At 48.0% G+C, this 57671-nt stretch carries 49 protein-coding genes and 1 pseudogene (1 of these 50 only partly in view); 16 read left to right on the top strand and 34 right to left on the bottom strand.

Features of this window, described 5'->3' with window-relative positions:
- The 3 genes from BLS15_RS25525 to BLS15_RS25515 all read left to right on the top strand — a co-directional run.
- Positions 1–751, top strand: the 3' portion of a protein-coding gene (locus BLS15_RS25525) for a LytTR family transcriptional regulator DNA-binding domain-containing protein (protein ID WP_021257270.1). It extends 515 nt beyond the left edge of the window; 751 of the gene's 1266 nt are visible here — the last part of the coding sequence; its start codon lies off the left edge, out of view; its stop codon occupies positions 749–751.
- Positions 752–1013: 262 nt separating this feature from the next.
- Positions 1014–1868: an ABC transporter ATP-binding protein gene (locus tag BLS15_RS25520; RefSeq protein ID WP_021257271.1), complete on the top strand. Its 855-nt coding sequence runs from the start codon at positions 1014–1016 to the stop codon at positions 1866–1868.
- Positions 1865–2578: an ABC transporter permease gene (locus BLS15_RS25515; RefSeq protein WP_090514452.1), complete on the top strand. Its 714-nt coding sequence runs from the start codon at positions 1865–1867 to the stop codon at positions 2576–2578. The genes BLS15_RS25520 and BLS15_RS25515 overlap by 4 nt, the downstream gene beginning before the upstream one ends.
- Before the next feature lie 133 nt (positions 2579–2711).
- On the opposite strand, the gene BLS15_RS25510 is transcribed toward BLS15_RS25515, so the two are convergent.
- Both BLS15_RS25510 and BLS15_RS25505 read right to left on the bottom strand, forming a co-directional pair.
- Positions 2712–3575, bottom strand: coding sequence for an MgtC/SapB family protein (locus tag BLS15_RS25510; RefSeq protein ID WP_090514449.1), 864 nt, complete (start codon positions 3573–3575; stop codon positions 2712–2714).
- Between the two features lie 728 nt (positions 3576–4303).
- Entirely contained in the window at positions 4304–4582 is a 279-nt protein-coding gene (locus BLS15_RS25505) for a hypothetical protein (protein ID WP_021257274.1), read from the bottom strand.
- 673 nt (positions 4583–5255) lie between these two features.
- On the opposite strand from BLS15_RS25505, the gene BLS15_RS25500 reads away from it, so the two are divergent.
- Positions 5256–5468 carry a hypothetical protein gene (locus BLS15_RS25500; RefSeq protein ID WP_021257275.1) on the top strand — a complete coding sequence of 71 codons (213 nt, stop codon included), beginning with the start codon at positions 5256–5258 and terminating at the stop codon, positions 5466–5468.
- Between the two features lie 80 nt (positions 5469–5548).
- Here the strand turns inward: BLS15_RS25500 and BLS15_RS25495 are convergent, their stop codons facing one another.
- Complete coding sequence (locus BLS15_RS25495; RefSeq protein ID WP_090514446.1) at positions 5549–5842, bottom strand: YciI family protein; 294 nt, start codon at positions 5840–5842, stop codon at positions 5549–5551.
- Between the two features lie 281 nt (positions 5843–6123).
- On the opposite strand from BLS15_RS25495, the gene BLS15_RS25490 reads away from it, so the two are divergent.
- The 4 genes from BLS15_RS25490 to BLS15_RS25475 all read left to right on the top strand — a co-directional run bounded on the left by BLS15_RS25490 (position 6124) and on the right by BLS15_RS25475 (position 12263).
- On the top strand, positions 6124–7509 hold the full coding sequence (locus BLS15_RS25490; RefSeq protein WP_090514442.1) for a YjiH family protein: 1386 nt from the start codon (positions 6124–6126) through the stop codon (positions 7507–7509).
- 284 nt (positions 7510–7793) lie between these two features.
- The gene (locus BLS15_RS25485; protein ID WP_021257278.1) at positions 7794–9089 is read left to right on the top strand and encodes an MFS transporter; all 1296 of its coding nucleotides are present in this window, start codon (positions 7794–7796) and stop codon (positions 9087–9089) included.
- Positions 9090–9495: 406 nt separating this feature from the next.
- Positions 9496–10452 (top strand): tetratricopeptide repeat protein, encoded by a 957-nt coding sequence (locus tag BLS15_RS25480; protein ID WP_021257279.1) that lies wholly within the window; start codon positions 9496–9498, stop codon positions 10450–10452.
- Positions 10453–10925: 473 nt separating this feature from the next.
- Complete coding sequence (locus tag BLS15_RS25475; protein ID WP_028533357.1) at positions 10926–12263, top strand: TrkH family potassium uptake protein; 1338 nt, start codon at positions 10926–10928, stop codon at positions 12261–12263.
- A gap of 120 nt (positions 12264–12383) precedes the next feature.
- Here BLS15_RS25475 and BLS15_RS25470 read toward each other — a convergent pair whose 3' ends face one another.
- Positions 12384–13745, bottom strand: coding sequence for a nucleobase:cation symporter-2 family protein (locus BLS15_RS25470; protein ID WP_021257281.1), 1362 nt, complete (start codon positions 13743–13745; stop codon positions 12384–12386).
- A gap of 286 nt (positions 13746–14031) precedes the next feature.
- Here BLS15_RS25470 and BLS15_RS25465 point away from each other — a divergent pair, with 286 nt between their 5' ends.
- Positions 14032–15009, top strand: a complete 978-nt coding sequence (locus BLS15_RS25465; protein WP_021257282.1) for an aromatic ring-hydroxylating oxygenase subunit alpha — start codon at positions 14032–14034, stop codon at positions 15007–15009.
- Positions 15010–15343: 334 nt separating this feature from the next.
- Here BLS15_RS25465 and BLS15_RS25460 read toward each other — a convergent pair whose 3' ends face one another.
- From BLS15_RS25460 to BLS15_RS29160, 7 genes are all read right to left on the bottom strand, one after another.
- Positions 15344–16684: a radical SAM/SPASM domain-containing protein gene (locus BLS15_RS25460; protein ID WP_036592731.1), complete on the bottom strand. Its 1341-nt coding sequence runs from the start codon at positions 16682–16684 to the stop codon at positions 15344–15346.
- Positions 16685–17106: 422 nt separating this feature from the next.
- Positions 17107–17595, bottom strand: a complete 489-nt coding sequence (locus BLS15_RS25455) for a CcdC family protein (RefSeq protein WP_021257284.1) — start codon at positions 17593–17595, stop codon at positions 17107–17109.
- A 156-nt stretch (positions 17596–17751) separates the two neighbouring features.
- Entirely contained in the window at positions 17752–20370 is a 2619-nt protein-coding gene (gene hrpB, locus BLS15_RS25450) for an ATP-dependent helicase HrpB (protein ID WP_090514439.1), read from the bottom strand.
- A 100-nt stretch (positions 20371–20470) separates the two neighbouring features.
- On the bottom strand, positions 20471–21733 hold the full coding sequence (locus BLS15_RS25445) for an MFS transporter (protein ID WP_021257286.1): 1263 nt from the start codon (positions 21731–21733) through the stop codon (positions 20471–20473).
- A gap of 165 nt (positions 21734–21898) precedes the next feature.
- Positions 21899–22474, bottom strand: a complete 576-nt coding sequence (locus BLS15_RS25440; protein WP_021257287.1) for a TetR/AcrR family transcriptional regulator — start codon at positions 22472–22474, stop codon at positions 21899–21901.
- A gap of 173 nt (positions 22475–22647) precedes the next feature.
- A complete protein-coding gene (locus tag BLS15_RS25435) occupies positions 22648–23472 on the bottom strand; it encodes a hypothetical protein (RefSeq protein ID WP_028533353.1) in 825 nt (274 codons plus the stop codon).
- Positions 23473–23770: 298 nt separating this feature from the next.
- Positions 23771–23914 (bottom strand): hypothetical protein, encoded by a 144-nt coding sequence (locus BLS15_RS29160; protein ID WP_155987347.1) that lies wholly within the window; start codon positions 23912–23914, stop codon positions 23771–23773.
- A gap of 99 nt (positions 23915–24013) precedes the next feature.
- Here BLS15_RS29160 and BLS15_RS25430 point away from each other — a divergent pair, with 99 nt between their 5' ends.
- Positions 24014–24358: a DUF1360 domain-containing protein gene (locus tag BLS15_RS25430; RefSeq protein WP_021257289.1), complete on the top strand. Its 345-nt coding sequence runs from the start codon at positions 24014–24016 to the stop codon at positions 24356–24358.
- Positions 24359–24442: 84 nt separating this feature from the next.
- Here the strand turns inward: BLS15_RS25430 and BLS15_RS25425 are convergent, their stop codons facing one another.
- Positions 24443–25876, bottom strand: a complete 1434-nt coding sequence (locus BLS15_RS25425; protein ID WP_028533352.1) for an amino acid permease — start codon at positions 25874–25876, stop codon at positions 24443–24445.
- 305 nt (positions 25877–26181) lie between these two features.
- Complete coding sequence (locus tag BLS15_RS25420; RefSeq protein ID WP_021257291.1) at positions 26182–27471, bottom strand: NCS2 family permease; 1290 nt, start codon at positions 27469–27471, stop codon at positions 26182–26184.
- A 703-nt stretch (positions 27472–28174) separates the two neighbouring features.
- On the opposite strand from BLS15_RS25420, the gene BLS15_RS25415 reads away from it, so the two are divergent.
- Both BLS15_RS25415 and BLS15_RS25410 read left to right on the top strand, forming a co-directional pair.
- Complete coding sequence (locus tag BLS15_RS25415; RefSeq protein ID WP_028533351.1) at positions 28175–29608, top strand: erythromycin esterase family protein; 1434 nt, start codon at positions 28175–28177, stop codon at positions 29606–29608.
- A gap of 114 nt (positions 29609–29722) precedes the next feature.
- On the top strand, positions 29723–31156 hold the full coding sequence (locus tag BLS15_RS25410) for an erythromycin esterase family protein (RefSeq protein ID WP_028533350.1): 1434 nt from the start codon (positions 29723–29725) through the stop codon (positions 31154–31156).
- A gap of 156 nt (positions 31157–31312) precedes the next feature.
- Here the strand turns inward: BLS15_RS25410 and BLS15_RS25405 are convergent, their stop codons facing one another.
- The 3 genes from BLS15_RS25405 to BLS15_RS25395 all read right to left on the bottom strand — a co-directional run bounded on the left by BLS15_RS25405 (position 31313) and on the right by BLS15_RS25395 (position 35180).
- A complete protein-coding gene (locus BLS15_RS25405) occupies positions 31313–33100 on the bottom strand; it encodes a sensor domain-containing diguanylate cyclase (RefSeq protein WP_090514436.1) in 1788 nt (595 codons plus the stop codon).
- A gap of 295 nt (positions 33101–33395) precedes the next feature.
- Positions 33396–34895 carry a DEAD/DEAH box helicase gene (locus BLS15_RS25400; protein WP_231515180.1) on the bottom strand — a complete coding sequence of 500 codons (1500 nt, stop codon included), beginning with the start codon at positions 34893–34895 and terminating at the stop codon, positions 33396–33398.
- Positions 34896–34958: 63 nt separating this feature from the next.
- Positions 34959–35180 (bottom strand): YwbE family protein, encoded by a 222-nt coding sequence (locus BLS15_RS25395; RefSeq protein ID WP_021257296.1) that lies wholly within the window; start codon positions 35178–35180, stop codon positions 34959–34961.
- A gap of 175 nt (positions 35181–35355) precedes the next feature.
- On the opposite strand from BLS15_RS25395, the gene BLS15_RS25390 reads away from it, so the two are divergent.
- From BLS15_RS25390 to BLS15_RS25380, 3 genes are all read left to right on the top strand, one after another.
- On the top strand, positions 35356–35844 hold the full coding sequence (locus BLS15_RS25390) for a hypothetical protein (protein WP_090514433.1): 489 nt from the start codon (positions 35356–35358) through the stop codon (positions 35842–35844).
- Positions 35845–35936: 92 nt separating this feature from the next.
- Complete coding sequence (locus BLS15_RS28755; protein ID WP_139170724.1) at positions 35937–36335, top strand: SDR family NAD(P)-dependent oxidoreductase; 399 nt, start codon at positions 35937–35939, stop codon at positions 36333–36335.
- A gap of 124 nt (positions 36336–36459) precedes the next feature.
- Entirely contained in the window at positions 36460–37416 is a 957-nt protein-coding gene (locus BLS15_RS25380; protein WP_090514430.1) for a cation diffusion facilitator family transporter, read from the top strand.
- A gap of 106 nt (positions 37417–37522) precedes the next feature.
- On the opposite strand, the gene BLS15_RS25375 is transcribed toward BLS15_RS25380, so the two are convergent.
- The 3 genes from BLS15_RS25375 to BLS15_RS25365 all read right to left on the bottom strand — a co-directional run bounded on the left by BLS15_RS25375 (position 37523) and on the right by BLS15_RS25365 (position 41112).
- On the bottom strand, positions 37523–39457 hold the full coding sequence (locus BLS15_RS25375) for a M48 family metallopeptidase (RefSeq protein WP_090514427.1): 1935 nt from the start codon (positions 39455–39457) through the stop codon (positions 37523–37525).
- 67 nt (positions 39458–39524) lie between these two features.
- Positions 39525–39815, bottom strand: coding sequence for a hypothetical protein (locus BLS15_RS25370; RefSeq protein WP_021257301.1), 291 nt, complete (start codon positions 39813–39815; stop codon positions 39525–39527).
- A gap of 40 nt (positions 39816–39855) precedes the next feature.
- A complete protein-coding gene (locus BLS15_RS25365) occupies positions 39856–41112 on the bottom strand; it encodes a Tle-like phospholipase domain-containing protein (protein WP_175460838.1) in 1257 nt (418 codons plus the stop codon).
- Between the two features lie 78 nt (positions 41113–41190).
- Here BLS15_RS25365 and BLS15_RS25360 point away from each other — a divergent pair, with 78 nt between their 5' ends.
- Positions 41191–41508, top strand: a complete 318-nt coding sequence (locus BLS15_RS25360; RefSeq protein WP_036667514.1) for a hypothetical protein — start codon at positions 41191–41193, stop codon at positions 41506–41508.
- Between the two features lie 92 nt (positions 41509–41600).
- Here BLS15_RS25360 and BLS15_RS25355 read toward each other — a convergent pair whose 3' ends face one another.
- From BLS15_RS25355 to BLS15_RS29155, 15 genes and pseudogenes are all read right to left on the bottom strand, one after another.
- The gene (locus tag BLS15_RS25355) at positions 41601–42242 is read right to left on the bottom strand and encodes a hypothetical protein (protein ID WP_231515179.1); all 642 of its coding nucleotides are present in this window, start codon (positions 42240–42242) and stop codon (positions 41601–41603) included.
- A 311-nt stretch (positions 42243–42553) separates the two neighbouring features.
- Positions 42554–43630, bottom strand: a complete 1077-nt coding sequence (locus BLS15_RS25350) for a LacI family DNA-binding transcriptional regulator (protein ID WP_021257309.1) — start codon at positions 43628–43630, stop codon at positions 42554–42556.
- Positions 43631–43751: 121 nt separating this feature from the next.
- Positions 43752–46826 carry a beta-galactosidase subunit alpha gene (gene ebgA / locus BLS15_RS25345; protein WP_090514421.1) on the bottom strand — a complete coding sequence of 1025 codons (3075 nt, stop codon included), beginning with the start codon at positions 46824–46826 and terminating at the stop codon, positions 43752–43754.
- A gap of 326 nt (positions 46827–47152) precedes the next feature.
- Positions 47153–47728 (bottom strand): putative ABC transporter permease, encoded by a 576-nt coding sequence (locus tag BLS15_RS25340; RefSeq protein WP_028533342.1) that lies wholly within the window; start codon positions 47726–47728, stop codon positions 47153–47155.
- 93 nt (positions 47729–47821) lie between these two features.
- Complete coding sequence (locus BLS15_RS25335; protein WP_051614175.1) at positions 47822–48475, bottom strand: hypothetical protein; 654 nt, start codon at positions 48473–48475, stop codon at positions 47822–47824.
- 268 nt (positions 48476–48743) lie between these two features.
- Positions 48744–49844 carry an AI-2E family transporter gene (locus tag BLS15_RS25330; protein WP_021257313.1) on the bottom strand — a complete coding sequence of 367 codons (1101 nt, stop codon included), beginning with the start codon at positions 49842–49844 and terminating at the stop codon, positions 48744–48746.
- Positions 49845–49973: 129 nt separating this feature from the next.
- Positions 49974–50372, bottom strand: a complete 399-nt coding sequence (locus BLS15_RS25325; protein ID WP_021257314.1) for a DoxX family protein — start codon at positions 50370–50372, stop codon at positions 49974–49976.
- A 98-nt stretch (positions 50373–50470) separates the two neighbouring features.
- On the bottom strand, positions 50471–51319 hold the full coding sequence (locus BLS15_RS25320; protein WP_021257315.1) for a M56 family metallopeptidase: 849 nt from the start codon (positions 51317–51319) through the stop codon (positions 50471–50473).
- A 3-nt stretch (positions 51320–51322) separates the two neighbouring features.
- On the bottom strand, positions 51323–51736 hold the full coding sequence (locus BLS15_RS25315) for a BlaI/MecI/CopY family transcriptional regulator (RefSeq protein ID WP_021257316.1): 414 nt from the start codon (positions 51734–51736) through the stop codon (positions 51323–51325).
- Between the two features lie 77 nt (positions 51737–51813).
- Entirely contained in the window at positions 51814–53265 is a 1452-nt protein-coding gene (gene cls, locus BLS15_RS25310; protein ID WP_021257317.1) for a cardiolipin synthase, read from the bottom strand.
- Positions 53266–53339: 74 nt separating this feature from the next.
- On the bottom strand, positions 53340–54605 hold the full coding sequence (locus BLS15_RS25305; protein ID WP_021257318.1) for a GerAB/ArcD/ProY family transporter: 1266 nt from the start codon (positions 54603–54605) through the stop codon (positions 53340–53342).
- A gap of 54 nt (positions 54606–54659) precedes the next feature.
- Positions 54660–54878, bottom strand: a complete 219-nt coding sequence (locus tag BLS15_RS25300; RefSeq protein ID WP_021257319.1) for a hypothetical protein — start codon at positions 54876–54878, stop codon at positions 54660–54662.
- A 5-nt stretch (positions 54879–54883) separates the two neighbouring features.
- Positions 54884–56089, bottom strand: coding sequence for a Ger(x)C family spore germination protein (locus tag BLS15_RS25295; RefSeq protein ID WP_021257320.1), 1206 nt, complete (start codon positions 56087–56089; stop codon positions 54884–54886).
- A 36-nt stretch (positions 56090–56125) separates the two neighbouring features.
- Positions 56126–57412 (bottom strand): annotated as a pseudogene (locus BLS15_RS25290) (spore germination protein); the annotation flags it as partial.
- Positions 57400–57671 (bottom strand): hypothetical protein (locus BLS15_RS29155; RefSeq protein WP_217635874.1); only part of this gene is annotated, 272 nt, incomplete at its 5' end. The gene BLS15_RS29155 and the pseudogene BLS15_RS25290, both read right to left, overlap by 13 nt.

Below are 57671 nucleotides of genomic sequence, written 5' to 3'. Positions count from 1 at the left end.
CTACCTGCTTCGGCAATGGATCAACACTATGTGCGAAGAAGGCGCTTCAATTTTCATGACCGTGCCTTCCTTAGAAAGCGCGCTTACGATGACCAATCATGTCGTTCGCTTAACACCATCGGGCTTCAAGTCCGTTATCATTGAGGATGAGGCACCTGAAACAGGGGCACTTCCGGAAGTTGAGATCATTGAAAATGACGAGCACACAACCGATGCTGTTCAGCAAGTGCTAGCAGCGGTAGCCGAAGATGGTGGACAAGAAGGCACCGGAACGACGGAGTCTCTGAATGAAGATGTTAGCAGCCTACCATCAACCAAGGACAAGAAGTCCACAATACAAGCCGCTGAGAACGAAGAGGATGAGCCTGAATCCTCTTCAGCTGGAGCTGGACAACGCTTCGTCCCTCAAATCAGCTTCGATAAGATTCCAGCGCGCATCGAAGACAAAATCGTGCTTATCGATCCACTGGAACTGAATTATATTGAAAGCCAAGACGGGGCTTCCCAGCTTCATATGCATTCGGGTTCCCTCCCCTGTACAATGACGCTGACGGAACTGGAGCGCAAGCTTAAGGCATTCGGATTTTTCCGCTGCCACCGTTCTTACTTGGTCAACCTGCAGCGTGTACGCGAGGTCATTATTTGGTCGCGCAACAGCTACAGCCTCGTCCTCGATGATGAGAATAAGAGCAAGGTACCACTCTCCAAGAATAAATATGAAGAAATGAAGGCCATTATGGGGATCGGATAATTCATCGACTGCGCCATTCATCAGGAAAGCTGTATTATCCACTCTCTCATTGGCTCCATTCCCCCCGCGAAATGCTCCATTCAACCTCTGGAGCACTCTATTCGCGGGGTTTTTGAGGTGATGATCACCCTTTCGCGATACGATAAGGATGTCGACAGGGACGGCAGCGCAGCAATGAGCCGACTCAGCCGCAAGCGAATAATAGCGGCACCGGCTTTCACATCGTACACAATATCATTTATATAAAGCGAGGGTCACTCACATGGAACCAATTATCGAAGTAAGAGCAATGACCAAGACATTCGGCAATAAGCAAGCCATCAAGCCAATTGACTTCACAATTGAACGCGGTGAAATCTTCGGATTTCTGGGACCTAGCGGCTCCGGCAAGACAACAACCGTTAAGATACTGACTGGTCAACTGCTTCCTACGTCAGGCACAGCCCGCGTATTTGGCGTAGACATCGCAAAGATGAAGGATTCGGAACGCCAGCAGCATCTATCTCGCATCGGCATATTGACGGATAACAGTACCTTGTACGATCGGCTCACCATTGAAGACAATCTTGTATTGTTCTGCAAGTTGTATAATGTGCCAACGAGCCGAGTACAGGAAGCGCTGGAACAGGTTAACTTAACGAATGAACGCAAAACGGTTGTTAAACAGTTGTCCAAAGGGATGAAGCAGCGGGTAACACTCGCACGCGCCTTGCTCCATAAGCCCGATGTTTTGTTCTTAGATGAACCGACATCTGCTCTTGATCCAACAAATACAAAACGAATTCATGAGGCGCTGCGCGAACTTAACCGCATGGGCACAACCATTTTCCTGACGACACATGACATGGAAGAAGCAGAATCGCTGTGCGATCGCATTGCATTCCTCCATAATGGATGCATTGCTGCCATGGATACACCTCAGCAGCTGCGGCTAGCCCATATGGATCATGGCATTACGGTTGTTACAACAGATGGAACCCACACCGTTGAGCGCGACGAGAGTGGAGCCAAGCGCATTCATGACTGGATGGCTTCCGGCAAGCTAGTATCGATCCATTCGAACGAACCGACATTAAGCGATATTTTCATTAAAGTGACTGGAGGCGTATTACAATGACATTTTCGATAAATCGTGTATCTGCAATGATTCAGAAGGAATGGAAAGACGCTCTAAAGAATCAAATGCTTTTAATCACTGCCGCTTTGCCGCTTATTTTCGCTTTTATGTTCAGCAAAGGAGAAGCCAGTGATGGCGCCACTCTTCTGATGATGCCAGTTAATATGGCGCTGCTCATGACCTGTTTATTTGTTCAATCTATGATCGTTGCGGAAGAGAAGGAGAAGCATACGCTGCGCGTACTGATGTTGTCCCCTGCCAAGCCGATCGAAGTATTGCTGGGCAAGAGCGCAATCTCCGTATTCTTGACCGTATGTGCGCTTGTCGCAACATTTCTGATTGCAAATACACCAGTTCTTCCGCTTGTCGGTCTTGTTATGCTGATTGTACCAAGTCTTATCATGTATGTAGCATTCGGAACTCTTACCGGTTTACTTTCCCGTACGATGATGGAAACTTCTTTTGTAGGTATGCCGCTGATGATCATCTTCTTGATGGGGCCAATGTTCAAGTCTATCTTTAATAGCACCCTGGTAAATACGATTGTGGATTACTTGCCAACATCTCAATTGTCAGCAGCAGCCGAGAAACTGTGGGATGGACAAGGAACATCATCCATTTTAATCCATACTGGCATCATCTCCATCTGGATGGCTGCAGCGATTATCATTACATTGATTGTATATCGCAGCAAGCGTTACGACGCATAATGAGCTTGTCCGACAGGAACACCATTATTTCCCGAGAAATATACGGCGGCTTTCTACTCAAGCTGCAACACGAACAGCACAGCCCTGGAAGAGTACACGCTCTCGGCTGTGCTGTCTTTGTGTGATGCAGGTATTACTTGGATTGCTCTTCTACAGATTGACCCTCCTGCTTGCGTTCGAACAAGTCGCTAAGACCCCATCTGCTCTTCTCCGCGGTCGATTCATCGATGCCAAAATGCTTCACAGCCCTCACGCACGGCTCAGAAAGCAGCTTCTCCAGCAGCTTATCGATATGCCATGTACGGCATTTCAATGTTACCTGCAGCAGCACACAGCAATAGCTATCTAGTTCACTTGATTCCTCTACTAGTGGATAGACGGTTACTCTAGCCTCCGCTCCTCGATCCACAGGTTCAATGGAAATGTCCGATATGGCAATGTTCTGTTCCTTCAGAATAAATAGAACCTTCCCGATATGGCGCGGTCCGTCCGCAATAACAAGTGCAAGCTGCCTTACAGAGGCTGATTTCGAGAAGAGCGAGAATTTTTTCTCCAGCTTGTTCAACATGAATAAGCTGAAGAATGCTGTAAATGCGGTCAGTAGCGCTCCGTAGTAGAAGCCTGCTCCAACCGCCAAGCCTATCGCGGCAACTACCCATAAAGAGGCGGCAGTCGTTAGTCCTGATACGGTCATGCCCGTCCTAAGTATCGTTCCCGCACCAAGAAATCCGATCCCACTAATCACTTGAGCTGCTAGCCGGGCAGGGTCCATGCGTACATTCGTTTCATAAATAAAGCTTGAAAAGCCGTAACTCGACAACATCATAATGAGCGCAGAACCAAGACAAACGAGAATATGCGTACGGAATCCAGCCGCATGCTCCCCAAATTCGCGCTCCAATCCAATTGCTCCGCCCAACACAACGGCAGTGACGACACGCAGGGTAAGCTCCAGCATGCCGATTTGCCATACTTCTGGATGAACGCCTAATTCCATAATTCGTATCAGCCTCATTCGTAGATGCCCTGTTCCAACCGCAGATCAAATAGTGGAGAATGAGTATGGGCACATTGTTATTATTTTTTGTAAGCGCTTCCTATAAGAGTTTTGTTAACTCCTCTCACCCCCGCACTACATCTGGATGCAGCTTCTCAAGCAATATCCATGTTGAACATCATCGTCTCTTCGAATAAACCTTAGAGTTCCTGCTCCATATAAGTAAGGCTGGAAAATCGAGTATATAATCTGGATTATATGCGCTTGTCACCAAAGTAGAACGAATCGTTTATTATTCTTCATTCGATAACATGACACTTGAAGCTATGAAGCGGTTCATACATTCGCAGTCCTATTGTTGCGTATTTTCTCGTCTATTAAATTCCTTTTTCTCCCATGTTAGAATAATATTGATCATAAATTATCGAAAAATGAGAGAAGGTGTCTTATTGGATGGTACAAATATTGTCCATAGGTGAACTCATCCACACGTACAGACACAAGCAAGGCATGGCGTTGTCCCAATTAACAACATTGACAGGTATACATAAAGCCATCATATCCAAAATCGAAAACGGCGAGGTCAGGCGACCCAAATGGATTTACAGAAGCATTTACGATGACGTCAGAGTGCACAACCACGGGGATTTTTCTTTTTCTTACTGTTGTTCAGATTTGCGCATTTTAGCATAGACGGACTAATATTGGAACAACGAGAGATTATACTCTCACTTACAAAAAATTCTTGTTGTTACCTGTTTAACTGTATTTCGTACCAAAAGTAGAGTGCCATACACGATAAAGACATTTACCGCATATAAATCAAGCCTCCATGAACATTCTACTGCATTTCTCCATAAAAAAACTTCACTTGCATGACCTAACGGCTCCTTTGGACCATAAAAAACAAAGGGAACCGGAAATCCTAATTGTTTGCCATTATTTCCAATTAGTAATAATAGAATAGGCAAGATCAAGCTAACAACAAAAATAAATTTACTTTTCATCAACACAATCTCCTTTTTACCATTGAAATTTACATATACACAAAAAATTAGGAGAGTATTACATGTCTAAAAACTTACTTCATTGTTTTTTCACTAGTACCGATTTTTTTACTGGCAAGTTCTGCGTTTGCTGAAGAAGGAAAAAATGTTTTAACGTTCGAGCAGAAGGAGCAATTGAAGGATATTGAAAAAAAGTATACGGCGATGTTGAAATTTTCTTTCCTGATTCTATTGGATCAGAACAGTTATCCTTGAACTCTACCGATTCTTCGGAAAGAATGAAATTCAATTCCGTAGAAGAACTTGAAGCATTGGAGACATTAGTACTTTGGGGTCATCTCCATTATATACTGGACATGTCAAATGGTATGCAGCTTTATTGGGTGGAACGTTTTCTTGGAAAAACATCGTTTATAAGTATGAAGTTAATTTTGACAGAGACGGTAATGGGTACATGAGCAGAATTTATGATGTTACTTCTTACTTAAGCCTATGCAGCTCAGCGCTTCTGCTCTACTGCTCCCCTGTTCGTTATTTCAAATATGTTTCCATCCCCCCCTCCTATTGCTCCTTTCAACCGACAAAAGACACTTTTCAACCGGAATATAAGGAATGAACATATAGATGCCTATAGAATAAGGGTATCAAATCAATCGAGGGGACGTTGAAACAAATGATGAAGAAGCAAAATGAAAAGAACACTTGGACTTGGAGCGCATTGAAATCGAAGAGAGCATTTTGGTTATATTCCGGAATCGCATTAGGTGCGGTTTTGGGTCATCTTACTAATAATCTGGGTACATTCGTGGCTGTTGGCTTATGTACCGGTGAGGCCATGTGGAAGACGTATCAGAGACAAGTTAGCACACAGCATGCAGAAGGATAAGCTGTACATAAATGAAGCGAGACTGCCGAACACGGCGAACGGTCTCGCTTTTTTAGTGTTATCAGCCCTGCTTAACCGCCTTATTTCTGAAATAAGCGCGCTTGCAGGCTCGCATCTGCCTTCGTAGGACGGAAGGCAATATAATGATATTTCGCCACACCATGTACATAGAAAGGATCCTGCTCGATATAGGAGCGAGCTTCCTCCTCTGTCTGCGCATCAACGACGATAATTCCGCCTGTACGAGGCTCCTTCGGCCCGGATAGCAGAAATACACCGCTCGAATAATGCTCGTCCAAAAAGGCACGATGGGCATCCAAATGTACATCCACATCGCTCATCGGCTTCGTATAGCTTAGCTCTACAACATACATGCTTGTACTCCTCCCTGATCTGCTTCATACATAGAAGCAGCCGATGCATCAAGTATTTCGCACGAACCGAATGAAGTCAAGAACTGCTCTGTTGACTCCTAGGTATACCTCGCAATGAATGACTTAGAAGAGATTATCAAAACATAGAAAATACAGGTGTGCTGCACCTTATTTTATTGTCACTTTTTGCTAACCATTCAACTCTTGGAATTCAACTCTATTTGTATTAAAGTAAACGATGTTGCATAAATATACCGCACTCCAAGGAGACTTATTTATACATGATAGCTAAGAACGACAACAATCAGCAAGATCCCTTGCATTCCCAGCAATTGAATATGGGTGGTCTGCTGCATTTCGCAATTCCATCCTTGCTCGGATTGTTCCTCTTCGTCATTCCGATCCCATGGAATGGTGAAGTGACCGTACCCATTGCATTTCTGGCCAAGCTCATCGGACAATGGCTTGCGCCGTGGCTCCCGCTTGCCGCTACAGTCATCATTGTATTGGCGTGGCTGGGGACGGCTTATACTTACTTGCGGAAACCGGCTAATCTGCTGCAACTGCCATTATGGAAGGCGCTGTTCGCCATCTCTCCCTTCTGGTTCGCTGCACGGACGGTAGGCATGATATTTGCCTTCATCACCTATTTCCAGATTGGGCCTGAATGGATATGGTCGGAGCATACTGGAGGCATGCTGCTTACGAGCTTGATTCCAGGCTTGTTCGTCGTATTTATGCTCGCTGGCCTGCTCCTGCCGCTATTGGTTGATTTCGGACTGCTTGAATTTTTCGGTACGCTTATGACCAAGATTATGCGGCCTATCTTCACCTTGCCGGGCCGTTCTTCCATCAACTGCATGGCATCATGGCTTGGCGACGGTACAATCGGAGTCATGATGACAAGCAAACAGTACGAGGCTGGGTACTATACAAAGCGTGAAGCTGCCGTAATCGGCACAACATTCACAGCCGTATCTATAACTTTCAGCTTCATCGTTTTAAGCAACGTGAACCTGGCGCATATGTTTCTTCCGTTCTATGTGACGGTCACATTAGCTGGCATGATCGCAGCCATCATTATGCCGCGCATACCGCCGTTGTCGCGCAAGCCAGACACGTATGCGCCAGGTTCAACCCCAGCAGAGGATGAATCGATCCCATCTGCATGGAGCCCTTGGCAATGGGGACTTCGTCAAGCGGTAAGCAAGGCACGACAACATGAAGGAGCCGGTTCCTTCATGCGGGAAGGCTGTAAAAATACGATTGACCTATGGATTGGCGTGATTCCCGTTGTTATGGCCATCGGCACCATCGCCGTAGCCATTGCAGAGTATACCCCAATCTTCCAATGGCTCGGCGCACCGTTCATCCCGATTTTGCAGCTGTTGGGACTCCCCGAAGCAGCGGCGGCTTCGCAGACGATATTGGTTGGATTCGCGGACATGTTTCTGCCTACGGTGCTGGGTTCTGGCATCGAAAGTGAGATGACCAGGTTCGTCATTGCCGCTCTATCCGTCACGCAGCTCATCTATATGTCTGAGGTAGGTGGATTGCTGTTAGGCTCCAAGCTGCCTGTTAATATGAAGGATCTATTTATTATTTTCCTGCTCCGTACGTTAATTACATTGCCGATTATCGCAATCGCTGCACATCTACTGTTCTGATTGTGAAAATCTAAGATATGGCTCTGTCTTGCGAGATATTTTCTAATTTTCTCCAAGATAAGGGCCATTTTCTATATTGCAACAATGATCAAAAACGATTATCGTTACATCATTCCATCCTTATGACAATCGTTCACCTTAGAAATAGATTTTCTCTCACCCTTGAAACTTCATCTTATTAGAACTATGAACCACCGGCTGAGCCGACAAGGCAGCTCTTTCGCCTGATTTCCAATGTCGATCACTGCTCTGCTATGGATTCGCCTCAGGAAAGGAGTTCTTCCATGGACAACAAATCATCTTCATCATCTATTGCAGCATCCTCACAGGGACATTCGCCATCACGAACGGAGTCCCCAAGCTTGGAGCCAAAAGCACATCTTCAAGCGGACACCATATTCCGCATTCTGCTTGCGATCAGCTTCGTTCACTTGTTCAATGATTCGATTCAGGCTGTTATTCCAGCAATCTTCCCTATCCTCAAGTCATCGATGAATCTTACATACGCCCAGATCGGTTGGATCTCCTTTGCGATTAACGTGACTGCCTCCCTGCTTCAGCCTGTGGTTGGGTATGCTGCGGATCGCAGACCAACACCTGCACTGCTTCCTATTGGCATGTGCTTCACCTTCGCTGGTGTATTGCTGCTTGCCTATGCACCGAATTATATTCTGGTGCTGCTTGCCGTTGTGCTCGTCGGCTTCGGATCAGCCGCCTTCCATCCAGAAGGGATGAGAGTAGCCCATATGGCTGCCGGCGCCCGCAAAGGGCTGGCCCAATCCATCTTCCAAGTTGGCGGCAATGCAGGGCAATCCCTTGCACCGATGCTGACCAAGTGGATATTCATCCCCTTCGGACAATCAGGCGCGCTCGTATTTACATTCGTTGCAGGGGCAGGTATCGCGGTACAAACCTATATTGCACGCTGGTATCGAGCTATGCTCGATAGCGGTTATGCATTCAAGAAGCGGCACCAGGCACGCACGATGGATCCATCGAAGCGCAGCCGTATTCAATCCGCTACAATTATTTTAGTTGTGCTCGTCTTCGCGCGTTCGTGGTACACTGCCGCCATTGGCAGCTATTATTCGTTTTACTTGATGGAAGCCTATCATTTGACGCTCGATGATGCGCAAATTTATATTTTCTTATTCCTCGGAGCAGGGGCAGTGGGAACATTCTTCGGCGGTCCGCTTGCTGATCGTTTTGGAAGACGCAATCTTATTCTAGCATCGATGCTCGGCACTGCTCCCCTTGCCCTTGTACTGCCTTATCTGCCGCTGTTCTGGGCCGGTGTTGTGCTCGCGATTACAGGATTCATCCTCTTATCCAGCTTCTCGGTTACCGTAATATACGCGCAGCTGCTGCATCCCGGCAACATCGGAACCGTATCGGGGCTAATTACGGGATTTGCCTTCGGAATGGGCGGGATTGGCGCATTGGCACTTGGTTATTTCATTGATACATGGGGGATTGAAGCTGTAATGATCGTGTGTGGATTCCTCCCCTTAATCGGCCTCCTGACTTGGATGCTGCCAAGCGACAACACGCTCCATCAATGGGCAAAAGAAATATCGTAGCATGTCGTTATCAGCTCCAATGAACAACACACCTCTTATGTCCCGATGCTATCCGGCACTTGATCGAACAGGTGCTGGGTAGCATCGGCTATTCGTGCAAATTCACCCTTTGAACCTTCCCTTGCAGCAAATCGAATTTAATATTATTAGAAAATGGAAGCCCGCTTCCCCTTGCCCCAGACGCGATGTAGGTCTACAATATTGTCAACTTCACTTGAGGGGTTATTGCCATTCATTGCAGTCTAAGAGACGATGTCCTCCCATAGATAAGTGAAGGAATGAACCCGAAACCGGACACATAACGATGAGGACTGATTAGGTATGCACGTCAATCCATCATTTCAACAATCATGGATTTGCAATGCAATACAGACAACAATGGAGTACATCATGGAGGTGATGGAGGATGCCACAAGTAGACAATGAGGAACGAGAACAAGCCACGGTGAATGAACAGCCGAGTGAGACCGCTGAAGAGCAAGCCACAGCTGAGGAAGTAGAGGCTAGAGTCCGTCTCCAAGAGGCGATTCATCACGTGAATGAATTATATCAGAAGCAGAGATACCAAGAAGCACTGGAGGAAGCGATGCGTCTGCAGCAGCAGTATCCAGAGCACCCGACCGTCATGGCGCTGACAGCAGTCGTCCATAAGCCTGTCGCACCCGATCAAGCGCTCTATTGGGCCTCTGAAGCGTTGAAACGCGATACAAGACTGCCTGATGCCTGGCGCGTGCGCATGTCCATCTATTACGAGCGTCAAGAATGGCCAGCCTTCGAGACTGCTGCGAGGCAGCTTGCTGCGGTAACTGAGGAAGATCCTACGCCTCATCTGCTGCTTGCACAGTACCAGCTGCGCAAAGGCGCACTGGATCAAGCTCTCCTGTCGCTGGAACGCAGCATTGACATCGAGCCTGCCGGCATTGCTTACGCTACCTATAGCTATGTACTGGCGCAATTAAAGCGTTATCCAGAATCCCGCGAAGCAGAACGCAATGCATTAGCATGGCAGGAAAGACATTCCTACACGCTTATGCAGCTTGCTTGGGCAGCGGATCAGCGCGGTGAGCCCGAACGCGCCATGCAATTCATGCAAGATGCCATACGTCTTAATCCTGAAGATAATCAGGTAAGAGTAGAATATATGGATGCCCTGCAGAAATCTCACCCTTGGTTCCGCTTCGTATGGTGGCCTGCGCAGATGCTGCAGAAGCTGTCTCCATGGATTTTAGTCATATTATGGGCTGCATTTGCAATTATTCAACCCACATTGCTTATCGCATTTATCGTGCTTCATGTATCGACATATTGGATTAGCCGCGGATTCGTAAATTGGAAAGTATACGGAAAATTATGGGTGTCTTGAGCGGCACCCTACTCTCCTTAAACCCTCGACAGCATGCCATCCCATCATTTGAGCACATAAGATAACATCCGAACAACGCTCCACACCTAAGTACATGCTCATAACTCAAGCGGCTCGATTTAAAACGTTAGTCCGAATGCAACCCGTTTCCTCATTTCTCTTTGACCCGATAAGCACTCTCCCAGTGCCTCTCCACAGCGTCACCTTCTCTTCACTTTCCCATTCAGATCTATCACGTCTCGACCCCTTATGAACTCACTTCGCCGACTGCTCAACTGCCCTTGCAATGCTCTTTATAAAATAGGAAAATGTTCGTAAATGAAAATCGACCATTTACATCCACTCTGGGGAACGATATACTAGTGAACGTTTTGGAAAATGATCGACTCGAATGATGATCCAACGTACGCAAGATATTGAAACAGGATTCGATCCTTCCTCACTACTTATTTATGGCTAAAGGAGACGTTCACATGACTTCATGGAGAAAACGGACGATGCATTGGACGCCTGCCCGTGTGCTGGTTCTTGGTTTTTTGTCCATTATCACAATCGGGACATGCATCTTGATGCTGCCGATATCATTGGCAGCTGGACACTCCCTTTCCTTCATTGATGCCTTGTTCACCGCTACTTCAGCGGTATGCGTAACCGGTCTGGTTGTTGTTGATATTGGGACAACCTACTCTGCATTTGGACAAGGCGTAATTATATCACTCGTACAAATTGGCGGCATCGGCTTCATGTCCGTGGCCCTGCTCTTCTATCTCATGCTCGGCAAGCGCATTTCCTTGCGGGAACGCCTTATTTTGCAGGAGTCGATCAACGCAAATAGCATGGAAGGCATTGTACGGACCATTCGCCGCGTGATTATATTTGTTTTTATCATCCAGGGAACGGGAACCATTATACTGACATTGCGCTGGGCATTCGACATGCCGCTGCTGCAATCCTTCTATTACGGACTATTCCATTCGATCTCCCTATTCAACAACGGGGGATTCGATCTGTTCGGTTCCAGCTTCCAATTGCATGTTGATGATTTCGTAACGAATGTAGTTGCCATCTTCCTCGTGCTATCTGGCGGACTTGGCTTCATCGTACTTGCAGAATTGTATGAATTTCCGAAATCGCGACGATTGACGCTGCACTCGAAGGTGGTTTTGTCCATGACCGGTATTCTGGTCGTCGCAGGAGCTATCTTCATCTTTATCTTCGAGTTCCAGAATGCATACACGCTAGGATCGCTCAATTGGGACGGCAAAATATACGCTTCCTTCTTCCAGTCCATCTCCGCTCGTTCCTCGGGAACGACAACGGTAGATGTGTCTCATATGAAGCAGGTCACACAGTTCGGTCTTATTATTCTTATGTTCATCGGCGCCTCTCCAGGCTCTGCAGGCGGCGGAATTAAGACGACGACGTTCGCTATCCTATTGGCCGCCGTATATGCGATGCTGCGTGGACGCGAAGATGCGGTGCTGTTCCGTCATCGGCTTGCTAAGGATCAGATCATCAAAGCGTTGACGATTATCTTCCTTGCCATCTTCATGGTGCTCGGTGTATCCATGCTGCTGGCGATAACGGAAGATCAGCCGTTTATTACCTTGCTTTTCGAGACAGTGTCCGCTGTAGCAACAGTAGGATTGTCTATGGGGCTTACACCTGAAATGTCGGCATTCGGCAAGTTCGTCATCTGTGCCACCATGTTCATCGGCCGGATTGGTCCAATGACACTCGCCTATGCGCTCGGCAACCGCAAGGAACAGTCTCTGTATCGTTATCCAGAGGGCAAGATCATGATCGGATAGAACAACACAGCAAAAGGCAGCAAGCATCGCTTGCTGCCTTCTTTATTTCTCTGTATATATGACTACTATTGAATTACGCAAAACGTACTTCAGATTGAACCATAAGCACACAAGGTTCTACTAGGCCGTCTGTTCCCCGCCAGAACCCACCCCAGTAGATTCCGCCACTCCCTTCTTCTTGCCGCTTGGGATGACCAAATTCAGAATCAATGCCGCCAGCGCCCCGACAGTAATACCGGAGGACAATACGTATACCGCGAAATCAGGCAGACCCGTCAAGGCGCCCTCAGGAAGTACAGTTACAGCCATCGTAAGCAGGATTGGCACACCAATAATCATCATCGCACGCTCATCCAAGTCAACGAATTGAATAACCTTCAATCCATTCACGACAATGGCTACACAGACAACACCGAATATGCCGTTAATAACCGGCTCTGGAATGCACGTAATCGCTGCGGACAGCTTCGGCATCAGACCAAGCGCTATCAAGATACCGCCGCCTGCCATAATTGCCATCCGGCTTCCTACGCCTGTAACCGCGATCAGTCCTGCATTGGAAGAATAGCCTGTCATTGGCGTTCCTCCGAACAATGCCCCAACGAAGCAGCCTAGCCCTTCCCCAGCCGCAGCACGGTTCAAGCGCTCATCTGTGAGTTCCTTGCCTGTAATGGAAGAAATAACGAACCACGTTCCTGTTGTTTCAATCAGAATGATGAAGTAGACGAACATCATCGTCATAATCGCACTGAGATTGAATTCAGGCGCACCGAATGGGAAAAAGCTAGGAATCGAAAATGCGTCAGCCTCTGCTACCCGTGAGAAATCAACCTTGCCAAACATGGATGCAAACAGCGTACCCGCGACAATAGCCACAATGACCGAAATGAGGCGCGATACCGTACCCAGCTTCTTCGATTGCCGTCCAAGAAGCATACAAACAATAAGAATCCCCGCTGATACAGCAGCGATGAGAATATTCGTCCACAAGTCGCCTTCTGCACGATAAATATTGTTCATTCCCGTTGGCATCAAGGAAATACCGACAATCAGTATTACGGTTCCCCCTACCAGCGGTGGAATCATACGGCGTACAGCCTTCGCGAACCATTTCATCGGCATGCCGAGCAGCATCATGAGCAATGCCCCCGGTATTAAGCTCCCTGTCATGGCCCCTAATCCAAGCTTGCTTCCAATCGCCCCCATCGCGCCGATAGGCACATAGGACGGCCCCTGTACGACTGGCAGCCGCAAGCCGAAGCCCGTTTGGATTAAGGTCGCAATTCCTGTTCCGATAAAGCACATTTGAATAAAGAATGATGTGTCAGTTGCATTTAGTGACAGCAAGCCTGCAATAATGATCGGTGCGATGTACAAATCCATAGCCAACACGTGCTGGAGTCCTAATAAAAAGGCCTTCCCGGCGCCAATCTTATCATCCACCCCAACGACAAGCGTGTTCGACTTCGCTGATTGTTCCATGTGTGCTCATTTCCCCCCACGTATGCTGTAACGTTCGTTATGATTTTGATCACACCCTGATTATAGAGGGAACATTTCATTTTGTATAGACAAATTACGAATATTAATTATTAATATTTAATTATTGTTCGTGTTTTATATTGACTCGCTCCAATATATTTCCTAAAATAGTTGTGTAAATAGCAATAATACGAAGATTTCTTGTATTTCATCCAATAGATTAAGAACATTACATTCGGATTCAGCTATGGATACCCGGATCATTAAAAAGGAGACTGTCTACATCATGATCGTAAATGATGCCGTATTGCGTAATGAATGGATTGTTGCTTGCCGTGCACAGGATGTGCAGGAGAAGCCGCTGCAGGTGCTGATAATGGGAGAGCGTGTTGTCATTTTCCGGACAGAAGAAGGCGTGCATGCGTTCAAGGATTTGTGTGTGCATCGCGGGGCTGCGCTGTCGCTAGGCTGTGTGAAGGATGGGAAGCTTGTCTGTCCGTATCATGCATGGGAGTTCGAGGGCTCCGGCGCTTGTTCACGCATTCCACAGCTGCCAACGGATCAAGCCATTCCGAAGAAGGCGCATGCGATTACGTACGGTTGTGAGGAGCGCTATGGCCTTATTTGGGTCAATCTCGGCAACACGGATACACCATGGTTCCCATTTGAAGAGTTCGGTGCCGAGGGCTGGCGCAATGTGATATGGGGACCGCAATCCGTAGAAGCCAAGCCGCCGCGCATTGTAGAAAACTTCCTAGATGTTGGTCATCTCGCTGTCGTCCATGAGGGCTACTTAGGCGTAGAAACGCACACAGAGATTGGAGATTACCGGGTTAATCGTGTACCGGAGGGCATCCGTTCCGAGGAGATTGAAGTATTTCAGCCCGATCCAGACGGTTCCGGTCAAGCGAAGAATGTCTATTATACGTACGAGATTGCCCGTCCGCTTACAGTGAAGTTCACGAAGCGCGATAAGGAGACCGGACATCTCATGTCCATTCTGCTTACGGTGCAGCCGAAGGATGCAACGACCTCTGTAGCTTACGGGGTTCTGTCCTTCAGTTATGATCCGGGCCTATCAGACGAAGAGATCGTAAAGTTCCAAGACATGATATTCGCGCAGGACAAGCCAATCGTAGAAAATCAGAAACCAGAGGATCTGCCGCTTGATTTGCAAGTCGAGCTGTCACTGAAATGCGACCGTGTCAGCATCGCCTACCGCCAATATCTGAAAGAGCTTGGTGTTGTGTGGGGAACGGCGTAATGTAACCGGAATGTTGAGATGTCTATCCTTTCATGCCTTGTTGCGATTAATTCTTGTTGCAGGGAAATAGAGAAAAGCCTGGGAGTGGGGTTCCCAGGCTTTTAGCGTTACATACAATCGCAGCATTTCTGCTGTGACAAACATAAGCTTAGACATATGAATATGGATTAGCTCAAGCTTCCAGGTACAGACTTGGACAAGCGTCCAGTCTTGATGGATGTTGGCTTCGCTGCTGGCGAATCACTTTCACTTTCTTACTCACCTCCTTGCGATCATTGGATGTTCAGCATATGCAAGACCCGCTGTCAGAATGACAAGGCCTAGGTCGCTATTGTTATTGAATAGCTGACATGTGCTCTACAGATTGAAGCCAAATCGTACGCAGCACCTGCTTAATCTGCCGCTTCTCATAGGAGCATGGCCGCTCGCCTGACCGCATCCGATATAAAGGGCAGTGATTGCCCTGACAGGCTGGGCGGAAGAAGCAGGATTGACAGTTCTCATCTGTTTCTTCACCGGAAGTGGTCCAGACGGCCATTTTGTCCATATCAAGCTCTAATGTCCCATCTCCATGAATACACCCTAATTGATTGTTCGCTTGTTCAAGTGCTACCGAGCACTTATACAAATTGCCATCTGATCCGACAATCATCGAGTTCGGCTTCGCCGCATAGCAGACCGCCCCTGTCGGCAGCAAAATGTCCTTAATGAAGGAGCTTACTTGCAAGCCTGCCTGGATAGCTTCTTCATTCAATGCCCATATCTCCTTATCCTTAGTGCGGGCATCACATACCGAGAGCATCAGATCATTCTCTCCCCCCATGCAGCCGACTGGACGAAAGTAGACGGAGAACCGCTTGTCATCGCCGAACAAGTCATGCAGCACAGGGATGAATGCATGAACCGCATCCAGATTGCTATTGTCAAAGTTCACACGAATATTAATCTCGAATGGGCGCTTCACCTGCTTAAGCGAGAGCAAATTCGCAATGATGCGCTCATAGGTATCTCCGCCCCCAAATAATCCTCTTCGCGCATTGTGCACTTCAGCAGGGCCATCAATCGTAACCATGTACCGATCAATATGTAAATCTAACAGTTGTTCGAACAGCTCCCGTGTTAAGTAATATCCATTCGTGGATATTTCCGCTTGATAAGCAACATCGTATTTGTCGCAAACATCGATGAACGCGGTCGACAGCTGCTCGATCACATGCGGAGCAAGCAGCGGCTCACCCCCATGCCAGCTGATGGTCAAGAAGTTGAGCGTCTTGGCCCGCTGCTCCATATAGGCGATTAATCCCTCTACGACTTCGTCCCGCATATTGCCCCGTGGGAAGTATTCGTAACAGTAGTTGCAGCGGAAGTTGCACGCTTCTGTTACAAGCAGCACCAAATGCATCGCATCAAGCTGGTGCATCGCCTGATGAAGGAACTGTGCGCGCCGCATCTCGTCCGTGTAAGCCGGAACAAGGAAGCCATGCTCCAATAAATCGCGATAGACGGCATTGTTCGGTTCCACCTCAGCCTGTCCCGGCCGCAGCCAAGACAGCACTCGTGTCTGTTCTTCCGCAGAGAACGAAGCAATTGCTCCAGAATAGCTGTTATATAGTACGAGCCCTCCATCATCAACCTTAGTCTGCGCATTGAACCGTGAAGGACGCCAAGTCACCATTGGCTGACTAGAAGAAGCCTTGTCAGCTGCATATTGGCTATTACAATGAGTGGTTGAAGTTGAAGCTCCTTGTGAACAGGTAGAGGCGCCCTCATTGTTTTCTGAATTCGGCTCTTGTTTCGCGCAAGCCGCACCCTGATAAGGCTGCTGCATGTTAGATGAGGAAGCTTGCCGAGAAGTATGTTGTGAGTCTTGTTGTGCCATGTCGTAATCCCATCCTTTTTCCTGTTAGCACACGTGCTTCTAGTCCTTCCATGATGACGCTCAGCACACAACAGGACAATGACACCCGTCACGTACTCGTGGATAGATACTCAAATCCAGCTATCATCCGTCCGTTTAACACAATGCAAAAAAGCTGCACCCAACCTTATTCCATGAAGGCGGGTACAGCTTCTTATTTACCTTAACCTCAACAATTGTTACTGCTCCACTCTCTCTGCCATCAGCTTCTTATACTGCATCATCATAGCCAAGCGCCATGGAAGCAGCATGCCGAATGCCAGAATGAAGAACATGGACGCACTCTGTGAGATTGACACATACTGCTCCACAACATCATGCAGAATGAGCCGCAGTACGAGCAATCCAACAATGACGACAATGAACATATTCGATCGCTTCAAATATACTTCCTCGCCAATTCGTTCGAACCGGGAGGTGCGAATAAGCGGATAGGCGAAGATCAATGCCCCTGCGAGGAAAGCTCCGATCGCCCATAGCCACGGTATACGCATCGCAGGTATTATGAACATACCGAATCCAGTTGCCATACCGATAGGCGGCATGATTATCTTCTTCATTGAGGTCGGCTTGTTCGCCGCACGCAGACGCAGTACGATTACCCCCGTCCCCGCACACAAGGACACAATCAGTGACATCAACTGTGATGACACGAGTGCATGTGACATGCACCATCACCTCCACTAAGTACAAGCCTATAGTTATCGTTATTACTACCTACTATTCATTAGACCCGTTGGTCATTTCCTGTATGATCTATTATATCGAATTTTATATTCACATACCAATAGCCAGTGAGGGATCTTAACATTGCATACCCAAGTCTATTTCTTATCCGGAGCCGGTCTGGTGCGCCGGGTCGCAATCGCCTCTAGAGGATTATCCGGCCAATAATGTTTGGGATAGCGCCCCTTCAAATCCTTCTTCACGTCAAAATAAGTCGTCGCCCAAAAGCTGGCCAAATCCTGCGTTACCTGTACAGGCCTCTGTGCTGGCGAGAGCAAGTGCATCGTCAGTGCCACTCGTCCGCCCGCAATGCGCGGCGTATCGTGCAGGCCGAATACTTCCTGCAGCCGTACAGCCAGCAGCGGACGATCAGGATCTTGATAATCGATCGCAATGCGCGAACCGCTGGGCACTGCAATATGTGTCGGCGCCTCCTTATCAAGCTGCTGGCGCTGTTCCCACGTCAGCATCGACTCGAAGACCGTCGTAAGGCTAAGCTTGCCAAGTTCATCACGACTGCGCATACCGTATATATGCGGGCCTAGCCACTCCTCCAAGGTGGCTAAGAGGGCTTCTTCACTGGCATCCGGCCATTCCTCAGGCAGGTGCCGGTGCATGAATTGGAGCCTCGCCTGCCACTGGCGCGCCGGCTTCGTCCATGGCAGGAGGGCAAGCCCCTCTTGGACGATGCCTTCCAGCAAGGCATGCTGCACCGCATCTGCATCAGGTGCGCTATGCGGCATATCCTTAAGCGTGAGCGCCCCTAGACGAACGCGTTCCCGAGCTCGAACCGACTGGGTCGTCCGATCCCAAGCAATCAGGTCTTCCCGTGTAAACTCGCTCGCGAAGTAACGCTCCAGCACCGCCCTGCCAAGTGACGCTGCAAGCACAATTCGACCATCGGTGCCAGCATCGTCAAGCTGCACCGCCACAATATAAGGCGACTGTGCCAGCAGGCTTCCGCTTGCAGCAGCTTGCGTAAAGGCCGCGCCACGTCCATTGCGCAGCAAGTAGCGCCCATCTGAACGACGCTCGGCAATCCGATCCGGATAAGCGAAGGCAGCAAGCAAGCTACATGCATCCTCGTCGGCCAAATCCACATTGCGCTGTACTTGTTGCTTATCATCCTGTCCCATACGGAAGGCCAGTCTGTACTGCTTCGCCTGCTCATGAATCCGTCGCAGCACACTCTCATCGACATCCCCTTGACGAGAATGACGTGATGGTGAATGTGTTCCTAACGTCAACAGTTCCATGCGCAGTCCTAAATCGGGGTTCAACGCTGCAGGTGTCTGTCCCGCTTGCCCGAATCCCCCCCTTGAGTTAGCACTGCTACCACTATGGCGAATGACATCCCGCTCCTCCAGCAGCGCAGCTAGCGTACATGCTGCTTCTCCCAGTCCAAGCTCCATCCCCTTCACGATCATATGTGCGAAGCGAGGATGAAGCCCCAACTTGGCCAGCGTACGACCGTGCGAAGTCAGTGTGCCGGACTCGGACAGCGCTCCGAGCTGAACGAGCAGTTCTTCCGCTTGTTGCAGTGCTGCAGGAGGCGGCGGAGTCAGCCACTTCAGATCAGATGCCTCCGTCCCCCATGCAGCCAGCTCCAATGCTAACGAGGCGAGATCAGCCACAAGTATCTCCGGCACATGATGTGCAGGGAGCTGTCTCTCTTCTTCTCTCGTCCACAATCGGTAACAGACCCCAGGCCCAAGACGACCCGCACGACCGCGGCGCTGATCGGCTGAGGCACGTGACACCGGAACCGTCTCCAGCCGCGTAAGGCCTGTCCGTGGAGAGAAGCGCGGCACACGCATCTGACCGCTGTCGATCACGATCCGGACTCCTTCCACAGTTAGACTCGTCTCTGCTATGGCAGTAGCCAGCACGATCTTGCGCATCCCATTCGTTGAGGGGCTAATCGCAGCATCCTGTGCAGCCGCTGACAGCTGTCCATATAATGTGGCAATATATGCACGTTCATTCCACCCGTTCTTCGTCAACTCCTGCTCCAGAGCAGTCTGCACGCGCCGAATCTCCCCCGCTCCAGGAAGGAATACCATGATGTCTCCTTCATGACGATGAAGCGCCAGCATAATCGTCCTTACGATTCGCAGCTCAAGTGAAGTATCTTCACGCCGTTCAGCATATATCGTCTCGACCGGATAACTGCGGCCCTTGCTAACCACTATTGGCGCTCCTCCTAGCATGGCCGCGACTGGTTCTGCCTCAAGCGTCGCCGACATCACGAGGATACGGAGATCCTCGCGCAAGACAGATTGTGATTCGGCGGTGAGGGCCAAGCCGACATCTGCATGCAAATGCCGCTCATGGAATTCATCGAATATAACGAGTCCTACCCCTTCCAAGGAGGGATCCTCTTGGAGCATGCGAGTCAGAATTCCCTCCGTAATGACCTCAATGCGCGTCTTTTCACTTATGCACGTATCCAAACGTACGCGATATCCTACTGTCTCACCGGCCTGCTCACCCAGTGCACGAGCCATGTAGCGTGCAGCAGAACGCGCTGCAATACGCCGCGGCTCCAGCATGAGAATCCGCAGTCCTTGGAGCCATGACTCATCCAGCAGCGACAGCGGTACACGGGTCGTCTTCCCCGCACCTGGCTCAGCTACCAATACCGCCCCTGTATGGCTGCTCAGCGCCGATTTCAATTCTGGCAATACATCATCTATCGGTAAATGATTCCCGCTCATTTCCATCCTCCATACGATAAAAAAGCTGTCTCATCCATCATAGACGAGACAGCTTCCCTACATCAAGATTATCGAAAATACACTTCATTGATTCCGATCATCAATTATTATATACGCTCTTGCCGTTAGCCTTCATCGTCTGCGCTGGTTCTACTCCGCTCATGCTTATGGAGAAGGTCTGCTTATGGCGGCGCTTCAGCAAGCTCAAGCCGAACACGGCTGATACAATGATCACGCTGATGACAATGAGCGAGGACGACACTGGCAGCGCATCCGTCAGCACTCCTCCAGCGATTGGTCCAAGCATCATCCCCGCCGCATGAATCATATTGAATAGGGCATACGCCACCCCATAATCACCGCCCGATGAATCGCCATCCACGATGGCACCTAATGTTGGCAATGTCGGCGAAAGCGTAAATCCTACTGCTGCCCCTACCAAGCAGCCTGCCATCATCAATAGAGTCACATTGCCTGCAAATGCGATTAATGGTAACGTGAGCGCCAAACCAACAAGCCCTATTAGCATGAGTCGGAAAGGATTATGCTTAGCTGTAAGTGTTCCCGCTATTGGAGCGATCATTCCATAGCTCAGTGTCATGACACCGAACAGCATGCCAAGCGCAAGCGGAGACATCTGGAATTGCTCAGTAACATAGACCGGAAGGAGCGGCTCCAGCATCGTCAATGTCGTCTCAGCAAGCAGGATAATCGAAGCAACGAACAGAATCGTCCGATGCCGCAGCAGGGAGAACGTGCCTCCTCCTTCGGCCTGACGCTCCTCTCTGACAGGTTCGCGCAGTGCAAACACGACAATGATCGAAATAACTGCCGTCAATGCTGCTGCGAACCAGAATGGCGTATGGTGATCGCCAATCTCAAACAACCAGCCTCCAATTGGAGCTCCGAGCAGGGAGCCCGATGATATCCCTGTCATGGCAAAGCCCATTGCCGCTCCGCGTACCGGCCCAGAGAACAGATCAGCCAGCAGCGCCATTGCTGCTGTCCATGACGCAGCCGCAGCTAAGCCTTGCAGGAAGCGAGCCGTAATGAGCATTGCCGTCGTTTGCGAGAATACGAACAGCATGGTAGATATCATCATGAACACAAGACCCGTTAAGATCGTCTTGCGTCTGCCAAATTTATCTGCAACCCGCCCGAAAAAAGGCGTGGTAATGAACAGAGCTGCTGCATAACTGCCGAACAGAATACCAAGTGTGGTCGAAGACATCGCATACTCGGTTGTAAAATACGGCACGACTGGAATGAACAAACTGTACAACAACATGTCAATAAATAAAATACCGATAACGAGCACGAGGCCAATCCACTGTGCGCGACTAATCTGCCTCATGAAAGACATAATCCCACTCCTAAAACTAATTTGTTTTTATAAGTTTTCTTAGGCAAAAGACTGAGCCTAATGGTTCAGTCGATATAACCTGATGATTCCAATATGAACGACCTCATGTCCCCAGTGTGAAGCATGAGCCTTGCATTAGCGATAAGATAAATCCCCTTGCATGGATTATCTTTGTTCCTCAGATTGATCTCTAGCAACAAGCCCATACAGCATAATATCTGCAATCGACTTTAATGCATCCGGCAGCGAAATGTTCTGCTTAGCAAAAAATCGCTGATCCAAGGTTGAATTGAACGCATCCGTAATTACCTTCACGATAAAGGCCGCATTATGCCTTAATATGATGCCTTCCTCCATCCCCTGCTCCAGCAAGATTCGCAGCATCTCCCAATCATCCCGGAGAGCCTTATCAATCTTTGACCACTGCTCAGGGTATACGCGCTTCATTTGCTCCAAGATTCGGTTGTCATACAGCTCAAAGTGATTCGGAAGCACGGTCATTACCGCTTTCAATTTATCCAGAAGCGACAAGGTGTCATTCTTCATGATTTCTTCAGTCTTCGCATCACTTTCGTGCATCGTCTGTTCTATGATCGTATCTAGCAGTTCCGCTTTTGAAGAGAAATGCTCATACAAAGTGCGCTTGCTCATCCCAAGTCGACGCGCCAAATCATCCATCGTGAATTTGATCCCTTTGTCTTGCAACTCCTCTATAAATGCCTTCATAATCCGTTCGCGCATGAAATTCCCTCCATTCACGCCGACATAAAACTATAAAAACAAAAATAGTTTTCTTAGTTAATGTCACTATTATACCCTACCTTTTTGACAACAAGCAAGGCCGCGCGCCCCTCTTTTTCACACAGAAAAGCAAAGAAAACACACTCCGTATGATAAGAAGTGTGTCTGCTATATTATTTGCGTTTACCATTTGTGATTTTCTCAATTTTATATGTCTCTGCGTACACTGTTACTACTTGCTCTTGAGTTGAAGCAAAGGCCCATATGTTATTCTTGGAGTCTTTAAATCGAACTGCACGCCCAACCAATTCAACTTTTTTGCCCATTTCCTTCTCCAGTGCTTGTTTTGCTGCATGTACAGCGTTTTGATCAGCATCCTCTAGTTCATATATCACTTCGACTCTTGGAGACTTGTCCTCATCAGATTCCCAACTCACATTGAATCCTTGCCCCGCTACGTAATAAATTTCCTTTTTGTTATCTAATTCATTCAAATTAGATACTCGAGTGATTCTTGCTTGTTCAATTTCAATATTCGCATCTCCCACTACCGTTCGAAGCGCGCTTACTGCTTTTTCTTTTTTCGACTTCTCCCAATTGTTAAATGGGATGGTAAATCTAAAAATCCCTGATGTGGATGTAATCAATTCCACCGAACAGTTTCCATCCTCCCAAGGTATGACGATTTCTTTACCGTCCAAGTATGGTTTCGAGAAAGTAACCGACTTCCCAGCAATTTTTTCTACAGTCGGCCTTAACGCTTGGATAAACGCTTCATCTACCCACTTTATCTTTTCGTCTTGCTTCTGTGCTGGCGTTTTCCCCATCGGCTTCTCCATAATTGATGTTAACTCTACTGCTGAAGTCGGTTGAAGTGCTTGCGTTGCGGAAGGAGAAGGAGCTTGTTTGGTTTGTTGCCCCCATATTACCACTGCCATCGTTGTCCCGATAATAATCAAAAATATACTTCCCCATACCCAAATTGATTTTTTCCTCACGCAGTTCTGTCCCCTCTTAATTGATATGTAATTGTGTAGTTTGCACTCAACAACACACCAGAATTTTATCTCCCAAAATATTCCTACCCAATTATAGGTTCCCTCTTAGATAGATTGCAACCTCAATCTCCCTAAGCAAATTCTTGATAATTGCATTGCATGTGCCCAACACAAAAAGAGCCTGCCCGTCTTATGACGGAACAGGCCTTAAGGTAGGAGCAGGAGCCTTCCCATGAACTGAAATCACCTTGCTGTGGACCAATGCATATGTTGGAGTACATCTTACCAGCTACATGACTTATCGAATCGGCTTAATTGCAGATACCGCTTCAACTTTCCGTGCTGTCATCTGGATGCCTTGCGGAGATTGCGGCTTCGCATCACTCTGAATGACCTTGATTGGGCTGCTGACCTTATTCATCTGGTTGCAGAAGCACATCATCTGTCACCTCCATTCCCTATATCCGTTTCTAGCATATGCAGTCTCTCACTAGATGGATTGGACATGTCGACATCTGCCAAGCGGAAAGGAGAATGTATGATGATCACCTGGATTGAGCTGTTCATATTAGCGCTGGCTTCCTTTCGCCTGACCCATCTGCTCGTCTATGACGACATTATGGAATGGCTGCGCAAGCCTTTTTTGTCTGTTACGTATGTAACCGATGAGAATGGCAATGTGTCGCGAATTACGGAACCAAGAGGCAAGGGGCTTCGCTATTGGCTGGGCTCACTAATAAGCTGCCATTGGTGTACAGGCATTTGGTGTGCCACCTTGCTGACAGCACTGCAGTTCTACGCCCCCGTCACCTATCCATTTATCGTATTATTAGCTGTCGCTGGCATTGCCGCGCTAATCGAGACCTACTTGCTGCGAAAGATGTAATGTTGCACGCTTGCTAGGCAAGCACACAAAAAAGGAGCCCAAGCTTTTTAGCTTGAGCTCCTGTCCTATTCATAAATACGCATCTTATCGATTGTTCTTGCCCAGCCTTGCGATCATCGGCAAGATCAAGCCTAAACCAAGCAAAATGAATGGCGTGATGACGTTCAGCATTAGCTGGAAGTACCATTCTGACGTAAATGCCTCAACTTTAGGGAACATCCCCATAATACAAGCGAAAGCCGTAAAGACGAAACACCACAAACCGATCACGAAGCCGACCTTGCGATTTTTCACAAATTTATAATCGGATTGGAACTTGTCCCCTAGCTTCATGAGCGCCATGAAGGCTGCGAATACCCATAGGTAACGAAGCGGCATTACGATCGAGTTCAGATCAAGCAGCCAGTTGAAGAGCGAGTTCATGTTGCCAATTCCGATCGCCGGAATAACAATCAGAATCCCTACAAGTACTGCTGTCATAATGTATCCATTGACTGGCGTGTTGCGCTCGTTCGTCTTCATCAGCTTCTGAGGCACGAACTTCTTGTCCGCATCAAGCAGCAATACTTTCAGCGGTGCATCGATAGAGAAGGCCAACGCCGAAATTTGTGCAAGTGTGTTCGCTATCGCATACAGCACGAGGAATGTATTGCCGATTCCATAATATTCACCAAGCATCTTGAACGCATAGTACTGTCCGTTCATCTTCAAATCTGCCGGAATGTTGTTCGAATCGAACATCATGCCCATTGCGAACGAACCGAGCAAGGCACATACAGCAACCATCCCCGCCAGAATCAGCATCCCGCGAGGGAATTCCTTCGAAGGATTGTTTGTATTGTTGACGTATGGTGAGATTTTCTCCGCTCCACCTACGGCAAATACGAGCATGGACAATGTCGTGAAGTATGCGAAGTTAAAGTCCGGAATGAACGAGCTGACCGACATATCTGCCGTCGCAATCGTCGCGCCCGTCAGTGCAGGTGCTGTCACCGCAAGTACAATGTACAGAAGCGACATAATGAAGATGGACATCCCTGCAATCGTACCGATCTTCTTCAAGGAATTGAGCCCGCGGGAAGCAACCCACAGGAATACGAGAAATACGGCCAAGCAGATAAGCTGCAGCGTCAATGTGGAAAACTGATTAATAAAGTTCCCACTGCCTGTTACTGTCCAGCCGAGTGCGATCAGGATCCCTTGCGGCTTCTGAGCCAGGTATGGAATGTGAACAACCCAGTACGTCCAAGCAGCCAAATAAGCGACTGTAGGTCCCATCGTTTCTTTTACCCAGGAACTAACGCCGCCTTGATCGTTTTTGAATGTTGAACCCATTTGTCCAACCATCAGTGCGTAAGGCACGAAATACAGCGCGATAATAAGTATCCAAGATGTTACAACCGTTAACCCTTGGTTTGCATAGTTATTAACAACGTTGCCAAACCCCCACACGGAGACGAAAGCTATCAAGGCAATGTTATACCATCGAAGCTTTTTGTTATCGTCGTTGCGGTTCATGTTGCAAAAGCTCCTCTCACTACTTGTGGAAATATGTTACAATTATGTGTGCAGACACTTTATTAGTATACAATTATCAAGATATGGATTCATAAAGAAACTTCTTCATTTGTTGGATCATATTGGGGCATCCACATTACCTATAAATTGCCCAGTTCGTGTACACTTTATGCCACTACGACCACTCCTAGCCTATCAGACGACTTACAACAAATAGGGGTTTGATCCGAATTCAAAAATATAAAAAAGCCCCGGAGCTGAGTTCCGAGGCTTTTCCTTACGATATTGGATTCCTGCCAACAACCTTAGTGGGCTGGGAAGAAAGCCATTTGAATAGCGAAAATTACGCCAAATACATATAGAATCGGATGGACTTCTTTCCCTTTGCCGCTGAATAGCTTCATAAGCGGATAGGTAATGAAGCCGATCGCAATCCCAGTAGCAATGCTCGAGGTAAGCGGCATGCTGATTAGAATCGCGAATGCCGGGAAGGCTTCGTCGAACTCTTTCCATTTAATACGTGCTAGCCCGTCCATCATGAAACAACCAACAATAATAAGCACTGGAGCTGTAATCGCTGGCAAGGATGAAATCCCTGCGAGAACCGGCGAGAAGAATAGAGACAGGAAGAACAACCCTGCTACAACAACGGAGGTCAACCCTGTACGTCCACCAGCAGCAACACCTGCCGAAGATTCAATGTACGCACTGGATGGTGTCGTTCCCATCAGAGAACCTGCTGTTGTCGCAAGCGCATCCGCCATCAATGCCTGTTTCGCACGCGGAAATTGATTGTTCTTCATTAGACCTGCCTGCTCCGCTACCCCAATCATCGTACCCGTTGTATCGAAGATCGTAACGAGCAAGAAGGCGAATACAACTGTGTATAGGCCATGAGAGAATACACCCGCTATATCCACATCGAACAGCACTGGTGCTGTTGGAAGCGCAATAAAGCCGTCAAACTTCATCAAGCCCATGAAGTAACCGATAATCGCCGTAGCTGCCATGCCGATGAACAAGGCACCCTGTATCTTACGGGCCATCAGGATAAGCGTGATGAACAATCCCGCCAAGGTTAGCACCGTTACCGGTTTATGCAAATCCCCGAAAGCAACCATGGTTGCCTCATTCGGCACGACAATACCGGAGGATTTCAAGCCGATAAAAGCGATAAAGAGGCCAATGCCTGCCGTAATCCCAAACTTCAACGAACTGGGAATTGACTCAATAAGCGTTTCACGCAGCTTCGTAAACGTCAGCAACAAGAAGATAATACCTGCCAGGAACACTGCTCCAAATACAGCCTGATAGCTCACACCCTGTGAAGCTACTACAGAAGCAAAGTATGCATTCATCCCCATTCCTGGTGCTACAGCAATTGGGTGATTCGCGAACAAAGCCATATATAACGTACCGATAATTGCCGAGATTACCGTTGCGGTAAACACTTGCTGGAATGGAACTCCAGCACTCGACAATATCGCTGGATTCACGACAACGATATATACCATCGTTAAGAACGTTGTAATGCCCGCCGTCACTTCTGTGCGCGCGTTCGTTCCGTTTTCTTTCAATTTAAACCATTTTTCCATTGTATCAAGCTGCTCCTTTCATAAGCAACAAAACTAACACTTAGGCATCTTATTAGAAAGGCGATTCTTTGTCAATAAATTTGTACATTTATTCGTTTTTAGGTCACATATATTCCAATATAACACAGAAAATCAGCCAGATAACCCGGCTAAATACGAACATTATGTTTATCAATCAATTTCATCACAAGCCGAGTAAGCCCATCTTTACCAATTGTGACTAAATGAAACAACGATCTATATAAGTGTTCCCTTCCATGCGAGAGAGATTCTTCAATGCTTGTCTGCTCCCCTTATGGATAGTATGTCTACAATTGGAGTCCTCACATTCTTCAAACACCGTTTTTCCGGGGCATTTCGACAATGTCCACATAGAATCATCATTTCTATTCATCCCCCGAACTGCTCCATTCATCCCAGAAGCTGCTCTATTCAAGCAGAATATACGGCAATTGCCTTCCATTTAGGATATGCTTGGATCATCAACGACACGAGAGGAGCCCGGGAGTTTATGAACAAGACTATAACGAAGATGGGTCTGCAATTCTTGCTTGCTTGCGGAGTATCAATACTTGTCGTATACGTCATCAAACATATGGCTTAAACCAATCTATTCCTGCTACAATCATATTCACCGGTATTTCCCGGAAAATAATATCAGTTTACATACTCATCACTATAAATCGTAAGGAGACATCATTTTATGAAATCATTTTCGACGACTTGGAAACGAAAAAGCATTCCTGTATTGTTTGCATCCGTCCTTGCGTTAGGCTCAATGCTTAGTTGGCAGTCAACTGTACATGGTCAAGCCGCAACAGCAGCAACTAGCATGCAAAGCACAACAATTGCCGGAACATCTTCAACAAAATTTACAGAGGATTGGCACAAATGGATTAAAAATAATGCTTATACATTAGATACCATTACCCCAGAGAGCACGAAAGACGGGGCCGTCACAGGCGAGCGTTTCAAAGACTTGGACATGCTGAAACCGCTTTTGTCGGATAAACGCATCGTATACTTGGGCGAAAGCTCTCATGGTGTAGGCGAATTCAATTCCGCCAAGACACGATTAATTCAATTTCTCCATCAGGAGCTTGGGTTCAATGTCGTCGCCTTCGAATCACCGCTCGGTAATGCAGCAACCGCGTTCGGCAATGTAAAGACAAGCGAGGCGGAGCAATTGATGAAGAAATCCGTATTTCCACAATGGTGGGCTACAGAAACGACTCCATTGTTCCAATACATCCAAGATTCACAGTCAACGGAAACGCCGATTAAGCTTGCCGGATTTGACATGCAATCCTTGGGACCATTTCTCAACGGAGAGATCCTGAAGGATGAAAAGCTAGCAACGCAATTTGCTGAAACCGAGAAGAAGCTGTTCCGCTGGACCAATTCCGAAGACCTTGCTGCTTACTCCGCAGTGAAGCCGGAATTGCAAAAGCTGTACAAAGACGTTAAGACAAAGGTTGCAGCCAACGAAGCTCATTTGAAGGCCATGTACCCGGACAATCCGCATCTCGTTGCAATGGTGAACCGAACGCTGGATGACCGCCTTCGCGTCGTAGATGAGTACATCGAGCTGTCGATCAAATCGAATATTGCTGCGCAGACTGGCGACTATGCAGTAGCGACGAAGATGATGGAATGGCGGGATAAGGCGATGGCCGACAATCTGCTCTGGCTGGCAACTGAAATCTATCCAATGGAAAAGATTATCGTCTGGGGACACAATGCCCATATCAGCAAAGCTGAATCTAAAATGGAGCAATCATTCATGCCTGTCGCAGGGCGATTCATGGGTGAACTTATGCAGGACTCGATGTTTGGTCCTTATAGCTACACGATTGGTCTCTATGCAGGAAGCGGAACTACCCATGACAATTTGGGCGAGCCGTTAGAGGTTCAACCGCTCCCGCCTAGCTCCATCGAATCCATTATGAAGGCAGCTAATCAGCCGTATTCCTTCGTCGATATGCGCTATGCAATGAAAGGCTCTGGGACATCATGGATGGACGAGCCGCGTACCGCACTGTACTTCGGAGTGCTGCCAGAGGTATTCGTACCTCGCGAGCAATACGACGGGATTCTCTACATCGACAAGGTACAGCCGCCAACACCGATTAAGTAACAACTGCTTGCACCGATAGATGCATCGAACGATTGAATGAAACCGCAGCCGGTAAGCGAACAATGCAACACAATGAATCGCAGCTTCGATACCTAACACTTGGAGGACAATCCGATGAAATCAAAAAAAGGAACATGGAAACGTCAAAGCCTATCTCTAGCTCTCGCTTCCGTTATCGCACTTGGTACAATGCTCTCCTTCGGAGCCCCTATACATGCTCAGGCTTCATCTGATAAGCAGGGAGATCAGCTGGAGCAAGCACGTACCAGCTCACAAACACGTGAAGATTGGAAGAACTGGCTGAGCGACAACGCAGTCTCGCTGAATTCGATCAATCCTGAACAGACTGGATCAGACGCACGAATCGCACCCGAGAAATTTGCCGATTTAGAGGCCTTAAAGCCATTACTGCAAGGCAAGCGAATCGTCTATTTGGGCGAGAGTTCACATGGGGCAGCTCAATACAACTCCGCCAAAACACGTCTCATTCAATATTTACATCAGGAGCTTGGGTTCAATGTCATCGCCTTCGAGACGAACTTAGGCAATGCAGCTGGCGCTTATGGCAATGTAAGCTCGCAAAAGCCGATTGCGACAATGAAAGATTCCATATTCCGCATCTGGCAAGCACAAGAGACCGTGCCACTGTATCAATACATTCAAGATACGAAACGTACCGATAAGCCGCTCACGCTGGCCGGCTACGATATGCAGCCGCAGGGCGTCATGTTCGCTGCTGATTGGATGGGCGATGCAAAGCTTGCCAAGCAGTTTCAGGAGATTGAACTAGCACTGGACGAATGGGAAATGAGCTCGAATCTGGAGGGGTATCAGAAGGTAAAACCAGGCTACTTGAAGCTGTATGAACAAATAAAAGCGACCATTCCAAAGCGTGAACAGGCGCTGCGCAAGCAGTTCCCGGACAACCCGCATATCGTACAGCTTGTACAACGCGCAATCGACAACCGAATTCAAATTGTTCGTGAATACATGGAACTGACAATTAAGTCTACTCTATATATGGAGGGCAAAAACCTCGATTATATGTCCATGATCCAATCATGGGAGTATCGCGACCAAATGATGGCAGATAACTTGGTATGGCTCGCTGACAACGTCTATAAAAACGAGAAAATCATCGTATGGGCACACAACGGACACATTAGCAAGGCACATTCCAAAGAGTTTGGCCAAGCATTGCCGCTTCGCAATATGGGCGAAATTATGCAGACGACCAAGTTCAAGGATCAAGGATATGTAATGGGCTTATTCCTAGGCAAAGGAAAGAATGCGCATGTCACACGCGAAATCTATGACGTACTTCCGCCTATGCCGCATTCTATAGAGGAACTTATGACAAGCATCGGCAAGCCTTACTCGTTCATCGATATGAGCCATGCTCCAGCCGTTCCAGGCACTACATGGATGTCGCAGCCAATGACGTCATACGTAACAGGCATCTCGCCAATAAGCAGCATTCCGAGCGAGCAATATGATGGCATCTTGTTCATCAACGACGTCACACCTCCAACATATTTGGAGAAATAAAAAATAAATAGTTATCAAGCTCCGAAACTTCATCATTAAGAAGCTTGCAGCTAGGTACGCTGATAAGCAATCGCGGCCCAGCTTATGCAGCATTGTAAATGCATAAAAAAAATTAGGATAGAGGGATTCAACTGCTTCTGAATCCCCTATCCTTCATTAATCCACTGCTACTAATCGATTGCGGCCAGACTGCTTCGCCCGGTACAGCTTCTGATCCGCCATGGCAACCAGCGTATTCGGTTCTGAGTCCTGAATATCCTCAATGCTGCAAGATGCAACACCAAGCGAGCAGGTCACAACTAGACTCACCTCTGAGCCAGCGTGCGGTACTTTAAGCGACTCTACATGAAGACGAATTTGCTCACCGATGGCCTCAGCCTGACGAAGATCCGTCATTGGCAAGATCACGCCGAACTCTTCCCCACCGTATCTGGAAACAACGGCAAGCGGCGGTGTAACCGCATTCTGAACTGCCTGCGCTACTCGTCGCAAGCATTCATCCCCAGCTAGATGGCCATACGTATCGTTATATTTTTTGAAATAATCGACATCAAGCATAATTAGTGATAGTGGACTTTTCTGCAGCTTAACCCGCTCCCACTCCTGATTCATCATCTGATCGAAGTATCTGCGGTTGTAAACCCCGGTTAACCCGTCGGTATAGGAGAAATCAGTTAGGAGCCGATTCGCCATTTGCAGCTTCTTATTTGCTTCCTTCATCTGCTCTTCCGCTACAATCCGTTCAGTTACATCATGGAAGTACACCGACACCCCGTTGCGAGACGGAAATACGCGATGCTCCAGCCATCTGCCATGCAGCTGATCAAACTCCGTAATCTCCGCCGGTTCTCCCCGCTCCATGACTTGGTGGCACACCTCGTACAGCTTGGTCTGCTTCAAGTGGGGATTAATATCCCAAATGGACCGTCCTTTTACAACTTCGAAGGAGAACCCCAAATACTTCTCCGCTTCCTTATTCATATACGTATAGCACCACTGCTTGTCTACTGCAAGAAAGGCATCGGTAATGCTATCAAGAATAATTGCAATTTGTTCCTGTGAATTGTGGAGCGCCCTTTGAGAATGATGGAGCTTCACATTGAGCTGATTCATCTGATAAAAGAAGACAAATAGTACAACTGTTGCCGACAGCAATGAGTTAACGCATGCCACGTACCAGCCAAGCGTGTATCTATCGTTGGCCAGCAAAGTGATCGACACATCCAAAAAGAATGTGAAAACAGACAAAAGAAGCCATAAGTGCAGCAGGCTCCTTCCACGAGTTACCACATACAAATACATACAAGCCACAAGACTAATTACCCATACAATAGGGCCTATCCCTGTTGAAAGGAGAAGACCTTGGCTGCTATCCGAAATAAGCGTAGGCAGCCATTCATGCTGACCTGCCAATATATACGTAATCATCCCGACAACCAGCACTACAACAATAAACATCACAGTTGAAGCAGCCGTCTTATTCTTGTGCTCTGATCGCGAATAGGACTCCTTCTGGATACTGAACGTATACAGCAGTATCCCTGCTGGAAATCCCGCATGCCAACATCCCCAGAACCATACCGAAGCCCGAGACCCTGCGTACAGAACCCCCTTATCACTGAATATGCCTGGGAAAGTCAGAAGATGCGGAATCATAATTAGCCCTGTAAAAAAAAACGTCCCCGATAAAATCAAGATTGGCTTATAACCAGTTGCACGATATTGAATATAAAGCAAATGCGAAGTCATGAAATCACCAAACATGTTCCATGCAATAAAGATCGGGAAAAAGGGAGTTACCCCCCATAGCGGCGTTGATGCATACGGTATAACCACAAGAGTGCTAACCAGCGTGACGAAGCCAATAGTCAAGGCTATCCATTTCTGTTTAGGCACAGTCGGTATACTAAATAAGCTTGCCAGTGGATCTCGTATGCGATGCATTGATGCTCTCAACCTTTCCGCCTATCACTTGTTTCAATCCGAATCCTGTTGTGATTAGTAACATAGTATCATATATCTACAGGAAGACAGGCTCAAATTCTAACAATTACAAGACATGAAGATACCTTAGCCCCAAGTAACTGCCACATTTGTGTCCTTTTTACTATATAACGAAATCAGCCTGCTGTTGAAACAAAAGCAACTGTATCACCATGGGCAAAAGGGCTGCCCAATTTGAGACAGCCCTCCTATTATAACCGCCTTACACGATTATTGTATTTAAATGTAACATGCTCTATCGGGAACGACGTCCGCCGCCACGACCGGATGAGCGACCTCCACCTTGGCTCGAACGGCCGCTGGATTGGCCACCAGACTTGCCGCGGCTCTCTTGGCGACCAGCGCCTTGGCTTGACTGCGACCGGGAACTACGGCCCTGGCCTCGTCCATCGCGCGCACTGCTGCGTCCGCCATGGCCTTCATTTCTCGCTTCACGCCGTCCGCTACGGCCACCCGCATCACTGCCTTGCTTGCCGCGAGCAGCACCGCGTCCACCTCGACCTGCACCTTGACCGCGTGCATCCTTCGCGTCGCTTCGTGTTCCACGACTATTGCCGCGTCCGCCACGTCCGGAACTGCGTTCATTGTCTGACTTCTTGCCACGACCAGTCCGAACATCGCCAGCAACCTCAGTGTGCTCCCCATCTTGATTACGACGCTCCAGCTTCTGTCCGATGCCGCGCTCGATCAGCTCCACAGCCATACGATCTCTAGGAGAAGCGAATGTGATCGCGATCCCTTGCGCACCTGCGCGGCCTGTACGGCCAATGCGGTGGATATAGCTCTCTGCATCCTGAGGGACATCATAGTTGAACACATGTGTAATACCCTCTACATCCAGCCCTCGTGCCGCAACATCCGTCGCGACAAGCAGTTGCATCTTCACCTTGCGGAAGCGTTCCATAACCTGCTCCCGCTTCGACTGCGACAAGTCGCCATGCAGTTCGTCCGAATCATAGCCCATTTCAAGCAATTCTTCATTCAGCTTGCTTGCTCTGCGCTTCGTCCGGCAGAAAATAATGGCTTGATAAGGGCGATGCTCATCAATAAGCTTGCACAGAGTCGCCTGCTTCGCACGATCTGTCGTTTGCACGACAATCTGCTTCACGTTCTTCACGGTAATACGCTCGCTCTGCACATGGATATCAATCGGACTGCGCATAAATCGCTCAGCCAAGCGTCTTACATTCACTGGCATAGTAGCAGAGAACAGCAGCGTCTGGCGATTCGTTGGAATCTGGCGAATAATTTCCTCTACTTCCCCTAGGAAGCCCATATGAAGCATTTGATCCGCCTCATCCAATACCAATGTCTTCACTTTCGACAGCGAGATTGTCCCGCGTCTCAGATGATCAAGCAATCGACCTGGCGTTCCGATGACAAGCTGACGACCGCCCTGGAGCTTGCGCATTTGACGTTCTACATCTTGTCCACCGTATACGGCTAGCACGTTCACACCTTCATAAGCCTCAATAAGCTTCTTCGCTTCTGCCGTAATTTGCAGAGCCAACTCCCGCGTAGGTGCAACAATCAATGCCTGAACATGTGTTGAACTTGCATCAATGCGTTGAATAATTGGCAGCAGGAAGGCAAGCGTCTTGCCTGTCCCCGTCTGCGCCTGTGATACAACATCTTCTCCTGACAGTACGACCGGAATCGTCTCAGCCTGAACCGGTGTTGGCACCGCAATTCCATGTTGATTCAATGTGTGCACCAATTGCTCCGTTACTCCCAATTGTGCGAATCCTCGTTGATTTAAGCCCGTCAGACAGGCCACCCCATTTCTGTATGATTCAATCTAGTCCCTATCTTGTGATGATGTATGGAAAATCGACTTCACTCTGCCTACTTGTCCATCCTGCAGGCGTACCTTGATGCCATGCGGATGAGATGGAGAATTCGTCAGAATATCCTTCACGATACCTCTTGTCGTCTTGCCCGTACGCTGATCCTGTTTTAGCACAATATCCACCTCAAGACCAGCAAATATATGCTTTCGCTGCTGCCCATTCTGTTCCATGAAGACACTGCTCCTTGCTCATTCTATCCTTACCTGCTGACTTGCAGCAGAACCGATTACGCCAACATTTTCATGTATGTGAACGACAACGGTATCCACATATTATACACGGAAACGTCCCTATGGTATAATGGACCATCAAGATCGATTCCATCGTATAAATTCAGGAGGTAACATGCTGACGTTTGAACAGAAACTAGCGGTTATCGAATCGTTCCCAGAGCTTGAGCGTAATAATGTATCACTGGGACGAGTGAACTTCCACTATGAAGACAGCATTGTGGAGAAGAAGACTGTCGTCTATCACCTGCATCCGAACGGCAACGGATTCGTCTATGCCGGCTATGTATCGGGTTATGATACAGATGCCAAAGGCATGGTCAACATCCGTGAATACTCGGAAGAGGAGCTTCGCAAGCTCATTCGCGCCTCCATTGATTCCATGTCGCCTGCTTCACAGGAGGCTGACGTCGAGATGGAGGACACAGCTGAAGAGAGCAGCAGAGAGCGCTATATCAATGACAACTACGAGACACTATGGCTCGAGTATGACTTTGAGTTGTGGAACATCTATGCGGGCGAGAGCCTGGAAATGACATTCGAGACGCGTGAGGAAGCAGAGGAGTACTTGCAAGAGGAAGGCTTCTCACCTGCAAATTCATAGCAGCCAGCGAAGGGGGGGGAAAGAAGTGCCGTACAGACTCAGGCAGCATCTTCCCCCTTACTTTATGATTTCTTGCATATTCAGCTTACTATATGCCTCCTTGCACTTCATGCAAATCCAACCATCACTACCGTACACACTCCACGCTTCATCTCTATATCAAACAGACAGGGGGAACGACGCTAACAAGCAAGCAATCTACTCGTACATATAGAGTAGCCACAATTCGCAATCCCCATCAATCCTCCCGCCTGCTGCATGAGGCAGAGGCACAGGGCGTCAGGGAGCGGATCGACATTCAAGTTCTCGACGTGAACGACCCGAATAGCATTGCCACCGCTGCACAATATATCCTTAGCACTTATGGCAGCGTGCGCCTTCTCGTGAACAATGCTGGATTTGCGATAGACGAAAATAAACAACTAGGAGCAGCCTATTCCCGCAATCGCCCCAACACGCCCGATACGTATGCGAGCAATTACAAGCAATAAGAATGAAAATCAATTCTATTATCCATAAAACGTTCATTTGAGAAATAAGCGAGGTATGGATACAATACATTATACTCATTACTAAATGAGAATCTTTTTACTTTAATAAAAAGGATGGTTCCTTATGACTCACCACGACTACCACCATCTCAACCATGTGAAGGAACAAGTCACTTCGAAGCGTACATTGTGGATTACATTAGCCTTGACCTTATTCTTCACCATTGTTGAAATTGTGGGCGGGCTTCTGTCCAACTCACTTGCTCTCTTATCCGACTCTGCTCATATGATATCGGATGTTATCGCATTAGGTCTCAGTATGACCGCCATTTACATGGCAACTCGGGAACCCAACCAGCGATATACGTTTGGCTATCTCCGATTCGAAATCATTGCATCCTTCCTGAATGGACTGGCTCTGATTGTGATTGCAATTGGAATCGTTGTCGAGGGTGTTAAGCGGATGGTTCATCCGCAAGATGTTGATCTGCGGCTGATGCTGATTATCGCTACGATCGGCTTGATCGTAAACATTGTCCTGACGCTTGTATTGAGTCATAGCATGAAGGAAGAGGACAACCTGAATGTAAAGAGTGCCTTGTGGCACTTTATCGGTGATTTACTCAGCTCTGTAGGTGTTATTGTATCAGCCATTCTCATCTATTTCACAGGACTGTACGTGTTGGATCCATTGATTAGTATGGTGATTGGGGCCATCATTTGCATTGGCGGCGCGAAAATCATTCGCGAATCCATCCTCATATTAATGGAGGCTGTCCCTGACAAATACGATCTGGAGGAAATACGTGCGGAAATGAACCAGGTGGAAGGAGTAGAAGATGTCCATGAGCTTCATCTGTGGGCGGTATCCACCGATCACTATTCATTGACAGCGCATGTCTTCATCCGTGAGGATATTCAGCCCTTCTGCGTCATTCTGGCTATCAATCATATGCTTAAGGCGAAGTACGGCATTGAGCACACCACGATTCAAATTGAGCATCCTGCCATGCATGATCATGGTGAATATGGCAAGCAATTTTTGCAACAAGCTGAGAGCGCAGAAACTAACCCAGTGTAAGAGATAAGCCTCACGAGTATCCTAGTCGCCACAATGGAAAGCAGCCTGCCGAGTTACTGCTCAGCAAGCTGCTTTCTTTGTTAGGATATAAGGGATATAAACAGCATCAACCGACTTCTTGCTCGCCTATATGACTTACATGATAAATATACGACCCAGGAATTGATTTCATCTGTTCGATCACACCATGATAGGTAGCGTAATCGATCATGTACACATAGGCCCCTGGTAAATCCAGTTCTTCCGCACATTTGTCCGTAAATTCGGAGAGCCACTCTGCCTCTTGGCCAGCAGCCTCCTGCGGTACGTCAACAACTACCCCATATAGGTACACTCCATATTGATCAGGGAAATGCTCCAATTTCTTCTGAACCAGATACGCTTCTTGGATGATAGGGATAGAAGCAAGCTTCTCTCTGGTATCCTTCAGCTCTTGCTCACTCAGCCCATGATGGATATAGGTGTTGTCCTGAAAGGTTAGATGCGTACGTTCCTCAATCGCATCCTTGTTCTCTTCCATCCAATCCATCGCGCGTTCCGCATAAGAATCAGCTTCCTCATATCGCCCCATGTGAACCAGATAATTGTAGATCCACCGGCACATCTGATTCGTCCGGAACATATCCAGCTTCATCACTCGTTCAAGCAGATGAATTCCGCCTTCATCTAAATACTGCAAGCGGATGCGCCCTTCTTCTTGCAGTGGCTCAATCTGATCCACATACTCCTCATTAATACGTTCTAGAAGAGGAAGAGCTTCTTCGCCGCCATACAGCAATTCCGTTGTATGCGCATAACGGCGCCCCTGCTCGAAGCTCAGCTTGCCTTGCTGCTGAAGCTCTTGCTTCAGCTCTTCATGCTCCGCCCGTACCGGCGCATATTCGTGGTGTCGCTCTTGCCAGCTTGTTGCAATTTGTGCAATCCAGCGGTTGTCCACTTCTTCCAGCAGCACCTTGTACAAGCTGCCTAGAAAATATTCTGCCGCCGTAGAGCCGCTTAATGGTTCCCAAGAAGGAACATGAGGCGCCTCAGAAGACTGCTGAATCGCCTGCAGCCGATCCGACAAGGACGGGTGCGTGTCCGTCAGTCCCGTTCGTTCAGCTAGTGCCGCCTGCCCCCATTGCCGCACCGTACGTTCTGGAAGGCCCTCTTGCAAGAAACGTTCCAACGAAACGTAAATACGAGGAGGTTCCGATACGCGCTGTGCAGCCCGATACTGCTTCGGCCAAAATACTTCCGACAAATAAGCGCCTAACACATGGACCTTATACAGGGAGGAGACCGTTACTTCAGCGCCAGCCAGCTGCACTGAGGCGCGGTCTGCACTATATTCGTTCGCCCGCCGCAGTACGAATGTATATGCGGAGTAGTAAGGATAGAACTTGTTAAAGAATTTCTTGAACAACCCTGTACCGAACTGATTTTTCTCCTCCAGCTTCCCTACAATCGTTCCCCATGTCTTCACGACCCGGTATACCCAGCCTGAGAACCGGCTGTCACCGCCAGACAAATGGCCAAGCTCATGCGCGATTGTCGAACGGAACTCTTCTGGCGTAGAGGCCATCATGTAAGGCAATCCAACAATCAATATATTTTTGTGCCAACCAAACATACCTAAGCGAGGATGCTGCAGCATCGCAGCATTGAATTGTTCATCTACGATGATGCTGTCCACGCGAGGGGCCTTTAATTCACGCGCCATTCGATCGACCTCTGCATACAGTTCCGGCACTTCCGAACGCAACAATACGCGCCCTTCCGGCTGCTCGAAGCGAACCCATAATGAACGTAGAATAATAAGCGCAAGCGGAATAAGAATAATGAATAGCTTTACTTCACCCGCATTGACTCGTCCAGTGAAGATGGAATACCAGATGAGACCGCCTACTAAACCAAGCAGAATTGCTAAAATGAGATAAATATAGCTGAATCCAAGCACTGTTAATCCAAGTACGCGCAGCTTGTATCCTTGCGGAGAGCGCTTCGCGGACTTCTCTAGACGTTCGATGAGAGCTGCGAACTTCTCGTAATCGACTTCCATTCTGTTATGCACCTGCTTCTTATGTAGTCATACATACGATATCTATCATGCTGCTTCCTTCAACCCTTCACATCCAGCGTACTGAAGCCGCAGACTGATCCGCACGTTCCATATCCTGAATATACCGGAGCAGCTCTTGCTGACGCTCCGTCAGGAGGCGCCTTCGCATGACAAGCTCTGATTGGAATTTGCTTAACCGCTGCTTCATCTCATCAGCAGAGATACCAACCCAATCCTGAAGCCTCGCAAGCTGCTGCTGAACATACTGCTCATTGCGCTCTAGCAGTTCTGCTAACTGACCAATCTGCTTGTGCGCTTGGCGCAAATCATTCAATTCGACCAGGATACGGTCGTTCATCATATTCCCTCCTTTGCTTCTCGACCTTCCATTCATTTCATTAAGCCAAATCAGCTGCCTTGAACTCATTGGCCTTGCGATCAATATAGCCTGCAAGCTCCTGCACTGCAGTCGCATACCATTCCGTCATCTGCGTAAGTTCTTGCGTGGTGTTCTCTGCTATCGATACGATGCGCTTGCTCTGACTCGTATGAATCAACTTCGTAATACTGCCAACTGCCGAGCCCGCCTGATCATGGAATTGTCCAACATGCTGCTCTAGCGTTCGCGCAACACTGCTGAGCTCTTCGGGGCGAAGCGCAATCAGCTTGCCTCCACCTAGTCCCTCCATGGCCGCGCTTAACGCAGCTTGAACGAGCCCCCCGCCTAATGACATCCCCGCAAGAAGAACGGAATCGCCTTCAAGCAGCGCACGCGGCGAAATCGTCAATTTTTCCCCTGTCGCCCGATTGATCAGCTCATTCTTGATATCGCCATCCTTATTGAACTTGTATTGATCCAAGGAATGAAAATTTTTATCGCCGGATATGGTATCAATAAACCGTTTAATCCGTCCCTTAATACCCTTGTATTCGCTATTCGCGGTCTTAAAACCTTCGCCAAGATAATACGTTGAGCCAACATGGCTATCATACTCTTTGAGCGGTCCCGCTCCTATCGAATCGCTCGGGTGCACATAATTGATAATTTTGTCGTCAAACTCTCCATTTTTGGCCTTTTCCGCTAATTTGTCAGGCAGCAGATTCGTTACGCTTGGTGCACTGTACGTTACCGCACCAACACTATTTTTAGCGCCAGCATACTGCGCCAAGCCGCCGCCAAGGGAGTGTCCGGTCAACGTAACCTCATATTCGGGATACTCCTCCTTCACCTGCCTCACGAGCACATCAGCTTGCCGGAACTGATTATGCTTGTAGTCATGTATATCTTGCTCCATATTTTTCCTCGGGTCTAGGTACGAGAGAATTATATTTTCCCTGGAACTGAATCGTTCCTCCAAATCCTTCGCCTTGCCGAGAACAACATCATTTAAATCCGTCTTGAAATCAGGTAGTGAACGATCAAGGCTTGATGACCCTTCTGTACCTCGAAATCCAACAACTACTTGCTTCGTATCCTTATTGCGGAACACGACTGCATCGAATCCAGATTCAGAATCATGCAGCATCGTGCCCTTCGGCTCAACAACCTCCCACGAGCCACTTGCGCCATCATATGCGCCAGGTGGAACCTTATCATAAGCTGAACTGGACATTTTCCAATAATCTTCATCTGATATGCGTGTTTTTTGGGCCATAGGATTCTCCTGTCTTTTCATTTTTTGGTATCTATCATACAATATTATAAAAATACTTCCTGTAGGAGTGAAGACGTTATGCAAAAAAATGTCCGCTATACAGGTTTTTTGATTCTCATTTTTGCAATCTTAATAGGATGTGAAGCCGCTATGAACCCTGAACAAAAGCAAGCAGCTGTTCAACAAGCAATGGCAACAGGAACTGAATATTTTAAGGACAAATACGGTTTGGAGACGGAATGGACAGAGCATCAATTCCAGCCTGAGCATGCCTCCAGTCACATTGCGTTATACGGGCATGTCAAGGATAAGCCTGAGGACAACATTTACATTCTTATCAATTACAAGACGTTCGAAGTGATCAGTTCGGTGCACCCGAAGGAAGAAATTTCATAAAACTAAAAAAGTAGATTCATCTTGAATCTACCTGAACCGATGCACAAAGAACCCTCATCATGAGGGTTCTTCCCTTATCAGTAAGCTCATATTTACAACGCCACAGACATGCCGCCCCATTCCAATTCCTCTTGGTAAACAGGCTGTACCAGATTGCGCAGGTCACCCTTATATACAAGTTCCAGCATCTCGGAGCTGCGGAAATCATCGGGCTCTACAGCTGCCGCAGGCTTACCGACGACGTTCAGGCCGCATTCCTCGAATAGCGAAGCGACGAATTGAGAACAGAAAAATGCCTTCTCCCGCTCAACCTGCAGCTTGAATGGAATGCCTAGCACACCAAGCAAGTTATACGAATATTTAGCTTCATTGAACATCATGGTGATGATGCGGGCACGAATCATATGGTATTGCGCAGCATTCACCATACAACGGTACATGGCGCATATCGTCGGCTTACCGTCAGCACGCAGTAGATCACGCTCTACCTCTTCACGCATGAAGCCTGCTGTTAACGGAATTCGGGAAGGCTTCTGTCCGAAGCTATATACTTCCCGCAATGCCGGATCGAAGGCAACGGATACGTGATTTAGCGGTGCCTTGGTGTACATTCGAATGAGCTTAGAAAACAGTGTTCCTGTATCGGTCAGTACAATATAAATCGGATACCTCTTCGCATCACCCTGTCCTGTGCCCTTACCCGCATTGATTATGCTGTCCATCCATTCAGCCATGCTACATTCGCCCCTATCGCTCTCTGTATTGCTGCTACTTCCATTTTAGATATTGAACATATACCCCGACACGTGCTGGCGACGGGTTCTGAACTGGACTTTCGTCGGGTGATCACATCCAACCTGCTTTTTTCCTCTCAGATTCTTAAGCAGCAGCCACTCATTAATAGCGGCTCCTCCCACACTGTATGGCCAGCCATTTTATTATTCGTGCATATGAATTCCTAGATCCCTCCATGTACACAAAAGGAGCCCAATTCCTAAGAATTGGACTCCTTCACCATTCCGAATGTTCCATTGTGTTCTACATCTTAACGCAGTCTGGCAGCTGGCCCGCAGCTCTCCCGCACGATCAGCTCTGTTGGTATCATAACCTTCTTGCCAATGATCCGCTGCTTCTCCAGCCGCTCCATCATGAGCTCCAGCGCCGTATCCCCGATACAGTCACTATGCAGTCTTACTGTGGTAAGCGCAGGGGTCATGAATTGAGCAACCGCAATATCATTGAAGCCAACCACACTAATATCCTCCGGCACTCGCAAGCCACGCTCCTGTATGGCTCGAATCGCACCGATCGCCATAGAGTCATTCGCCGCAAGGACGGCGGTACAGCCGCGTACAGATGCAATTAGCTCCTTCGTCAAACGGTAGCCATCTTCGGCTGAGAAGGTTCCGACACGCACCAAGGATGAATCAAAGATTCCCGCTTCCTTCATCCACCTCTCGTAGGCGACCTCGCGCCGATCCGCTGTCGAGGCTCCGTCCAGCACGTCTCTTCCGCCTACATACGCAATACGCTCATGTCCTAATGCACGAATATGCACCAGTGCCTGCTCTACAGCATCATGCAGATCGACCGTCACAATATCCGATTTGCGATCCCAAGGGACATCATCCACATATACGATTGGAGAAGAGGAGAGCTGGAGTTCATGCAGCTGACCTGACCCAATCGGTCCAACCACGATGAACCCCGATGCAGCAGAAGCAGGAAGGGAGCGTTCTCCCTTCTTGCCTACCTCTACAAGCTGCACGCCTCTCTCCCGAGCTGCTTCTTCTATCGCAAGCCGCACCGTTAAATAATACGGATCATTCAGCTCCTCACTCTTGTCATAGGTCATGACAACTCCGATCGTGTTCTGACTCGCCCTAATTTGCACAGGAGCAGGCGGTTCCGCTATCGGTACGGGCATCGAAGGCTCCGGCGCAGCCATCTCCATCGTCCGCTTCTTCCGCTTGTACTTGTTATAGCCGAGCTCTTCAGTCGTTTCCATAATGCGGCGCCGCGTCTCGTCTGATACCGACAATGTCTCATCGAAGTTCAGCACGCGAGACACCGTGGATATCGACACACCAGCCCGCTCCGCAATTTGTTTCAGGGTAGCCATTTCGCCCTCCAATCGTGATGCGTCGCCAGCAATCCGTCATTCCGTTATTCCGTCATTCTTTCATTTCCTTACGATTGTACTGTATTCTTGCCCAAAAGCATAGAGGAAAGCCTCGCGATTGCTAGTTGCGGCGCAGCGTTTCCTTCGCCTTCATCACATCTGAGATTTCCTTATTCGAATATACAGACAGCTTCAGATTCAGCTCGAACGGCTCAAATCCACTGCGATATTGACTCAGCTGGCGCTGTCCGCAGGAATTCGAGCCTAGACCATTCTGCTTCGCATCGAGATGCAGCACAATGTAATCCCGCTTCTTCAAATCAACCGTATGCTTGGCAGCATCCAAATCCTTAACTTCATAATAAGAAGCACTGAAGTCCATCTTCGGATACGCAACTGCCATGATCCCTACCCCATAACGATCCGCCAAGCGAACCCAGCGGCAGTCCGTATGATTGCCATTTTCCTGTGGATGCACGTAATTCGTGAACATTTCATCCACCGTCCGCTCATAGACTCCGAACTGATTTGCCTGCTTGGAATCTACATACGACTCCCCAGGGCCTCTGCCATACCATTTTCCATTCTCACAAGCAGCACGTACACGAAGTTCCACACCAACGCGCGGAATCATCTCCGGCGCCTGCTCCTTCACGCCACCCGGCTCGCCGCTCACATCGAGCAGCACATCGCCATTCGGGTAGATGCGATAATCATAACGGGAACGGTAATGCCAAGCGGCGTTCGTCGTTCCATTCAAGACAGACACCGTCACACGGACAACATTGCCTTCCTGTGCATAGGTGACACCTTCTATAATTTCATGCATCAAATGCATAAATGTCTTAGTTCGGTAATCATCCACGACATACATATCATTATCGATCGGTGCGCGCCAGAACTGCAGCTTCGGGCCCTCTTCCACAACCGTAGTGCCATGATGTGTCCATGAGGTCATGCGGCCCTTGACTGTATCGAAGCGAATGCTGAATTCTTCCCCGCGGACGATGAGCTCACAGTGTCCCTCTTCCATCGTAAGCGTGCCGCTCGGCTCGATGTACAGCATCTCAGCGGCAATTGGCAGGAGGAATTGCGCCGTCGCCAATTCATGTCCTGCTTGTGCCCAGGCGCAATCACTCTTCAATGCATAAGAAAGATTCACATAGTAGTCCGTTCCCGGTTCAGGTGAGAAATCGAGCGAGTACCCCAGCTCCACTTCCTTGCATGTACGCGCAGCGATGCCAGTAATGTCCGCTTCGCCTGTCTGCAAAATGCAGTCATCCTTCACAATCGAGTAGCGAAGTGCCAATTGATCTAGCGATGCAAAATCGTACTTGTTGCTGACACGGATCAAGCCGCGCTGCAAATCAACCTCATGCGTATGAACAGGCTCAATGACCTTCTTATATTCCTGCAATCCCGGTGAAGGGGTACGATCAGGCATGACAAGTCCGTCAATACAGAAGGCTCCATTCGTCGGATCGTCACCGAAGTCTCCGCCATAACGGTAATAGACGCGGCCCTGCTCATCGATCGTCTGGATGCCATGATCACACCATTCCCAGACGAATCCGCCTTGCAGCTTATCATGTGCGTAGAATAGATCTTGATACTCCTGCATATTGCCTGGGCCATTGCCCATTGCATGAGCATATTCGCACAAAATGTGCGGCTTTGCAGAGTTCTCAATAATATACTGCATCGTCTTCCGCTCCGGATGATCCAGCCACGTATACATCGTCGAATATACGTCCGCAATATCCGTATCTCTGTCCCCTTCATAATGAACGAGGCGTGTCGGATCCATTTCCTTCGCACGGAGACCCATCGCTCTGAAGTTGCGGCCATAGCCTGATTCGTTGCCAAGCGACCACATGATAATACAAGGATGATTCTTATCCCGCTCAATCATGCGCTCAATACGATCGACGTATGCTTTCTCCCATGCCGGATCATCCGTAATCCAATTAAAGTTGTCTGTCAGCTCGAAGCCGTGGCACTCCAGATCCGTCTCATCGATCACATACATACCATACACATTGCACAGCTCATATAAGCAAGGCGAATTCGGATAATGCGCCGTACGGATCGCATTAATATTGTGCTGCTTCATGAGGCGAATATCCTTCTCGATATCATCGCGCGATACAACACGTCCTGTAATCGGATGCGCATCATGGCGGTTGACACCCTTCAGCTTGATGGCAATCCCATTGACGGTGAATGTGTCCCCCTTCAATTCAACAGCACGGAAACCCACCTGCTGTGGAATGACCTCAATGACCTCATCCCCGTCTGTTAAGGTGAAGAGAAGGGTATATAAGTACGGCGTCTCCGCACTCCATAACTTCGGAGCCGCAATTGGGACAGCAGTCGCGATGCGTTCGCCCGCAGGCATATCGCCGCAGGCTACCCGTTGTCCAACTGCATCAAGCAGCTCGTAAGACAGCGTGTGTCCCTGCTTCGCACCACGAATATCTGCGCTCAGGCGCAGGATCGCATTCGTAAAAGTAGAATCCAGTTCTGTGACCACTGTAAAGTCTTCAATCCCCGCAAGCGGCTGGGCATACAATTCGACATCACGGAATATACCGCTAAGCCACCACATGTCCTGATCTTCAATGTACGTTCCATCCGACCATTGATACACGCGGACACACACTTCATTCTGCCCTGCTTCTACATAGCTTGTAATATCAAATTCACTCAGCAGTCTTGCACCCTTGCTGTAACCGACTTCCTGCCCGTTCACCCATACATGGAATGCGGAATCAACGCCATGGAATCGCAAAATCACCTGCTGATTGTTCAGCCATTGCGGGCTAATCGCAAAGCTGCGCTTATATATTCCTGTCGGGTTGTCTGTCGGCACATAAGGCGGATTAATCGGGAAGTTGTACCATAGATCCGAGTAATGCATATTGCCATAACCCTCAAGCTGCCAGTTGCTCGGCACCGTAATGTCGTCCCAGTTCGAGCAATCAAATGATGGCCGCTCGAATCCCGGCGGCGAATACTCAGGCGCTTCCAAATAAGCGAACTTCCATGTACCATTCAAGCTCTTCCATTGATGCGCATACTTCGGCTCGTCCAGCAAGGCTAGTTGTCGATTCGGATAGGAGCGAAAGTACGCTCTCCCTTTCATACGGTTACAATTTGTAACACCCACATTTTCCCACTGCTTCATCACACGCATAGTACGGCCTCCTGCCACGGGGATTCCTCACACGAACGATATCCATTTCCATCCGTCTCACCATTCGTTCCGTCTGAGATGTTGGATGAATCACATCTTCACTTTCTAATAAAATTTTACCTGAGCTTAGTAAAATTCACAATCGTTTTAGTAAAATAATTTACTGATCATTTATTTTTTTACTAACCATCACACGGTATTAGTAAAACTTTTAGTAAATACATGTTTTCCCTTTAAAATGGGTAATAACAACAAAAAGAAGAGCGGAGACGTTTTGTCTCCGCTCTCGCAACCTTGATTTTACTATTATTTTACCTAAATTTTACTCAACTTCGACTGTCTGCCATCGACTTTCCTTCACGTCTTCGCGACCATACGGTCCACGCCATGTCCACCCAGAAATAAATGACGAACATCGGGCATACCATATTCCAGATTGCTGAAATTTGCACGTAGCCAGCCTCTAGCAAGGGATGCAGTCCGTACACAACCGCTAGCGATAAAAACATCCAGCATAGTGAAAAGGAGAGACAAACATGGCCTTGAAGCTGTATCCGATATGAAGAATAGTCCCACCATTTGCGATAAAATACCTTCTCCAGCATTAAGCCGCTCACATATTCAACAGACGTCGGAATGACGAAGCTCAGCAGCAGAATGAGGATCCAATTGCCACCTTTTTCGACATAAGGTAGCAAGAGAAGGGGAGCAACTCCATACATAGGTTTGAATGGCCCTTGCAGGAAGCCCTCCTTCCAGAAACGGCCCGTTGTTAACTTACTGTATATGTTCTCAAGCAGCCACCCTCCGAACGAGTAGACCATAAAATAAAAAACGGCAGCCAATGCATCATTGGCTGCTGCTCCTGTAACTTGCAGCGGAACTGGCACATGTGCCACCATAACGCATAACCTCCTTATGCCTGCATCAGCGGCATATCTCAAGCTACACGTAGTATGGTTGTATTCCGCACCACATATTCCCTGTTGTCTCGATTATTCAACGATAATAAGGCTAGCGTGCGACTGTCCTGGAAGGGAGAAAGTCATTGCCAGAGAGTGGAAGGCCTTCACTTTCTGCCCTTCCTTCAAATCCGCCAATTTCAAAGCTACACCTTGCTTGTCCATAATGTATGTTTCTTTCGAGATATTCAAAACGACGTCATTATTAATATTGCCATCATTATCAACATCGACATGAACACGACCATTCACATCGCCATCTGTTTTTGTTACTGTCAGCACTTTGCCTTCCTTAACCACTGTTTCACCTTTAACAACGATTTTTTCGGCACCAACCGTACCCGGGAATGTCATTAACATAATTGGTCCATACTGAACCTCTACAACTGCGCCTTCTTTCAAGGCTTCCTTGCTGAGCGTCTGTCCCTTCTCGTTCACGATAACCGTGTTGTCTTGTACATTAATATGCAAATATTGTTGACCACGGAGAACAAATTTACTTCCGTTCCCCGACTCAATAATTCCTTGTGATGTCACATGTTCTTCTGGCAATGTCGAGCCCTCCTCTACAGGGTGAGACGATACGACATGACCTTGAATGGTCTCAGCAGCTACTGCTCCAGCGAATGGTACGCTAAGTACCGCCATAATTGATGCAATTGCCAAGCCTTTGTTCCATTTTTTCATTTTAAATTCCTCCTCTAATCTCATGTTGTTAGGGCACACCTATGTACCTACTTCTTGATGCCTTACGATTATTCGGTTTGTCTTCATAGACGGAGGAAGTATGCATAATGTTGCATAAAAAATAATTTGAATATGTATTCAATCCTATATGTGTCTTGCTTATGTCCAGTCCTGCCCTTACTAGCTTTACCGCTAGCATATAAAAAGGTGCCAGAGGGAGAGCACACGATCCCCCTTTGGCACCTTATTCCTTATTATCTGTTCGTTCCTACTGCTCACCAATACGACGTTGAATAAATGAATCTACCGCCGTCTTAAGCACTGCAACAACTGGGACGGCAATGAACATGCCCAAAATACCGAACATAGCGCCTCCAATAATAATCGCAAAGATAATCCAAATGGGACCTATGCCCACTTTATTACCTACAATTTTCGGACCGATATAATAACCGTCGAACTGTTGGACAATGAAAATAAACAACGTAATCCATAGCGTCTGTTCTGGTGATACGAACAACGTAATGATACCGACGAACAACATCCCCATAAATGGACCGAAGTACGGGATCACATTCGTTACGGCCACAAGCAAAGCGGACAACAGCGCATATGGCGCTTGAATAATAAGGAGTCCAATGAATACGATACTGCCTACGACCGTTGCATCCAAAATGACCCCTACAAAATATTGCGAGAAAATTATATCCATTTTTCTCACGAAATCAATGACGCCTTCAGCCCGTTCCTTCTTAAGCAGGCCATGTAAAGTGCGCTTCGCGCCTGTCCCAATCTTCTCCTTGTCCTTCAACAAATAGATCGAGACGATAAAACCGATAACGAGATTCAACAGCGCAGACGTAAAGGTAAACAAGCTGGACAGCAAATTATTCAGCATCAGCTTCAAGAAGTCACTAATTTGACTGGAGACGGAGCTGAAATGCTCGCTAATGCTGCTCGAGATTCCGGATTGAATGAACCATTCCTTACTCATGACATTGGCCTGCAGCCATATCTTCGTACTCTCCATATAGATCGGCATATCTGCCAGCAATGTGCTTACACTCTCAATCACCCGCGGTGTAATAACCGTAATCAGCAGTACAATAATGCCGAAAAACAAGGTATACACGGCTATAATACTAACGAATCGCTTCGATTTTGTCCTAGCTAGCAGCCTCTTCTCCAATAGATTGACAAGTGGGCGAAGAAGGTAGGCAATAAAACAAGCGATAAAAAACGGTGTAAGCATAGACAATAAGGCTACAACTCCACTAAGCACATAAGCAATATTGTCGATGAGCTTGTACACTATCACTGCAATGGTGAATAGCCCCAAGTAGCGCAGTGTTCTTCGATTCTTAAGCATGGCATCCCCCTGATTGCTAATTCGTACACGTATAACTTAGTATAGCGATTTTCTCAAGAAATGAAATAAATATGAAAAAAGCATTTTCTCATCGACATCATCGATGAGAAAATGCTTCTTATTTCGGTCTTATTGAGCTGCCTTGCTGCGACGGAACAATACGCGATCAAGCGAGTAGTCCGCCCCTCCGCTTACTACTAAGTACAACGACATGGCTGCAAGCGCAATATCCAATTCATAGCCGCCTACGAAGCCCATTTGCAGCTTCACCGTGAAGATAGCCATAAGCATAATGACGGTAAACGCCGCCCCAATCCATCTTGTACCCAGACCAACGATGAGCAGAAGGCCTCCAATCAATTCAACAGCCGCGACAACGTATCCCATGAATCCCGGAATACCCAGACTTTCGAAGAAGCCTGCTGTATTGTCGAGACCCCCTTGGAACTTCTCTAGGCCGTGAATGAAGAAAATAATCCCTAACGCAAGCCTGATGAACAATGTACCTAATCCTTGATTTACTGACATAATAAAACGCCTCCTATTTAACATAATATGTGTTAGTATGGTTAATTCATGAATCTTCAATTAAAACTACACATTGTAGTGTAAAACTCTAAAAAAAATTAAGGCATAGCAGCAAAGAACAATAAACATAATGCAAGCAATACTTGCAGCGACACAATAGCCGGCGTAAACGGCAGCTTCATCGGAATATCTGTATCTGGCTCCAACAGCTGACGAATCCGGTAATTAATCGATGTATCTGCGAATGAGACATACGCAAATGGCATGCGCGGTGCCTTGCCTTGCTTCAACATCTTGAGCAGTGCGCTTCCTAAGTGTGCCGATGTTCCGAGACGTCCAATGGCGTAATGATCGGCCAGCACTTCACGGATGATGTTATACTGCTGCTTCGACCATCTCATAATTGGCATATACCACATGACCGAAGCGAGAAGAGACATAATGAACATCCGCAATGGATCTCGGTGCATCTGATGGAAAGCCTCATGATGGACAACAGCTTCCAGCTCATCGTCATCAAGCAGTTCCATTAAGCCGGTCGATACGACCACGATTGGCAACCATAGCCCCATCGTGAACGCGATCGGGGAAGCATGCTCGACAATCATCATTCGCTGCTTGCCTTCATAGAACCGACTATTCATCTGAAGCGTCAGCTCCTGACTGCGATACGCATGCAGCTTCCAGTATGCTTTGCGAGACAGCCACATCTGCCGGATGAACAGGATCAGCACGCTAATAAGCGTACAGAACACATAGGCATCAAGCACGTACACGAACTTGGACAATCCGTAGTTCTGCATGAGCGTGGAGCACGCCTCGACGAGATTGAAGTGCAGTTCCCATCCGGCAAGCACCTTCATCGCATATAGTACCATTTGACAGAACAACACGGCTGCAATTAGAAGCATCGAACTGAAAATGAACGTAGATCGATTTTTCCACATTGTCTATTTATCCTTTTTCAATTGCTTGATTTTTTGTTCCAATTTGTCCAGCAGCCCCTCATCTACATCCTCCAAGGCATCCAGCATGTGATTCACGACAAGCGGACCGAATTCATCCATCAGCTCATGCGTTAATTCCTTGGACTGCGTATCGAGGAAGGCATCCCGACACAATACTGGTCGGAATAAGGAAGAACGCCCCTCCGTGCGCTTGACCAGGACTCCCTTATCCACGAGTCGGTTCATGACCGTCATGACGGTGTTGAAGTTGACGCACTTCTCTGCCTCAAGCTTCTTCTGCACGTCCTTAATCGTCATTTCAGAACCTTCCCACAGGACAGACATAACCTTGGCCTCCAGCGGCCCGAAGAACCGGTTCAATCCACTCTCGTGGAATTTGAAGTTATGAATTTTCATCGTGGAATTCCTCCCACTACAAATTGTAGTGTGATCGCAACTCGATGTCAAGTATGTCCATAATTAGGTATTACACATTATAATATCGGCGACACCAGACGTGCGATGGATTCTACAAATCGGTGACGGATTGACCGCTTCTGGTACGTATCCCAATTTAACGCGATAGACTCCTTCATATCCTGCTCGAACAACTTGTCGAGCTCTCCCGCTACCGCTTTGTCATAGAGGAAGGCATTAACTTCGAAGTTCAAGCTGAAGCTGCGATGATCCAGATTCGCCGTACCAACCGTAGCAGCCCATCCATCTACAACCATCGTCTTGGCATGCAGGAAACCCTTCTCATACCAATAGCACTTGGCACCAGCACGAAGCAATTCACCAAGATACGCATTTGATGCCCATTGTACCAACTGACTGTCCCCCTTCTTCGGAATCATGATGCGTACATCAACCCCAGATTGTACGGCAACCTTTAACGCGATGAGCACACTATCATCTGGCACGAGATACGGTGTCTGCACAGAGATGCGATCCTTGGCTTCAAATATTAGCTTAAGCAGTCCATTTCGGATTTGTTGCTTATCTGAATCCGGCCCACTGGCGACAATTTGGACAGCGGTAGTCCCAGTGTGAACGGGTGCAGGGAAGTAATGCTCATTAAAGGCAAGATACTGTTCAGACGCAATGGACCAATCGAGCAGGAATTGCCCTTGAAGCCGATGAACAGCCCCTCCTTGCAGCTCAAGATGAGTATCACGCCAATGTCCAATCTTCGGATCGAGTCCGACGTACTCATCACCGATATTAAATCCGCCAACAAACCCAACCTTACCATCCATAACCGCGATTTTTCGGTGATTGCGATAGTTGACACGCAAATTAAGATAAGGGATCCGCGATGGGAAGAAGCGGTATACTTCTCCACCTGCTTCACGCAGAGCTGCAAGATCCCTATCCTTCAAGGCAGGCGATCCAATATCGTCATACAGCAGCCTTACCTCGACACCATTCGCAGCGCGCTCCGTCAATGCGTCAATGATTCTGCGTCCGGTCGAATCCCCAGCAAGCTTGTAATACAGCAAATGGACATGATCTTCAGCATTTTGAATTCGATCAACTAGCCGATCCATCATCTCGTCCCCGTCTGCAATGACATTCACCTTGTTGTCCTGTGTTAAAGGAGAGTAGCTGCTTACCAAGTTCATATAAATAAGCGGTTCATAGTATTTCACGCCATCATCCTGATATTCGAAGGTTCCCTCCCGAATTCGCCGCACTTGAGCTGCAATTTCATCTCGAACAAGACGTTCATTCCGAGGCTTGATTCGATAGACCTTCCGTCGAGCCAGATTCTGACCGAACAAAATATAGAATAGGAATCCGATGAATGGGAGCAGCAAGAGGAGCATTAACCATGCCCACGTTCCCCCTACATTGCGTCTCTCTAGAAAAATAACGATTGCCGCAAATAATAAATTAATTATCGGTATCCATATCGCCGCCAGCTCCAATAGATGTGTCCACATAGATAAGCCGCTCCTGTTCCTTAAGATGACTCCATTGTACCATGAGAGAGGTGCATGCTCAGTCATTCATGTACTTAGCGTTCAGGAGGAGATGTTCGTCCACTGCTTGGCCGAAGAGCAGTAGGAGCATCATCCATGGGCACATCACTTCCGCCTCCTTTATCAATGAAGGTGGATCCGTTCTCAATCGCAGCCCCTTGCTCTTTGCATGATTCATTCTGAGGAGCACTCTCTTCTTGCTGTGTCTTCGCCTGAGCGTTGGATCGGTACGTATCAACTAACAGCAGGAGCAAGGGCAGGACAAGCCCGGGCAGAAGCGCATAGGTCGCCCAATGATCGAGCAGCTTGCTAAGATAGGGAGAATTCGGGATGAATAAGATCGACCAGCTGACCGTGATCATCCCTAGCGGAATGATGAGGAAGCGGTGTTCAGCTAGCTTCAAGGATTGGGCGAGGCCTACCGCAGTCGCATACAGAAGCAGCGCCATTCGGAAGTAGGTCGTCAAAAACCAAATGACCGCCATTACCGCCTCGATCCGCTCCAAAAAATTACCGATGCTGATTTTTTTGGCCAGCGCATAGGTCGGATACATATGCCGTGCCGTACTATCGGCTCCAAGGGTCAATATAGACAATAACGTTGTAATGATCAGGAACGCCCCGCCAATTATGCATCCCCACAGTAGAGCATTTGCCACTTTGCCTTGGTTCTTAACTGAAGGAAGAATCAGCAGCAAGATTGCCATGTCGAGGAAAGGAAAGCTAAAGAAGGTCAATCCCCCGCGAATGACCGGCACAAATCCACGTTCGAGAACCGGCAAGAACTGCTTCACTTCAACTTGCGGCATTACAAACAAAATAAAGCAAATAAATAGAAGCAGTACCCATGGGAAAAATATCTCAGCTCCTCGCGCAAACACTTCAATTCCAAGATAGGCACCGAAAATGATGATGAACATAAAAACAATATGAGTCGCCACAGCCGGTGTCTCCGGCATAATCTGCATCGTTATGAAATCGCCGATATCCCGCAGGGTAAGCGCCGCTGTGGTAAGTGCAAATCCGATAATGAAGCAAAGCGAAGCTGCCTTGCCGAGCACCTTGCCAAGGATCAACTCACAATATTCTGCTATCGATTGTCCCGGGTATCTTCGGCATAGGGCGGAGTACAGGGGGACGACGAGCAGGCCAAGACCTAAGGATAATAGAGCGGATAGCCATCCATCCTGCCGGGCTTCTTCCGCTAGGCTCGATGGGATAATCAAAATCGCACTTCCGATAATAAATAGTGCCGTCAAGATTGTCAGCTGACGAATACTTATGATGGATTGATCCTTCATCCGCCCTATCACCTCCTTGATGCAGCATCTCACTAGCTTGCTTGTCGTTATTTACTACAGAAATCGCCTCAAAGGCTTAAACACCATCATGATCCAATCCATAGGATTCGGTATCCTCATTTTCATCCCAAGGATGATACCAAACCCAGCAGCGATGAGCAGCATGATCAGCAGCACCCAGCGTTCCTTGGATAATTGCTGCCGCTTCATACGAGAGGATTCAGACAGGAAGGTGATCGCCGCGATTACAATTGAGCCAATACTGATCCACATCTCCCCTACTCCTTCACGTCATGCAAGAATGAGTTGCCAATTGTCCCTGTCCGTACGATCTTCAGATCCACTTGAATGTTGACAGGTAGCTCCTTGAACAGTTCCGACCACCGTTCCTTATGCTGATTCCAGTAACCCGGGTATGCCCGGTGGACAGCTTCGCCGAATCCGAATATATCTGCACCTACTGCCTGCGCTCGCTGCAGTGATTTGGTTGAATGGCTAATCATCACTTGTTCTGCCGCCTGCTCCAATTGATGTAAGGTAGACTGCTGGCTAGTATCCATTTCGCATTCAACATCCGCAACATTAGCCTCTGTTCGTATGAAGACGTTGATTTCTGGTCGATTATTCGTAACCTTTGCCTTCACCTTGGTCTTGGAATGAATAACCTCCACCCCCGCCTTCCCCCCAGACTTGCAGGGAATTTGAACATAGGTGTTCTGCAAATTATCGGTCAGGTTGCTGTATCCCTTGCTCTCCACCTCGTTCATCCATCCCATGAGCTTGTCGCCCTTGAAGATAGCTATGCCTGAATACTTTAATAGCGCCTGAGTCTCGATTAGCTCTACATTCTTCTTCTTTTTCCCTGCCTCACGGTCCCCTTGAATCAATATACCTGTCAGCACTGCATCCTTCCCGTAACTGGTCATATTCGTTATCAAATCATCCAACCGAACACCAACCGTCGGTGCCCATGTCTTATCCGACACCTCTAGCGACTTATACATTTTATTGGCAGGTATTTTATCGAGCGGCGTATAGAAGTTCAATATATCCCTCGCCGTAGTCCCCTTAGCAACCACGAGATAAAAATCAGTACGCAGCTCTTGATCACGCGATAAGAAATCAAGCGGCTTGCTGATGCCCTCGCGCGCCATTTCTTCTCCAAAAACAAAAATTCGCAGATGCGAGAAATACACCTTGCGAGGTGTAATCGTGGTCATGCGTCGTATCGCTTGGAACACCGTACTTCCCTTTGCGCTATACAGCGTTACAGGCGCTCTGTCGCCGCTAGGCTTGCGTGCCGACACCCCGCTTGGATCCACAACCTGTACAAATACCTCATACTGTCCATTGTCCGCTTTATCAATTCCCATTCCTACCGCAATGGCCAAATCATTCATCTCACGCCGATTCCAACAGCCGGAGACGAGCAGACCAAGCAGCAGAAGTAACAAGCAGCTGAGGAGAACGGATCTCCGCTTCATGACTGACGCCCCCCTTTTTTTCACTTGATGGTGTTGTTATTTTGTTGGCTTGGGCTTAGCTTGTTCCGGAGGCTGCTGCCGATTCTTATTGTTCGGGCTCATATAGCTTGGTCTTGTCCGCATTGCCCACTGCGGGAGCCGAAAGATTGTGTCTTTCTGATCTTTGATAATGATGGGTGCCAGCGGACTCATATAAGGGACACCAAAGGAGCGCAGGCTGCACAAGTGGAGCACAATGGCGACCAGACCGATGCATACCCCGAACAGCCCAAAAGATGCAGCGAGCAGCATGAGTGGAAAGCGAAGCATACGGAACGCATTTGACATGCTGTATGCAGGAAATACGAAGCTGCAAATCGCCGTCGTCGACACAACGATGACCATCGCAGCAGAGACGATACCCGCATCGACCGCAGCTTGTCCAATGACGAGCGTTCCCACAACTGACACTGCTGGCCCAATCATTCTTGGCATTCGGATTCCAGCTTCCCGAAGCAGCTCGAATAGAATCTCCATCATAATCGCCTCGATGACAGCAGGGAAAGGGATCCCTTCCCGCTGTGCCGCCAAGCTGATCAGCAGCTGCGTTGGAAGCATCTCCTGGTGGAATGTCGTAATTGCAACATATAGTGATGGCCCTAACAGTGCGATGAAGATACCGATATAGCGAAGGATACGAACTAGACTGCTAATATCTGAACGGAAGAAGTAATCCTCAGCCGCATGGAGGAAAGATACGAATAGCGCAGGAACTACAAGCACGGACGGTGTGCCATCTACGAGAATCGCAATCTTCCCTTCCAGCAGCTCTGCTGCAATGACATCTGGGCGTTCTGTATTGTACACGGTTGGGAAGGGCGTGAACGTCTTGTCCTGAATCAATTCTTCGATGTATCCACTCTCCAGAATGCCGTCAATATCGATTCGAGCCATACGGTCTCGTACCTCTTGTACGACCTTGTCATTGGCGATCCCTTGAATGAACATAATTGCGACATTCGTTTGTGTGAGACGACCGAACGACTTCGTCTCCACGCGTAAATCCTGATGCTTGATCCTTCTCCGAACCAGTGATGTATTCGTTCGTAGTGTCTCAGAGAACGCCTCACGAGAACCTCGAACAGATGGTTCTGTTGTTGCCTCTACTACACCGCGATCCTTCCATCCCTGTGTGCAGGCCGACAACCCCGTTGTATAACCATCCAGGAGCAATACTGTATTGCCAGACAGCACCCCTTGGAATACATCGTCGAAGCAGGTAACAGGCTCAATTTTCCCCACTGCAAGCACTCGCTCTTGCAATAGATTAATCATATCTGAAGACCCACCCGCCCCAGGCTGCGTGCCTTGTTGCGAACCTTGTTGCGCACCCTGTTGCAAACCTTGTTGCGAACCTTGTTGTGTTCCTTGTTGTGAGTCTTGTTGCATGCCTTGTTGCGGGCCTTGCTGCGCACCCTGTTGCCAGCATTGTTGCGGGTCTTGTTGCATGCCTTGTTGCGTACCTTGCTGTGTGCCTTGTTGCGTACCTTGTTGCATACCTTGTTGCGTGCCTTGTTGTGAACCTTGTTGCGAACCTTGTTGC

The sequence above is a fragment of the Paenibacillus sp. cl6col genome, assembly GCF_900102125.1.
GTDB classification, from domain to species: Bacteria; Bacillota; Bacilli; order Paenibacillales; family Paenibacillaceae; genus Paenibacillus_B; species Paenibacillus_B suaedae.
This window is presented reverse-complemented; position numbering and strand designations above follow the sequence as displayed.

Excerpts from the sequence above, each read along its gene's own strand:
- cls (WP_021257317.1), bottom strand. The coding sequence starts at position 53,265 with ATGTGGACACATCTATTGGAGCTGGCGGCGATATGGATACCGATAATT.
- BLS15_RS29160 (WP_155987347.1), bottom strand. The coding sequence starts at position 23,914 with ATGATGTGCTTCTGCAACCAGATGAATAAGGTCAGCAGCCCAATCAAG.
- BLS15_RS25510 (WP_090514449.1), bottom strand. The coding sequence starts at position 3,575 with ATGGAATTAGGCGTTCATCCAGAAGTATGGCAAATCGGCATGCTGGAG.
- BLS15_RS25515 (WP_090514452.1), top strand. The coding sequence starts at position 1,865 with ATGACATTTTCGATAAATCGTGTATCTGCAATGATTCAGAAGGAATGG.
- BLS15_RS28755 (WP_139170724.1), top strand. The coding sequence starts at position 35,937 with ATGCCTCCTTGCACTTCATGCAAATCCAACCATCACTACCGTACACAC.
- BLS15_RS25340 (WP_028533342.1), bottom strand. The coding sequence starts at position 47,728 with ATGGTGGCACATGTGCCAGTTCCGCTGCAAGTTACAGGAGCAGCAGCC.
- BLS15_RS25520 (WP_021257271.1), top strand. The coding sequence starts at position 1,014 with ATGGAACCAATTATCGAAGTAAGAGCAATGACCAAGACATTCGGCAAT.
- BLS15_RS25495 (WP_090514446.1), bottom strand. The coding sequence starts at position 5,842 with ATGTATGTTGTAGAGCTAAGCTATACGAAGCCGATGAGCGATGTGGAT.
- BLS15_RS25405 (WP_090514436.1), bottom strand. The coding sequence starts at position 33,100 with ATGCATCGCATACGAGATCCACTGGCAAGCTTATTTAGTATACCGACT.
- BLS15_RS25390 (WP_090514433.1), top strand. The coding sequence starts at position 35,356 with ATGCTGACGTTTGAACAGAAACTAGCGGTTATCGAATCGTTCCCAGAG.
- BLS15_RS25455 (WP_021257284.1), bottom strand. The coding sequence starts at position 17,595 with ATGTCACATGCACTCGTGTCATCACAGTTGATGTCACTGATTGTGTCC.
- BLS15_RS25395 (WP_021257296.1), bottom strand. The coding sequence starts at position 35,180 with ATGGAACAGAATGGGCAGCAGCGAAAGCATATATTTGCTGGTCTTGAG.
- BLS15_RS25490 (WP_090514442.1), top strand. The coding sequence starts at position 6,124 with ATGATAGCTAAGAACGACAACAATCAGCAAGATCCCTTGCATTCCCAG.
- BLS15_RS25315 (WP_021257316.1), bottom strand. The coding sequence starts at position 51,736 with ATGAAAATTCATAACTTCAAATTCCACGAGAGTGGATTGAACCGGTTC.
- BLS15_RS25305 (WP_021257318.1), bottom strand. The coding sequence starts at position 54,605 with ATGAAGGATCAATCCATCATAAGTATTCGTCAGCTGACAATCTTGACG.
- BLS15_RS25375 (WP_090514427.1), bottom strand. The coding sequence starts at position 39,457 with ATGGAAGTCGATTACGAGAAGTTCGCAGCTCTCATCGAACGTCTAGAG.
- BLS15_RS25300 (WP_021257319.1), bottom strand. The coding sequence starts at position 54,878 with ATGTGGATCAGTATTGGCTCAATTGTAATCGCGGCGATCACCTTCCTG.
- BLS15_RS25445 (WP_021257286.1), bottom strand. The coding sequence starts at position 21,733 with ATGTCTTTCATGAGGCAGATTAGTCGCGCACAGTGGATTGGCCTCGTG.
- BLS15_RS25330 (WP_021257313.1), bottom strand. The coding sequence starts at position 49,844 with ATGCTTAAGAATCGAAGAACACTGCGCTACTTGGGGCTATTCACCATT.
- BLS15_RS25365 (WP_175460838.1), bottom strand. The coding sequence starts at position 41,112 with ATGGCCCAAAAAACACGCATATCAGATGAAGATTATTGGAAAATGTCC.
- BLS15_RS25410 (WP_028533350.1), top strand. The coding sequence starts at position 29,723 with ATGAAATCAAAAAAAGGAACATGGAAACGTCAAAGCCTATCTCTAGCT.
- BLS15_RS25425 (WP_028533352.1), bottom strand. The coding sequence starts at position 25,876 with ATGAACCGCAACGACGATAACAAAAAGCTTCGATGGTATAACATTGCC.
- BLS15_RS25475 (WP_028533357.1), top strand. The coding sequence starts at position 10,926 with ATGACTTCATGGAGAAAACGGACGATGCATTGGACGCCTGCCCGTGTG.
- BLS15_RS25360 (WP_036667514.1), top strand. The coding sequence starts at position 41,191 with ATGCAAAAAAATGTCCGCTATACAGGTTTTTTGATTCTCATTTTTGCA.
- BLS15_RS25325 (WP_021257314.1), bottom strand. The coding sequence starts at position 50,372 with ATGTCAGTAAATCAAGGATTAGGTACATTGTTCATCAGGCTTGCGTTA.
- BLS15_RS25460 (WP_036592731.1), bottom strand. The coding sequence starts at position 16,684 with ATGGTGACTTGGCGTCCTTCACGGTTCAATGCGCAGACTAAGGTTGAT.
- BLS15_RS25420 (WP_021257291.1), bottom strand. The coding sequence starts at position 27,471 with ATGGAAAAATGGTTTAAATTGAAAGAAAACGGAACGAACGCGCGCACA.
- BLS15_RS25505 (WP_021257274.1), bottom strand. The coding sequence starts at position 4,582 with ATGAAAAGTAAATTTATTTTTGTTGTTAGCTTGATCTTGCCTATTCTA.
- BLS15_RS25295 (WP_021257320.1), bottom strand. The coding sequence starts at position 56,089 with ATGAAGCGGAGATCCGTTCTCCTCAGCTGCTTGTTACTTCTGCTGCTT.
- BLS15_RS25430 (WP_021257289.1), top strand. The coding sequence starts at position 24,014 with ATGATCACCTGGATTGAGCTGTTCATATTAGCGCTGGCTTCCTTTCGC.
- BLS15_RS25415 (WP_028533351.1), top strand. The coding sequence starts at position 28,175 with ATGAAATCATTTTCGACGACTTGGAAACGAAAAAGCATTCCTGTATTG.
- ebgA (WP_090514421.1), bottom strand. The coding sequence starts at position 46,826 with ATGCGTGTGATGAAGCAGTGGGAAAATGTGGGTGTTACAAATTGTAAC.
- BLS15_RS25480 (WP_021257279.1), top strand. The coding sequence starts at position 9,496 with ATGCCACAAGTAGACAATGAGGAACGAGAACAAGCCACGGTGAATGAA.
- BLS15_RS25500 (WP_021257275.1), top strand. The coding sequence starts at position 5,256 with ATGATGAAGAAGCAAAATGAAAAGAACACTTGGACTTGGAGCGCATTG.
- BLS15_RS25320 (WP_021257315.1), bottom strand. The coding sequence starts at position 51,319 with ATGTGGAAAAATCGATCTACGTTCATTTTCAGTTCGATGCTTCTAATT.
- BLS15_RS25465 (WP_021257282.1), top strand. The coding sequence starts at position 14,032 with ATGATCGTAAATGATGCCGTATTGCGTAATGAATGGATTGTTGCTTGC.
- BLS15_RS25355 (WP_231515179.1), bottom strand. The coding sequence starts at position 42,242 with ATGGCTGAATGGATGGACAGCATAATCAATGCGGGTAAGGGCACAGGA.
- BLS15_RS25485 (WP_021257278.1), top strand. The coding sequence starts at position 7,794 with ATGGACAACAAATCATCTTCATCATCTATTGCAGCATCCTCACAGGGA.
- BLS15_RS25440 (WP_021257287.1), bottom strand. The coding sequence starts at position 22,474 with ATGCGCGAACGGATTATGAAGGCATTTATAGAGGAGTTGCAAGACAAA.
- BLS15_RS25350 (WP_021257309.1), bottom strand. The coding sequence starts at position 43,630 with ATGGCTACCCTGAAACAAATTGCGGAGCGGGCTGGTGTGTCGATATCC.
- BLS15_RS25370 (WP_021257301.1), bottom strand. The coding sequence starts at position 39,815 with ATGAACGACCGTATCCTGGTCGAATTGAATGATTTGCGCCAAGCGCAC.
- BLS15_RS25380 (WP_090514430.1), top strand. The coding sequence starts at position 36,460 with ATGACTCACCACGACTACCACCATCTCAACCATGTGAAGGAACAAGTC.
- BLS15_RS25470 (WP_021257281.1), bottom strand. The coding sequence starts at position 13,745 with ATGGAACAATCAGCGAAGTCGAACACGCTTGTCGTTGGGGTGGATGAT.
- BLS15_RS25335 (WP_051614175.1), bottom strand. The coding sequence starts at position 48,475 with ATGAAAAAATGGAACAAAGGCTTGGCAATTGCATCAATTATGGCGGTA.
- hrpB (WP_090514439.1), bottom strand. The coding sequence starts at position 20,370 with ATGAGCGGGAATCATTTACCGATAGATGATGTATTGCCAGAATTGAAA.